This is a genomic window from Acetobacterium malicum subsp. dehalogenans DSM 11527, assembly GCF_000472665.1.
In the GTDB taxonomy this organism is placed as follows: domain Bacteria; phylum Bacillota; class Clostridia; order Eubacteriales; family Eubacteriaceae; genus Acetobacterium; species Acetobacterium malicum.
On the sequence record NZ_AXAC01000013.1, the window covers coordinates 1 to 57,671 of the forward strand.

49 protein-coding genes and 1 riboswitch (1 of these 50 running past the window's edge) are annotated in these 57,671 nt (G+C 46.5%); of the genes, 12 read left to right on the forward strand and 37 right to left on the reverse strand.

Features of this window, described 5'->3' with window-relative positions; translation table 11 throughout:
* Positions 1–169: 169 nt before the first annotated feature.
* The gene (locus A3KS_RS0105970; RefSeq protein WP_035355454.1) at positions 170–1,927 is read right to left on the reverse strand and encodes a GGDEF domain-containing protein; all 1,758 of its coding nucleotides are present in this window, start codon (positions 1,925–1,927) and stop codon (positions 170–172) included.
* 227 nt (positions 1,928–2,154) lie between these two features.
* Between A3KS_RS0105970 and A3KS_RS0105975 the strand changes: the two genes are divergently transcribed.
* Both A3KS_RS0105975 and A3KS_RS0105980 read left to right on the forward strand, forming a co-directional pair.
* Positions 2,155–3,330 carry an iron-containing alcohol dehydrogenase gene (locus A3KS_RS0105975; RefSeq protein ID WP_026394143.1) on the forward strand — a complete coding sequence of 392 codons (1,176 nt, stop codon included), beginning with the start codon at positions 2,155–2,157 and terminating at the stop codon, positions 3,328–3,330.
* On the forward strand, positions 3,302–4,798 hold the full coding sequence (locus A3KS_RS0105980) for a bifunctional diguanylate cyclase/phosphohydrolase (protein ID WP_026394144.1): 1,497 nt from the start codon (positions 3,302–3,304) through the stop codon (positions 4,796–4,798). Before A3KS_RS0105975 ends, A3KS_RS0105980 begins: the two co-directional genes overlap by 29 nt.
* 34 nt (positions 4,799–4,832) lie before the next feature.
* Here the strand turns inward: A3KS_RS0105980 and A3KS_RS22400 are convergent, their stop codons facing one another.
* From A3KS_RS22400 to A3KS_RS20270, 7 genes are all read right to left on the reverse strand, one after another.
* Entirely contained in the window at positions 4,833–6,722 is a 1,890-nt protein-coding gene (locus A3KS_RS22400) for a sensor domain-containing diguanylate cyclase/phosphohydrolase (RefSeq protein ID WP_051355691.1), read from the reverse strand.
* A 460-nt stretch (positions 6,723–7,182) separates the two neighbouring features.
* Positions 7,183–7,890, reverse strand: coding sequence for a response regulator (locus A3KS_RS0105990; protein WP_026394145.1), 708 nt, complete (start codon positions 7,888–7,890; stop codon positions 7,183–7,185).
* Complete coding sequence (locus A3KS_RS0105995; protein ID WP_026394146.1) at positions 7,883–10,591, reverse strand: sensor histidine kinase; 2,709 nt, start codon at positions 10,589–10,591, stop codon at positions 7,883–7,885. The genes A3KS_RS0105990 and A3KS_RS0105995 overlap by 8 nt, the downstream gene beginning before the upstream one ends.
* Positions 10,592–10,621: 30 nt before the next feature.
* Entirely contained in the window at positions 10,622–11,173 is a 552-nt protein-coding gene (kdpC, locus tag A3KS_RS0106000; protein ID WP_423219238.1) for a potassium-transporting ATPase subunit KdpC, read from the reverse strand.
* Between the two features lie 37 nt (positions 11,174–11,210).
* On the reverse strand, positions 11,211–13,268 hold the full coding sequence (gene kdpB / locus A3KS_RS0106005) for a potassium-transporting ATPase subunit KdpB (protein ID WP_026394148.1): 2,058 nt from the start codon (positions 13,266–13,268) through the stop codon (positions 11,211–11,213).
* A 21-nt stretch (positions 13,269–13,289) separates the two neighbouring features.
* Complete coding sequence (gene kdpA / locus A3KS_RS0106010) at positions 13,290–14,978, reverse strand: potassium-transporting ATPase subunit KdpA (protein WP_026394149.1); 1,689 nt, start codon at positions 14,976–14,978, stop codon at positions 13,290–13,292.
* Between the two features lie 91 nt (positions 14,979–15,069).
* Positions 15,070–15,456 carry a tetratricopeptide repeat protein gene (locus tag A3KS_RS20270; protein ID WP_051355693.1) on the reverse strand — a complete coding sequence of 129 codons (387 nt, stop codon included), beginning with the start codon at positions 15,454–15,456 and terminating at the stop codon, positions 15,070–15,072.
* A gap of 473 nt (positions 15,457–15,929) precedes the next feature.
* On the opposite strand from A3KS_RS20270, the gene A3KS_RS0106025 reads away from it, so the two are divergent.
* Positions 15,930–16,430, forward strand: coding sequence for a DUF6323 family protein (locus tag A3KS_RS0106025; RefSeq protein WP_026394150.1), 501 nt, complete (start codon positions 15,930–15,932; stop codon positions 16,428–16,430).
* Entirely contained in the window at positions 16,420–17,784 is a 1,365-nt protein-coding gene (locus A3KS_RS0106030) for a DUF6179 domain-containing protein (RefSeq protein WP_026394151.1), read from the forward strand. The genes A3KS_RS0106025 and A3KS_RS0106030 overlap by 11 nt, the downstream gene beginning before the upstream one ends.
* A gap of 2 nt (positions 17,785–17,786) precedes the next feature.
* Here the strand turns inward: A3KS_RS0106030 and A3KS_RS0106035 are convergent, their stop codons facing one another.
* Complete coding sequence (locus tag A3KS_RS0106035) at positions 17,787–18,497, reverse strand: flavodoxin family protein (protein WP_026394152.1); 711 nt, start codon at positions 18,495–18,497, stop codon at positions 17,787–17,789.
* 213 nt (positions 18,498–18,710) lie between these two features.
* Between A3KS_RS0106035 and A3KS_RS22405 the strand changes: the two genes are divergently transcribed.
* The 4 genes from A3KS_RS22405 (at position 18,711) to A3KS_RS20280 (ending at position 22,150) form a co-directional block, all read left to right on the forward strand.
* Positions 18,711–19,364 (forward strand): potassium channel family protein, encoded by a 654-nt coding sequence (locus A3KS_RS22405; RefSeq protein ID WP_051355694.1) that lies wholly within the window; start codon positions 18,711–18,713, stop codon positions 19,362–19,364.
* On the forward strand, positions 19,361–20,011 hold the full coding sequence (locus tag A3KS_RS0106045) for a potassium channel family protein (RefSeq protein WP_026394153.1): 651 nt from the start codon (positions 19,361–19,363) through the stop codon (positions 20,009–20,011). The genes A3KS_RS22405 and A3KS_RS0106045 overlap by 4 nt, the downstream gene beginning before the upstream one ends.
* A gap of 124 nt (positions 20,012–20,135) precedes the next feature.
* Positions 20,136–21,662, forward strand: coding sequence for a TrkH family potassium uptake protein (locus A3KS_RS0106055; RefSeq protein ID WP_026394154.1), 1,527 nt, complete (start codon positions 20,136–20,138; stop codon positions 21,660–21,662).
* A complete protein-coding gene (locus A3KS_RS20280; protein WP_051355695.1) occupies positions 21,647–22,150 on the forward strand; it encodes a hypothetical protein in 504 nt (167 codons plus the stop codon). The genes A3KS_RS0106055 and A3KS_RS20280 overlap by 16 nt, the downstream gene beginning before the upstream one ends.
* Positions 22,151–22,348: 198 nt before the next feature.
* Here the strand turns inward: A3KS_RS20280 and A3KS_RS0106065 are convergent, their stop codons facing one another.
* From A3KS_RS0106065 to A3KS_RS0106125, 13 genes are all read right to left on the reverse strand, one after another.
* Complete coding sequence (locus tag A3KS_RS0106065) at positions 22,349–22,738, reverse strand: PaaI family thioesterase (RefSeq protein ID WP_026394155.1); 390 nt, start codon at positions 22,736–22,738, stop codon at positions 22,349–22,351.
* Between the two features lie 26 nt (positions 22,739–22,764).
* Positions 22,765–23,337 carry a class I SAM-dependent methyltransferase gene (locus tag A3KS_RS0106070; RefSeq protein WP_026394156.1) on the reverse strand — a complete coding sequence of 191 codons (573 nt, stop codon included), beginning with the start codon at positions 23,335–23,337 and terminating at the stop codon, positions 22,765–22,767.
* Positions 23,338–23,445: 108 nt separating this feature from the next.
* Entirely contained in the window at positions 23,446–24,582 is a 1,137-nt protein-coding gene (gene nspC / locus A3KS_RS0106075) for a carboxynorspermidine decarboxylase (RefSeq protein ID WP_026394157.1), read from the reverse strand.
* A gap of 11 nt (positions 24,583–24,593) precedes the next feature.
* Positions 24,594–25,793, reverse strand: a complete 1,200-nt coding sequence (locus tag A3KS_RS0106080) for a saccharopine dehydrogenase family protein (RefSeq protein WP_026394158.1) — start codon at positions 25,791–25,793, stop codon at positions 24,594–24,596.
* Between the two features lie 127 nt (positions 25,794–25,920).
* Entirely contained in the window at positions 25,921–26,769 is an 849-nt protein-coding gene (speB, locus tag A3KS_RS0106085) for an agmatinase (RefSeq protein WP_207637745.1), read from the reverse strand.
* Entirely contained in the window at positions 26,759–27,610 is an 852-nt protein-coding gene (speE, locus tag A3KS_RS0106090) for a polyamine aminopropyltransferase (RefSeq protein ID WP_026394160.1), read from the reverse strand. The genes speB and speE overlap by 11 nt, the downstream gene beginning before the upstream one ends.
* 4 nt (positions 27,611–27,614) lie before the next feature.
* Complete coding sequence (locus tag A3KS_RS0106095; RefSeq protein WP_035355489.1) at positions 27,615–29,045, reverse strand: aminotransferase class I/II-fold pyridoxal phosphate-dependent enzyme; 1,431 nt, start codon at positions 29,043–29,045, stop codon at positions 27,615–27,617.
* A gap of 41 nt (positions 29,046–29,086) precedes the next feature.
* Positions 29,087–29,881 carry an adenosylmethionine decarboxylase gene (gene speD, locus A3KS_RS0106100; RefSeq protein ID WP_035355461.1) on the reverse strand — a complete coding sequence of 265 codons (795 nt, stop codon included), beginning with the start codon at positions 29,879–29,881 and terminating at the stop codon, positions 29,087–29,089.
* A gap of 563 nt (positions 29,882–30,444) precedes the next feature.
* The gene (locus A3KS_RS0106105) at positions 30,445–33,942 is read right to left on the reverse strand and encodes a response regulator (RefSeq protein ID WP_156913208.1); all 3,498 of its coding nucleotides are present in this window, start codon (positions 33,940–33,942) and stop codon (positions 30,445–30,447) included.
* A gap of 20 nt (positions 33,943–33,962) precedes the next feature.
* Positions 33,963–35,093, reverse strand: coding sequence for an HD-GYP domain-containing protein (locus A3KS_RS0106110; protein ID WP_026394164.1), 1,131 nt, complete (start codon positions 35,091–35,093; stop codon positions 33,963–33,965).
* A gap of 176 nt (positions 35,094–35,269) precedes the next feature.
* Complete coding sequence (locus A3KS_RS0106115; RefSeq protein WP_026394165.1) at positions 35,270–35,938, reverse strand: potassium channel family protein; 669 nt, start codon at positions 35,936–35,938, stop codon at positions 35,270–35,272.
* Between the two features lie 17 nt (positions 35,939–35,955).
* The gene (locus A3KS_RS0106120) at positions 35,956–36,606 is read right to left on the reverse strand and encodes a potassium channel family protein (protein ID WP_026394166.1); all 651 of its coding nucleotides are present in this window, start codon (positions 36,604–36,606) and stop codon (positions 35,956–35,958) included.
* Positions 36,607–39,471, reverse strand: a complete 2,865-nt coding sequence (locus tag A3KS_RS0106125) for a cation-translocating P-type ATPase (RefSeq protein WP_156913209.1) — start codon at positions 39,469–39,471, stop codon at positions 36,607–36,609.
* A 237-nt stretch (positions 39,472–39,708) separates the two neighbouring features.
* Here A3KS_RS0106125 and pdxS point away from each other — a divergent pair, with 237 nt between their 5' ends.
* The gene (gene pdxS, locus A3KS_RS0106130) at positions 39,709–40,581 is read left to right on the forward strand and encodes a pyridoxal 5'-phosphate synthase lyase subunit PdxS (protein ID WP_026394168.1); all 873 of its coding nucleotides are present in this window, start codon (positions 39,709–39,711) and stop codon (positions 40,579–40,581) included.
* A gap of 5 nt (positions 40,582–40,586) precedes the next feature.
* Positions 40,587–41,177, forward strand: a complete 591-nt coding sequence (gene pdxT, locus A3KS_RS0106135; RefSeq protein ID WP_026394169.1) for a pyridoxal 5'-phosphate synthase glutaminase subunit PdxT — start codon at positions 40,587–40,589, stop codon at positions 41,175–41,177.
* Between the two features lie 36 nt (positions 41,178–41,213).
* Here pdxT and A3KS_RS0106140 read toward each other — a convergent pair whose 3' ends face one another.
* From A3KS_RS0106140 to A3KS_RS0106150, 3 genes are all read right to left on the reverse strand, one after another.
* Positions 41,214–42,191 (reverse strand): uroporphyrinogen decarboxylase family protein, encoded by a 978-nt coding sequence (locus A3KS_RS0106140; RefSeq protein WP_026394170.1) that lies wholly within the window; start codon positions 42,189–42,191, stop codon positions 41,214–41,216.
* Positions 42,192–42,245: 54 nt separating this feature from the next.
* Positions 42,246–42,875, reverse strand: coding sequence for a corrinoid protein (locus tag A3KS_RS0106145; protein WP_026394171.1), 630 nt, complete (start codon positions 42,873–42,875; stop codon positions 42,246–42,248).
* 81 nt (positions 42,876–42,956) lie between these two features.
* A complete protein-coding gene (locus A3KS_RS0106150) occupies positions 42,957–43,754 on the reverse strand; it encodes a methyltetrahydrofolate cobalamin methyltransferase (protein WP_026394172.1) in 798 nt (265 codons plus the stop codon).
* Positions 43,755–44,102: 348 nt separating this feature from the next.
* On the opposite strand from A3KS_RS0106150, the gene A3KS_RS0106155 reads away from it, so the two are divergent.
* On the forward strand, positions 44,103–44,762 hold the full coding sequence (locus A3KS_RS0106155) for a TetR/AcrR family transcriptional regulator (RefSeq protein ID WP_026394173.1): 660 nt from the start codon (positions 44,103–44,105) through the stop codon (positions 44,760–44,762).
* A gap of 114 nt (positions 44,763–44,876) precedes the next feature.
* Here A3KS_RS0106155 and A3KS_RS0106160 read toward each other — a convergent pair whose 3' ends face one another.
* The 5 genes from A3KS_RS0106160 to A3KS_RS0106180 are packed head-to-tail and all read right to left on the reverse strand — an operon-like array spanning position 44,877 to position 48,931.
* The gene (locus tag A3KS_RS0106160; protein WP_026394174.1) at positions 44,877–45,923 is read right to left on the reverse strand and encodes a DMT family transporter; all 1,047 of its coding nucleotides are present in this window, start codon (positions 45,921–45,923) and stop codon (positions 44,877–44,879) included.
* A gap of 54 nt (positions 45,924–45,977) precedes the next feature.
* On the reverse strand, positions 45,978–46,802 hold the full coding sequence (locus A3KS_RS0106165; RefSeq protein WP_026394175.1) for a metal ABC transporter permease: 825 nt from the start codon (positions 46,800–46,802) through the stop codon (positions 45,978–45,980).
* Positions 46,795–47,502 carry a metal ABC transporter ATP-binding protein gene (locus A3KS_RS0106170; protein WP_026394176.1) on the reverse strand — a complete coding sequence of 236 codons (708 nt, stop codon included), beginning with the start codon at positions 47,500–47,502 and terminating at the stop codon, positions 46,795–46,797. Before A3KS_RS0106170 ends, A3KS_RS0106165 begins: the two co-directional genes overlap by 8 nt.
* A complete protein-coding gene (locus A3KS_RS0106175) occupies positions 47,499–48,494 on the reverse strand; it encodes a metal ABC transporter substrate-binding protein (protein ID WP_035355464.1) in 996 nt (331 codons plus the stop codon). Before A3KS_RS0106175 ends, A3KS_RS0106170 begins: the two co-directional genes overlap by 4 nt.
* Positions 48,494–48,931, reverse strand: a complete 438-nt coding sequence (locus tag A3KS_RS0106180; RefSeq protein ID WP_026394178.1) for a Fur family transcriptional regulator — start codon at positions 48,929–48,931, stop codon at positions 48,494–48,496. The genes A3KS_RS0106175 and A3KS_RS0106180 overlap by 1 nt, the downstream gene beginning before the upstream one ends.
* Before the next feature lie 217 nt (positions 48,932–49,148).
* On the opposite strand from A3KS_RS0106180, the gene A3KS_RS22410 reads away from it, so the two are divergent.
* Complete coding sequence (locus A3KS_RS22410; protein ID WP_051355696.1) at positions 49,149–51,602, forward strand: diguanylate cyclase; 2,454 nt, start codon at positions 49,149–49,151, stop codon at positions 51,600–51,602.
* Positions 51,603–51,712: 110 nt separating this feature from the next.
* Here A3KS_RS22410 and thiD read toward each other — a convergent pair whose 3' ends face one another.
* The 7 genes from thiD to A3KS_RS0106225 all read right to left on the reverse strand — a co-directional run.
* Positions 51,713–52,513 (reverse strand): bifunctional hydroxymethylpyrimidine kinase/phosphomethylpyrimidine kinase, encoded by an 801-nt coding sequence (gene thiD / locus A3KS_RS0106195; protein WP_026394179.1) that lies wholly within the window; start codon positions 52,511–52,513, stop codon positions 51,713–51,715.
* Complete coding sequence (locus tag A3KS_RS0106200; RefSeq protein ID WP_035355467.1) at positions 52,513–53,166, reverse strand: HAD family hydrolase; 654 nt, start codon at positions 53,164–53,166, stop codon at positions 52,513–52,515. The genes thiD and A3KS_RS0106200 overlap by 1 nt, the downstream gene beginning before the upstream one ends.
* Positions 53,163–53,801, reverse strand: coding sequence for a thiamine phosphate synthase (gene thiE, locus A3KS_RS0106205; protein ID WP_026394181.1), 639 nt, complete (start codon positions 53,799–53,801; stop codon positions 53,163–53,165). Before thiE ends, A3KS_RS0106200 begins: the two co-directional genes overlap by 4 nt.
* Positions 53,788–54,612, reverse strand: coding sequence for a hydroxyethylthiazole kinase (gene thiM, locus A3KS_RS0106210; protein ID WP_026394182.1), 825 nt, complete (start codon positions 54,610–54,612; stop codon positions 53,788–53,790). Before thiM ends, thiE begins: the two co-directional genes overlap by 14 nt.
* Positions 54,594–55,796, reverse strand: a complete 1,203-nt coding sequence (gene cytX, locus A3KS_RS0106215) for a putative hydroxymethylpyrimidine transporter CytX (RefSeq protein WP_026394183.1) — start codon at positions 55,794–55,796, stop codon at positions 54,594–54,596. Before cytX ends, thiM begins: the two co-directional genes overlap by 19 nt.
* A gap of 123 nt (positions 55,797–55,919) precedes the next feature.
* Positions 55,920–56,030: riboswitch (TPP riboswitch) on the reverse strand.
* 259 nt (positions 56,031–56,289) lie between these two features.
* The gene (rnfB, locus tag A3KS_RS0106220) at positions 56,290–57,102 is read right to left on the reverse strand and encodes an RnfABCDGE type electron transport complex subunit B (protein ID WP_026394184.1); all 813 of its coding nucleotides are present in this window, start codon (positions 57,100–57,102) and stop codon (positions 56,290–56,292) included.
* Positions 57,103–57,115: 13 nt separating this feature from the next.
* Positions 57,116–57,671 carry the 3' portion of an electron transport complex protein RnfA gene (locus A3KS_RS0106225; RefSeq protein WP_035355470.1) on the reverse strand. 23 nt of this gene lie beyond the right edge of the window, so only the last 556 of its 579 coding nucleotides appear in the window; the start codon falls outside the window, past its right edge; the stop codon is at positions 57,116–57,118.

Sequence of the window (57,671 nt, forward strand, 5' to 3'; positions counted from 1 at the left end):
AAAAAGATAACCCAGTACCGACAATTGTTACATCATGTTGTACGCATCGGAGCGGACACGGCAAAGCCTGTCCGATTCCGCGGCGAACAACAGATTAACAATTGGTCGGTACGGTAGCTTAGCGACAACCTCAAAGACGCCGATGCGCCTCTTTTTTATGTTTATCAGATCAGCTCAACAGGTAATTACTACCCTGTTTTTTCTTGCACTTCTTTTTTATTTTTGCCGCTGTTTCTGCCAATTCAAAGATGGTTTTATTGTGATCACTGGCTACTCCAGCAATGGAAACCGAGAGAAAGGGAAAATCCTCCTCCACATCCTTGCGGTCTTTGGAGGTAATATAGCCTTTGTCAATATCTTCTTTGTTATAGTATTTTACCACGGCACCATTAAAAGCATTAATAATATTGATACACAATTGTTCGGTTTTCTTTTTGGGAACAATGGCAATAAAATCATCCCCCCCAATATGACCAATAAAATGTTCGGTTGGGATCCGAGTTTTTAAGATCTCGGCAAACTCCTTTAACACCCGATCCCCATTTTCAAACCCATAAAGATCATTGTAGGCTTTAAAATTATCCAGATCGAAATAGAGAATTGTTTTTTTATCTTTGGATTTGAGCGCTTTTTCCAGCTGCTGTTCAATCATCAGATTACCAGGAAGTTCGGACAGCGGATTCAGATGCTTGGCATAGACAAACTCAATTTCAATCAGTTTTTCCATCAGGTCTTTAACCGTCACCGTTCCCTGGAACTGATTTTGCCGGGTCACAACAATGAAGTCATAGATCTTGTCAAAATCCCGTTGCATCGCATTCTTGCCAACAACATCAATGGTTGCCAGACAATCCACATGCATAAAATCCGTCGCCATGATCGTGGCAACCGGTTTATTGGCATAAAGAATATAGCCGTATTGTCCGCTGATTCTTTTATACAAGGCATTTCGGGTGATCACCCCAATTGGAATCTGATCTTCAACCACACAAAACCCCGAGAGGGTTTCATCCTCTTTAAACATTTCGTGAACCTGTGAAACAAGGATATCTGGTGAGATGGTTTTCTCCAATTTACAAATGGACTCAATGCGATCATCCAGCACCCGATTATCCAGCAGTTTTCTTTTATTGGCATTCTCTTCCATGACGATTTCAACCACATCCTTCGAGATTGAATTTAGAATTCCATTGGGTTTTTGAATAAAGTATCCCTGTCCATACTGAACCCCGATGTCAATCAGTGTCAGCAATTCTTCTTTGGTCTCGATCCCTTCGGCAATCAGCGAGGTTTCGGTATATTCCGAAAACTCGTTCAGACATCTTACCAGGGATTGTTTGGTCATATCTTTATCAATGTCTCGGATTAATTTCATGTCCAGTTTGATGTAATTGGGATGAATATCGGAGATTAAATTTAACCCCGAATAGCCGGCCCCAGCATCATCAATGGCAATCCGATAATCCTGTTCTTTATAATTGTCAATGGTTTTAATAAAGTCCGCCAGATGATTAATGGCCTCACTCTCAGTAATTTCAAAGATGATTCGTTTGGGATCAATGGCAAATTTCTCCAGATACTCCCGGGTAAAGCCTTTTCTGAATTGAACGTCCTGCATGATATTGGGATTGACATTTAAAAAAAGTTTAAATTCGCTTTCTATTTTAAAAGCTGCTTCAAAGGCCTTTGAACGGCAAAGAAATTCCAGCTCCCAGAGTTTATTGAATTTTTGGGCGCATTTAAACAGCATGTCCGGTGTATGGAGCTGCGACTCCTCCGGTCCCCGGCTAAGCGCTTCATAACCATGGACACTTCCGTCCAGCAGTGAAACGATGGGCTGAAAAACGGTCTTGATTTTTTTTTGATAAAGTATTTCCAGGAGCTCTCCTCTCAACCGCTCTTCTTCATTGTTCTGATTGATATCCAAACACATTCCTCCCCGTTGTTGATGTCACAAATTATAACCATGGGAGGCTGTTATTAATATTATCAACGTGTTAAATTTGCGTTAATTTTCAGCGGATGCGGGTAATTAGTATAGATAAATCCTTTTAGTAGCTTACCACATTTTAGGTCCCCCCAATGTTTACAGATAGAATTTCAGCTGTTATACTAAAGTAACAGATTTTCACACGAGAATGAGAGGTTATTGTTATGTCTGAAACCCTATTGGAACTAAGGAAATTTGTAATCCCGGAAATAATCATCGGTGTCGATGCCCGCTTATTAATTGGTCGTTATATATCTCATTTTAATGCCAAGAAACCGATGATTGTAACCGATAAAGATATTCAGGACTTTGAATGGTTCCATGAAACCATTAATCTGATCCGCCCCCATGTTGACAAGCTCTTCTTTTTTGATGAAACAACCCCCAATCCCAAGGATATCGAAGCAATGCTCGGGGCTGATCTTTTTTTATCACTGGGTTGCGACTTGATCATTGCCATTGGCGGCGGCAGTTCCATCGACTGTGCTAAGTGTATCAGCATCGTGGCTTCAAATGGTGGCAATATTCTGGATTACGAGGGGGTTGATGAAGTAAAAATGCCGGGCCCCCCGCTGATCTGTATTCCCACCACTGCCGGGTCTTCTGCCGATGTTTCCCAATTTGCCATCATCAAAGACACCGCCGCCAATATTAAACGGGCGATTATCAGCAAAAAAGTGGTGCCCGATCTGGCCCTCATCGATCCGGTTCCACTGATGTCGATGGATCCCTATTTAACGGCCTGTACTGCCATGGATGCGCTGACCCATGCCATCGAAGCCTATGTATCCAATACCCATTCGGCCCTTACCGACGTACATGCCCTGGAATCGATCCGTCTGATTAATCAAGCCATTGAACAGTCAATAACGCCGCAGCGAAGTATCGAAACGATGTTTCAACTGATGCTCGGTTCTCTCCAGGCCGGGTTGGCTTTTTCCAATGCCAGCCTCGGCGCCGTCCACGCTATGTCTCACTCGATGGGCGGTCTGCTGGATTTTCCCCATGGCGAATGCAACAGCATCCTGCTGGAACATATTATCCGCATTAATTTTGAAACGGTTCCCGACCGCTATCGCGATATTGCCAGACAGCTCGGTCTGGTGGTTGATAACGTCAGTGATCATCTGTTGCTTGACATGATTATCGACCGGATCGTTTTGATGCGGGAGAACTTAAATATCCCATCCCGTATCAAGGTGGATAATCTCGAAGAAAGCACAATTGATTATTTAGTGGAAAATGCCCTAAATGATCCCTGTATGGTAACCAACCCCAGGGTTTTGACAAAAGAAGAGGTGAGGATTATTTATGGACGAGTATTGCAATCCCAAAAATAAAAAAGAGATTACCCGGGAATCAATTATTGGTTTGGGTGAAAACTCCTTTAAAAAAAATTACTACTCCGAACTGCAAACAAAACTGCTGGATCTGGAACGGATCAACAGCCGCACCAGGGCGTTAATCGCCACCATTCCCGATATTTTGCTGATCAGTAATGGAAAGGGGCAGATTGCGCCGCTGAACCCTTCGTTAAATGCTGACTCTTATGCGCTGCTGGAGATCATGCGAAATCAGATTCTGATGTCTGATTTAAAGCAGGTCATTGAATTGGTTAAGCGCACCAGGGTTTTGTCCGACTATTATTTTTCGATGCCGTTTCAGGAAGCCCTTCATTATTTTGAAGTCCGGGTTCAAATTTCCAGCTTCGATGAGGTTCTGATCATGATCCGGGACATGACCGAACGGGTAATAATGGAAAAGAAACTACGTGATCTGGTTGAAAAAGATACCCTGACCCATATCAATAACCGCCGTTTTTTCGAAGCCGAGTTAGCCCAGCTCAATAATTGGAGCATCGAAAATTTAACGATCCTGCTATTGGACATCGATGGCCTGAAATTTGTCAATGACACCCTGGGACACCTAATGGGAGATCAGGTGATTGTCTCTGCCAGCCAGGTCATCAGTCGCTGTTTTCAATCAATGGGAATTGTTTCCCGAGTAGGTGGTGATGAGTTTGGCGTAATTGTCAGAAATCAGCGACCTGAAACCATCGAAGCCGCTCTGGATAAAATGAATGCCAATCTGAAGTGTTTTAATGAGTTACCGGACGCAACCTTTAAGATTTCGCTTTCCTATGGCTATTCCTATCACGCTGCCGGTCTCGTCAATACTGATTTCCTCTTCCAGGAAGCCGACAATAACATGTATCAGAACAAGTTGCTCAAAGAATCCAGCACCCGGAACAATCTGGTTAAAACCCTGATGAAAGCGCTGGAAGCCAAGGATTATGTCACCGAAGGCCATACCAGTCGGATGGACACCCTGGCCACTCTTATCGGCCAGGCGCTACGTTTGCCCCAAAATGTGATGGATCGGATTCAGTTGCTGACTAAATTTCATGATATCGGTAAGGTCGGGATCCCCGACAGTATCTTGAAAAAACCTGGTGCTTTAACGCCTGATGAGTGGAAAGTAATGAAAACCCATTGTGCCATCGGCGAACGGATTGCCAATGAATCCTCGGAACTGAAGGAAATTTCCCACCTGATTTTAAAGCATCAGGAGAAATGGGACGGAACCGGCTATCCTTTAGGCCTTGTCGGCGAAAATATCCCGATTGAGTGTCGGGTCTTAGCGATTGTGGATTCCTATGATGCCATGACCAATGACCGTCCCTACCGGGCTGCACTGTCCCCGGAAACAGCCATCAATGAGATTATCTGCTGTGCCGGATCCCAATTCGACCCCGGCATGGTAAAAATTTTCTGCAAGGTTATTGAACAACACTTAAGGCCCCAGTAATACACCATTACTGAGGCCTCCACGTTTATGTTTTTCACCTTTCTCGGGTTATCTTGGTCGTATAGGTATTTTCTTCGGCGATCACCTTTTCCAACGCCTCCACCACTTCAGGATCGTAATGGGTCCCCACATTTCGTTTCATTTCATCCAGGGCATCATCAATACTGATGGCTTGTCGATAATCTTTATCTGTTGTCATATCATCAAATCGCTCACCGACTGCAATAATTCGGGACAGTTTGGGTGTTTCTTTGCCTTTGAGTCCCTGGGGATACCCGGTGCCATCCCAACGTTCGTGATGTCCCATCACAATATTGGCCAGATCAATGGTATGATCAAAAGCATTCAAAATCCGATAGCCCACCACCGGGTGCATTTTCATTTCTTTGTAGGTATCATCGATCATATATTCATTTTTGCTGGCCACCTCTTTATCCAGAGCAACTTTTCCGATGTCATGGAGGTAGGCGGCTTTTGAAACCTTATTGATTTCGGCTTCAGACAGCTTCATTTTTCGGGCAATTTTTTTGCAAATCTCGCTGGTTTTTCTGGCATGTTCGGCTTCTGCCGGGTATTCACCATATAACTTGTCGAGAATTATATTAAAGGCGTCTTCTTTCTTTTTGCCCCGATTCAACGTTTTTTTCATATACATATTGTCTTCGGCACTGGCAATAATGACTTCAATATTTTCTTCCGGTTCATACTTGGTTGCCACGCCCAGAGACACATTTCCCTGGATCGACTTAATTTTTTCTTTGCTGAAATTGTCTTTGATTCGCTCCGATAGTTTTTGGGCATCTTTTTTTTCAGTTTGTGGCAGCAGAATCGCGAATTCATCTCCTCCCCAGCGGGCGATAATATCATCTGCCCGGCAGACTTTTCTGAATATCTCCGAAACCTTTTTGATCAATTCATCGCCGGCTTCATGGCCAAAAATATCGTTAGTCAGTTTCAACCCATCCACATCACCAATAATCACTGAAAGCGGCAGATTTCTTTCGGTATCCAGACGAACCAGTTCTTCTTCGAAAAAACGCCGATTATATAAGCCCGTTAAAGAATCATGGAAGCTGTTGTACTCAATGGCCGCCCGCTTTTCTTTCTTTTCTGTAACATCTCTGAAGATCACAATTGCCCCGTCAATATGGCCTTCGTCATCGCTAATGGGGGCAACACTTTCTTCCAGATGGTATTTTCGGCCATCTCTGGCAAGCAGTACTGCCTGACTGTCAAATTCATGCAGGGTGTTATCTTTAAACGCTTCTTCAATGGGATCTGGAACGACCCCGCTATCTTTTTCATGTTCCAAAACAAAGACCTGGGAATAATGTTTTCCCATCGCTTCTCTGGCCGTCCAGCCGGTCATTTCCTCAGCGGTACTGTTAAGCATCTCAATCTTACCCATCGGGTCGACAATCATAACGCCATCGCTAATTGACATCAAGGTTTTTAAATACTTCTCGCGGTTCTTTTCCGACGCCGAGCGGACATAAGCCCCAACGCCAAACTTTCCATTGAGCAAATCAACTGGGAATTTGGTGGTTTTGAAAATCTTACCCTTCCACAGCATTTCATCAGTTACAAAGGTTTTTGTCGCCAACACCTTTTTATCTGTTTTCCGCTCCTTTATGGCCATCTTTTCGTCCAGAATCTCGAAATCATCCTGCCCGATAATTTCTTCTGAACTGATTCCATAAAAATCTTCCATGGCCAAATTTACAAAGATATAGTTAAGCTGATCATCTTTTAGGGATACCGGGATCTCCTCAGACTCGATGAACGTCTGAACCAACTCATTAAACCGACGTATTTCCCGTTCTTTTTTTCTTTTGCGGCCTCTTTTGAGAATAAAGTACAGCCCCAAACCAAATAAAAAAAGAATAATCAGGATGATCGCAATATTCAGTGCTGTTAATTTCATATTTTTCCTTCTTCAATCACTGGTCGACACTTAACCGGTGTGATCTCTTCCTGTACCTCAGATTTTATGCATAGGTCGGCGTACCCTGTCTTCCTGCCATCGCTGAAATTAGCCCTGTTCGATACTAACCGGTCTGCGGCTGATCTTTTACCCCATATCGTTTTTACGTTAGTAGTTTATTATATCAGTTCCACATTATGATCTGTTTAAAGAAATCTATTTTTCTAAACAACTTTTCGATCCTTCTGTTTTTTCCACTTCTATTTTTGAATTTCAATTAGTTCTAGTATGCCATTTTTAGGCATTGATCGTCAATAGATTTAATAAAAATCACGAAACGTGAAAAGTCAGTTCGTTCATCTATTCCTGAGCAATAATCCCGGTCAATAAAAATACCAATCGAAAATTGTTTAACAACTCAATTGGCAGATTTTATTTTTATCTTTAATTTTCCTGACTGTCAATCTTCCAGCTCTTCCACCATCCGATAGCCGACCCCAACCTGGGTGACGATATACCGGGGTTCCGCCGGATTTTCTTCGATCTTTCGGCGAATGTTGGCCATGTTTACCCGTAACGCCTGAATCTCATTGGTATAGGGGCCCCAAACCTCCCTGATAATATAATCGTGGGTCAGCACTTTCCCAATATTTTTTGACAGCAGCACGATAATTTTATATTCAATCGGCGTCAAATGAACGGACTTCTCACCCACCGTCACCACGCGCTTATCGTAATCAATGGCCAGCTCACCAATCTCCAGACGGGTGCTTTCCATCGTGTTTTCGCCCCGGTTTTTAGGACTATGCCGGATGCCGGTGCGGATTCTTGCCAGTAACTCAGCGGTACCAAAGGGTTTGGTGATATAGTCATCGGCTCCCAGATCCAGGGCTTCGACCTTTTCCCGTTCATGTCCTCGGGCCGATACGACGACGACTGGTATCGTTGACCATTCCCGGATGGTTTTCAGCACATCCATGCCGTCCATATCCGGCAAACCCAAATCCAGTAAAATCAGATCTGGCGAATAGGATGCTGTCATTGAAATCGCTTCTTTCCCAGTGACTGCCTTGATCATTTTATAATCATTTGCTTTTAATATCGCCGCAATGAAGTTGGAAATTCCTGCTTCATCCTCCACAATCAATATGACTGACTTATTATCCATTTTCCTGGCCCTCCTGCAATGGTAAGGTGAATCGAAAAACTGCGCCGCCCTGCTCTTTATTTTCCGCTTCCATTTTCCCCTGATGGGCCTTGACGATGGAATTGCAGATGGACAGACCAATCCCCATTCCCCGGGATGAATCAGAGCTCCGTTTGCCGTCTGGCACATAGGTCTCAAAGAGATAGGGAAAGTCCTGGTCACTGATGCCTTTCCCCTGATCGCTTACTTCAAAAACTGCCTCATCGCCGAATTTTTTCACTTCAACTGCAATGATCGAATCTTCTGGCGAATATTTGATCCCATTTTCCAGCAGGTTGATGATCACCTGTTCAATCAGGGTGCCATCCATCGGGACGATCAACAGCGCCTCCGGTACCTTGACTGTAATCTTGCGGCTGGCAAAGCGTTTGCGAATCCGACTGATCGCTTCAGCCACAATTTCTTCGGCTGCCTCCGGCGTTTTAGTCACATTCATGGGACCCTCATTAATCCGGGTAACTGACAGCAGATTTTCCACCATCCGGATCAGCCACTGGGAATCCTCCCGGATATTAATTAATAATGTATCCCGTGTTTCCTGATCCATCGTGCTGGCATTCTCCAGAATCGCCGAGCTTGCCCCTAAAATTCCAGTCAGCGGGGTTCGCAGATCATGGGATATACCCCGGAGCAGATTGCTTCGCATTTTTTCTTTCTCGGATTCAATCAGCATTCGTCTTTGTTCACCGGAAAGATAATGACGCTCCAGAGCCATCTCAACCTGGGACGCGATCATCCTTAAAAACAAGCGGTTGTCCTGATTAAGAACGCCATTTGCACAGGACAAACCGATAACCCCCAGCACCTTACTGCGAGAGACAATCGGCATGTAAAAAGCTCCTGCCCCCATCAGGGTATCGGTTCCGGCCCCGGCACATTTCTTATTCATAAAGACCCAATGGGCCACCGCCCGCTCACTTTCTGTCATCAGAAAAGAAGCATCTCCGTCCAGCGATGATTGCAAAAATGTCTCAGAATCATGATCCTTTGGGTCCTGACTGTAGAAGATCGCCGACCGGCCAAAAATCTTGACCATATAGACATTGATCAACTCAATGGTTTCTTTAAAATCTCGGGATGCCAGCAATTTTTTATTGATCTCATATAACACCTCGGTACGGTGTTCCCGTTCCACCGCCAGACGAGCCTGGGTTTTGATCCGGACCGTCAAGGTACTGGTGATCAAAGACATCAATAACATAATGACAAAGGTAATCGGATAGCCCTCCTGGATGGCTTGTAAGGTGTAATAGGGGATCGTGAAAAAGAAATTAAAAACCAGTACCGTCAGGCATGAGGCCAGAATTCCATATAGATAGCCCACCGTTACCCGCGAAATAATCAAAACCGATAAAATATAAACCATAATGATATTCTGGTCACTGATGCGCAGAGCTTGAAGCAGTAACGAAATAAAGGTGGCCACCACAATGATCAACAGGGTTTTTAACCCATCCTGCCAGGAAAAGAACAGATTCCGACCGATCCGCAACCTGCGATGCTGATATGGTGCTCTGATGCTCTTCCTGGGACTGCCGGGGATAATGTGAATTTCAATGCTGGGCAGCATGGCAATCAGTTTTTCTTCAAAACTTGCCTTAAAATAACTGATCAGTGATTTTTTATTGCGGCTCTTGCCGATAACAATGTTGGTGATCCCGGTCAACTTGGCGTATTCAGCAATCACGGTGGCCACATCGCGCCCATTGAGGGTGACGATCTCGGCCCCTAACCGCTCGGCTAAAACCAGATTATCCCGAATTAATTTTTTTTCCTTATCCGTCATCACATCGCTATCCATATCTTCAACATAAACGGCTGTCCAGGGGGCCCGAAAGGCTTCGGCGGTGCGATTTGTCCAGCGAATGCAACGGGCCGATGAGGGTGACGCACTGATACAAACCATCAGCTTAATATTCGCCATTTTTTTAGACAGCCGCGGCTCGTTCTGATTATCACTACTGATCCGATTGGCAGCTTTCCGCATCGCTATTTCTCGAAGCAAACGGAGATTTTCTCGGGTGAAGAAATTTTCAAGCGCTTTTTGGGTCCGTTCCGGCCGGTAAATTTTGCCGCTTTCAAACCGTCGCAGCAATTCATCGGGTTCAATATCAATCAAGCGAATCTTATCGGCCTGATTAAAAACATCATCTGGTATGGTTTCTTTCACACCGACCTGGGTGATTCTCTGCACCACATCATTGAGACTCTCCAGATGTTGAACATTGACCGTGGTAAAAACATCAATGCCGGCATTGAGGAGTTCTTCAATATCCTGATATCTTTTTTTGTTGCGCATTCCCGGGGCATTGGTGTGGGCCAGTTCGTCCACCAGAATCAATTCTGGCTTCCGTTCCAGGGCGGCATCCAGATCAAACTCTTTTAGCTGAAGTTTTCGGTATTCCACCATTTTTGGTGCCAGGGTCGGCAGGCCACTCATGATCTGAATGGTTTCCGGTCGGGTGTGCTCTTCCACATAACCCACCAGTACATCGACGCCACAGCGCAGCTGCTCCTGGGCGTCATCGAGCATCGCATAGGTTTTTCCAACCCCGGCGGCATACCCGAAAAAGATTTCCAGACGCCCCTTTTTATTTTGTTCTTTGATAAACAAATCTTCTAATATGTCATCCGGATTCGGACGGGTATCACTAAAATCCATCACTTAATCCCCCACCTTCATCGCGTTATTTTACTGAATGCGTCCATCCAGGGCCAGATTCACCTTTAATACATTGACGCCTGACTCTCCCCAAAGGCCCAGCAGTTTTCCCGTGGTATAACGGGCAATAATTTCACGGACCGTTTTTGCTGAGATATTTCGCACCCGGGCAATCCGGTCAACCTGATATTCTGCCGCTTCCGGAGAGATATTAGGATCAACCCCACTTCCCGAAGCTGTTACCAGATCACTGGGAATCGCCCCGCTATTTTCCGGATCAAGAGCCCGCCACCAGGCCACCCGCTCCTGTATCAGCGCTTTTTGCTCTTCACTGACCGGCGATAATTGCGATGTTCCCCGGGGTCTGCCGATCAGATATTGGGGCTTAGTAAAAGTTTGACCGATCAGGGCTGAGCCCACATCGATGGTTGTTCCGTTTTCTTGTGTTACTGTAATGATACTACCATTTGCCTGATTTGGAAATGCAATTTGTGCAATACTTGTTACAATAACCGGATAAACTACCCCACAAATCAGGGTGAGCACCACAAAACTAACTAATGCCGGACGTAATTTTGACACCATCGATTCACTTCTATTTTTTTCCATCTTCTTCACCTCACCCCAGACCCAGGACGGTTAACAGCATGTCCAGTAATTTAATCGCCACGAACGGAGCCACTAAACCACCCAAACCATAAATCAACAGATTTCTTTGTAGCAATTTTCCTGCCGCCACTTCCTGATACTTAACCCCCTTTAAAGCCAGCGGAATCAAAGCGATTATAATCAGGGCGTTATAGATTATCGCCGCCAGGATGGCACTTTTGGCGCTGGTCAGTCCCATTATGTTGAGCCCCATTAATTGCGGATAAATACTGAAAAACAAAACCGGAATGATCGCGAAATATTTAGCCACATCATTGGCGACACTGAAGGTTGTCAGGGCCCCTCTGGTCATCAGTAGCTGTTTTCCGATGCGGACAATGTCAATCAGTTTGGTGGGACTGGAATCCAGATCCACCATATTCCCGGCTTCTTTGGCGGCCTGGGTTCCGGTATTCATGGCCACCGCCACATCAGCCTGGGCCAGTGCCGGGGCATCATTGGTTCCGTCGCCGGTCATGGCGACCAGATGTCCCTTGGCCTGATAATCCCGGATCAGGGCCAGTTTAGCCTCGGGGGTTGCTTCGGCCAGAAAATCGTCCACTCCCGCCTCAGCCGCAATAGCCGCCGCCGTCATGGGATTGTCGCCGGTAATCATAATTGTTTTAATTCCCATCTTGCGCAAATCTTCAAAGCGCTCCTTGACGCCATTTTTGACAACATCCTTCAGATAGATCACGCCCAGAACCTGATTGTTTCTGGCCACCACCAGCGGGGTTCCTCCATCATTCGCGACTTTTTTGACAATCTCCTGACATTCTTCGGGATAGTCGCCGCCGTTAGCCAAAACGAAGGCTTTCACGGCTTCGGCAGCCCCTTTGCGAATCTGCTGACCCTGAAAATCAATCCCGCTCATTCTGGTTTTAGCTGTAAATGGCACAAAACTGGCTCCGAGGGCTTTGATGTCGCGGCCGCGCAGATCAAACCGTTCCTTTGCCAGCACCACAATACTCCGCCCTTCCGCCGTTTCATCAGCCAGCGAAGACAATTGCGCCGCATCGGCCAAGGCTTTTTCGGTGACCCCGGTAATCGGGATAAACACACTGGCCTGACGATTTCCCAGGGTGATGGTTCCGGTTTTATCCAGCAATAACACATCCACATCACCGGCTGCCTCAATCGCTCTGCCACTCATAGCCAGCACATTGGCCTGATTCAGCCGACTCATCCCGGCAATACCAATCGCTGAAAGCAGGGCACCAATGGTTGTCGGAGCCAGACAAACCAACAGCGCGATGACATTGGTAATCGAAATCCCGGTGCCGGCACCGGCCTGTTTACTGGCAAAATAGGAGAAGGGCAGCAAGGTGGCGCTAACCACCAGAAAAATTATCGTCAGTGCGATCAGTAGAATCTGCAAAGCGACTTCATTGGGGGTTTTTTTTCGCGATGCGCCCTCAACCATGGCAATCATTTTATCAAGAAAGCTTTCACCGGCCTCTGCTGTCACCTGAATCACCAGCCAGTCCGACATCAAGGTGGTCCCTCCGGTAACAGCACTGCGATCCCCTCCTGATTCCCGGATCACCGGTGCCGATTCTCCGGTGATGGCACTTTCATCCACTGACGCCGCCCCTTCAATGACATCGCCATCAATCGGAATCTGCTCGCCGGACTTGACATAAACGATATCGCCCTTTTTCAGGCTACTTGATGGAACCTCGGTGTAAACCGCCACATCGGCTGAGGATTTCAGCTTCCGCGCTTTGACATCTTTGCGGGCACTGCGCAAACTGTCGGCCTGAGCCCGACCACGGCCTTCGGCAATGGCTTCAGCAAAATTCGCAAATAAAACCGTAAACCACAGGATTAAGGCAATCGCCAGGGTATAACCGGCCCCTTCGTCGTTAATCTGGGCGAAACTCAGGAGATAAAGGGCGGTGGTCATGATGGCACCGACAAAAACCACAAACATCACCGGATTTTTTAACTGCACCCGGGGGGACAATTTAGTAAAAGATTGCCTGATGGCATCAATCAGAATATTTTTATTCAACTCATTATTTTCCACTATTATCAACTCCAGTCGGCCTTATATTACGGCTGTAAAATAATCTGCAATCGGCCCTAAGGCCAATGCCGGCAAAAAACTCAGCGCCCCGATTAACAGCACAATCGCAATCAGCAAACCGATAAACAGGGCATTGCTGGTCGAAAGCGTTCCTTCGGTTTTGGCAACCATCTTCTTATTTGCTAAATTTCCGGCCAGGAAAACCACCGCCACCAATGGCACAAACCGCACGATCAGCATGATCAAGCCGCCAACCACATTCGTAAACACGGTGTTGGCCGCAAACCCGCCAAAGGCGCTGCCATTATTATTGCCCATTGAGCTAAAAGCATACAGTATTTCTGAAAACCCATGGGGGCCCGAGTTTGTCAACCAGTCACTGGCCTGGGGCATCAACACCGCCAGTGCGGTTCCCAGCAGGGTGAAAACCGGCGGTACCAGAACAATTAAACAGACCATTTTCATATCAAAGGGTTCGACTTTTTTGCCCAGATATTCGGGTGTCCGTCCGACCATCAGTCCGGCCATAAAAACAGTCAGGATCACAAAACCAATCATGCCATACAGACCGCTGCCGACACCGCCAAAAACAACCTCACCGATCTGCATTAAAAACATCAGGACCAAGCCCGCCAGCGGGGTAAAACTGTCATGCATGGCATTCACCGAGCCATTCGATGCCGCCGTGGTGGCGGTTCCCCACAACGCCGAGGTTCCAACCCCGTGAATGATTTCTTTGCCCTCCAGATTACCGGAATCCAGCACACCCGGAACCAGCGGCACCCCGATGGTTTCGCTGATGGTCACAGCCGCCAGTGCGCCGACAAACAGGATCAGCATGACCAGATAGATGGCCCGGCCCTGCTTCATGTCGCCCACGGCTTTGCCAAAGGCCACGCAAAGCGATGCCGGAATCAGCAGAATGGATAACAGCTGTAAAAAGTTGGATAAGGCGGTCGGATTTTCCAGCGGGAACGCCGAGTTCATTCCAAAAAAGCCGCCACCATTGGTGCCCAACTGTTTGATCGCAATTTGACTGGCTGCCGGTCCCAGGGGGATGCTTTGGGTGATGCCGGTTTCCAGTGCCACAATTTCGTGGTAGGGACTGATTGTCTGAACACCCCCCTGGGCAACCAGCACCAGCGAGAATACCAGCGATAGGGGGATCAGCAGATATAAACTGACTCTGATTAGATCTACCCAAAAACTCCCAATCGTCGTTTTTTTAGTCTCAATAAACCCTCTGAGCAGGGCAAACAGTACTGCGATTCCAGTCGCTGCCGATAAAAAATTCCACACCCCCAGAGCTAATGCCTGGGTCAGATAGGAGAGGCTTGACTCCCCCGAATAAGCCTGCCAGTTCGTATTTGACACAAAGCTGGCCGCCGTATTAAAGGCCAGATCCCAGGATGGTGCAGCCAGATTTTCCGGATTAAATGGCAGACTGGCTTGGAGCATTTGCAGCCCAAACACAAAGATCAGTCCCAAACCACTGAACACCATCACCGCCAGGACATAGTGTCCGGGACTCATCTCATCCTCCTCCCGGATGCCCATTAAACGGTAGATCATTCTTTCAAGTGGCAGCATCAACGGGGACAGAAATGCCCTTTTCCCAGTCATTACCTTAACCAGATAGTTACCCAGGGGAATTGAAAGCGCCACCAGAATCACCAGATACAGGCCATCGACTATTATCACCTGGCTCATAGTTCTTCCCCCTTAAATAATACCAACACCAGATAAATCAGAAGCATCAACGCAATCAGCCCTGAAACGACTAATACCACGTTCATCGCTATCACTTCCTGTCTTTTTTGCGCAGATGTCCGACATGATTCCAATCGTATTCAATGATATATAAATCTTCTTCGCTCTGTTCTGGTGTATCCCCAAAATCAATATGCGCACTTCTGCCCCGCAATTCAAAGGTAGAAATTCTTTCCAGATTCCGCATTGCTGGTGTATAGGCGGGATCCAGAGCATTGGCAGCCCGATAATGTTTATGAGCCAAATTATCTTCCTTCAATAATTCTTCCAAAATACCATACAGGTTATGCACCACTGGGGAATGGGGATTTTCATTCATGGCTTTTTTTATTTGTTCTTCGGCCATAATATAGTCCCCCACTTTTAAAGCCTTTTTTGCTGAAGCAATATATTCTTCAAAGGCACTCATTCTATTCATCTTCTTTTCCTCCTGAATTCAAATATTCTTTGTAATTTAATTATATTTATTTTGCAATTAAATTGGCATATTGAATCGTCGTCAGAGGATAAAGATTACATTAAGACGTTGGCCTGCTGACCAGAATAACCTTTTGAGAGCGCCTTCCGGAATTTTTTACCGGCGATTACCGATAATATAGAACGCACTCGTTACACTAGACTCGTCTGATTGTGCCGGGAATGCCTTTGCCGGCGAAAACAAGCTTTCGCGTCATAGTCACTTACTGCACTTTAATAAAAAAAACAGGTGTTGTTTCTTAAACAACACCTGTTTTGTATTAAAAATTATTGATTTATTCAATTTTTCGTGATATTATTGATAACATACACGCAATTTACCCATTTTATTATTTTACAAATAAATGATACCATATTTTGTCATTATTGTCAATAGGTAGTTTATTTTTTTGTGTATGCCAGGGAGGTACCCATATGTCGTTTGAACTGATGCTGTTTGATAATTTTCTGCTGGAAAAACAGGCCGTTTCGGAAGTGTTGTTATGCAATAAATTTACCGAAGACTATTCATTGGTATTGTCTGAAGAACAGGCGCTGGAACTGGTGGAAACCCGATCCTATTCACTGAAAAATTTTGGCCGAATCGAGTTTGGGGGCGGAATCATTGAAAAAGTAATCCGGACCTTTGCCGATACCCCCTATATCTCCCAATACCGCTATGCTGAGTTCTTGAATGAACTGGTTGAGATCTTTTATTATTTTAAAAATGAAACCCTGGATTTAATGAGCGATGATGATCTCATCAACTATATGAAAAAGTATTTTGATGGAGTCTGTCAGGGTTCTCTGGATCAACTTAAATTTCGGGAACTGGAGCGGATGGCTAAAAATGTTCGACTGGGACTGGATCCTGATTATAACGATCTTTATGATAGCGAAAAATTGATGGAAGCAGAGGATGACGATGAGCAATAGTATTAAAAAACAGACCAGGATTGATGTCGACAAACTGAGTGGCGAATTTTATTTTCAGTCACTGCTCCAGGAGGCCTATGTCAAAGGCGCACTGAGCCCCAAAGAATCCGAGCGGGTTCAGCGGGAATGTCTTAAACTGCTGGCTGACTGTACCGAGCGGTTTACCCGGGGCCAAAGCAGCTCGGTCCGGGTTGAAATCGCCCAGGGAATCATGGCTTCCAACCTCTTTACCATCGGCCTTTACCTTAAATCACTGCCCGATGTGGATGCCGTCCTCTTCCAGATTGAAAATGAACCGATTGAAAAACTCTATGAATATGGTTTCCAGGTGCTGAAGCGAAAAATAAATGTAGCCCATTATTTTTTTAACCAGGTTTGTAAAACCAAGCTCGAAACCGCCAATCATGCCTATAATATCACCATTGGCCAGGGTTTTAAGCCCTTTTTCGAAAGCTATGAAATAAATTTTCATGCTCACGAAATCCCCAGTGACATCGACTATCAACTGATCCATCCGGTCACTGATCTGGCCGGGGTTGAGTTCGTCATCAAGTATCTGGAAAACCTGTACTATGAAAACTTGTTTTGTTCCTATTTTGATGCCGATATCATTCACGAAGTCATGAGTGGTTATGATCCGTCCTACAAAAATCTCCTTGATAATATCTGTGCGCAGGTTTTTCAAAACGCGCTGGGTTGCCAATTACTAAGTGCCCCACTGCCCCCGCTGGATTTTAGCCCGGCCGATCTCAATCGCCTCGATAAAAAATTACGTAGCCATAACCAATTAGAACTCCAAACACAATTAAAATCAGCAGCCCAGGAGTTGATCACGGATCTGGAACTAACCAATCCGACCCAGAAAAAATACCTGCTCGCCAGTCTTCCGCAGATCACCACCACCGTTTATCAGGGACTGGCCACCCACTCTCTCGACAAGGTTTTTGTACCCCGATTCAATCCCAATATCAAGCCCATTATCCATTACAATATGGGCATTAAAATGGATGACAAGGCTTATCGGGAACTGGTTACGGAATTTTTATCCTGCCGCTTTTTCGAGGATAAGCTGGCTATCATTAAAGAACAGATTAAAACCCTGGCCGATATGGAAGATCTGCTCATCGCCAGCGAACTGGAGTCTGCCGAAGCAGCCATGATCTTTGCGCTGCTGGAAGACATTGAGCTGGCCGTGCTGACCACACGTCATCCCCTCCATCCGGCCATTGACGCCATTGATTATTCGGTTTCCGAAGTCCGAATGCAGCAAAATCTGGACGCTTATCTGCGGGCGCTACCCCGGGAGCGACTGGCCAGGATTCTTGGCATGACCACCACCATTGAGGTGGTCTGATTTTAAAAAGGTTTCGTCCTGTTTAACCAGCCATGAGCTGCCCAGTGATTGCGATCGGTGAGATTCCAGTCATTCTTTTTCATCATATTCTTCATCATCACAAACATGATTTTTCTAAACAAGGGCCCTGCACTGTGTTCAATATTAGCCACCGCTACGGTGGCTTTTTGGGCCAGCTGGGCCATGTCTTTTTCGATTTGACCGCGCTTTTTGTCGGATATGTCACTCCATTTCATGGCGGCCACTGCCTGCTTACTGGCAAACCGTTTTTTGACCCCCCAGAATTTCAGACTGTTCTGCATCGTTTTGGTGGTATGGGAAAGACCCGCTCCGGCCGTGGTGGCAAAACTGATCCCTACCTTATTAAACATTTTGGGATTGGGCCGGTGGCTGAGCCACATAAAGCAGAGATGATCCAGCAGTGCTTTTAACTGACCGCTAACATCCAACCCGTAAACCGAAGAGGTCAGGATCACCAGGTCAGCCTCTTCCAGGGCGGCTACAATGGGCTGGATCTGATCGGCATGGGGACAGGTGTCTTCACCCTTGAGAAAGCAGGAAAAACAGCCACTGCAAAAATTAGACATGTCTTTGGGCAGATAAAACTCCCTGACTTGAGTTTCTTCCAACTGCGAAATCTTTTCTAGTAGCAAATCCTTACAATGCCAGGTGCTGCCATGGCGCATGGTTCCATTGATTACTGTTATCTTCATTTTTCCATCCCTCTCTCAAAATAACCCCTAGTTTACCTCATTATAGCGAAGGACCGTTAATTTTTCAACGCTTATCCATTAATATTAAATTTATATAAGCCCTCCACATCTTTATACAAACTTTATAGGATCTATGATAATTTTTTAGTAGGGTAAATAATACCAAAATTATTTCGTTTATCCATCATCTCAGCTTCATATTAGGAGAAAACTATGTATATCATTATTATTGGCTGCGGCAAGCTAGGCAGCACCTTGGCCAAAGAGTTATCCATCACCGGATACGACGTTTCGGTCATCGACCACGACAGCGAAAAACTGAATGTTCTGGGGAGCGGTTTTAATGGTTCCAAATTTAGAGGCATTGAATATGATAGTGATCGCTTGCTGGAAGCTGGCATCAAACAAGCTGATTTTGTTCTAGCGGTAACTGCTGATGATAACATTAACATTACCGTGTCCCTGATCGCCAAAAAAATCTACCATGTACCCCGCATCATTGCCCGGGTCGGGGATCCCAGCCGAAAACATATATATGACATGCTGGATATCGAAACCATTTGTCCCACCCAGCTGGGGGTGGAGATCCTTAAACGGAAGATCTCTGAAAAAAATGTGGAAGTGCTGGCGGTTATTCAACCGGACATTGAAATTATTGAACTGACTGTAAAAAAGCACAAACCTTGTACAGTAAAAAGTATCGAAGAAAAATATAATTGTATCCTGTCCGGGTTAATGGTGGCCGATCGCTTTGTTTTTCCTGAAAAAGATGCGCTGGTTCCCTATGGTGCGAAAATTATCTGTACCATCCTCAAGAAAGATAAAGAAAAAATCATTACCTCATTGGCTAAGGAGATATCACGATGAAATCAATCATTATCGGGGGCGGAAAGGTCGGCTATTATCTGGTCCAGACCCTTAAAAAAAGAGGCTATCACGTCGTCTTAATTGAAAGAAACGGTGCAATTTGTCAAAAAATCGCTGAAGACATTGACATTGAAATAATTTGCGGCGACGGTACCGATCTGGAAGTTTTAAAAGACGCCGGCATCCAGGAAGCCGAAATCATTGCCGCCGTCACCGGAACCGATGAAGAAAATTTGGTGATCTGCGAGATTGCCAAGGTCAGTTTTAACATTAATAAAACCATCGCCCGGATTAATAATCCCAAGAACATTGCCATGTTCAAGGCTCTGGGGGTGGATAAGACGGTTTGCAGCACCGAGGTGATTGCCAATCTTATCGAATATGAATTTGACAAAGATAATTTTAAACTGATCCACACCTTTGAGCGCGGCGCTATGATTCTCGTCGAAATCATCATCCATGCCGATGACCGCTGGTCCAATCAATTTATCCAGGACATGGATTTGCCGGCCGAATGCGTCATCACTTCGATCCTCCGGGATGAACAGGTCATTTATCCCCGCGGCGATACGCGGTTTCTGGAAAATGACAAAGTGTTGGTGATTACCAATAAGGCGGCTTTAGCAAAATTAAAAAAAATTCGATAACGGGAAGGAAATCAAATGGAATCACGAAAAAATGAACTGCTGGGGCTGATGATTGAACTGCTGTCGGTATCGGCCTATGTACTGCTGTTTTTTATTCTAACCCTTGTGATGATTTAGAATTGCCATGAATACTTTTAACGGACGCTTTTACAGTATCTTAATCATCAGTTACTATACCGGTTTTGTTGTTCTGGGCATCGCCCTGTTGATGGTTCTCCCCATTTTGACAGCAGTGGGTCTTCAGGAATGGAATCCTTTTTGGGATTTTATCATCACCATGGCGATTTCGGTTATTCTGGGACTGCTCCTGATTATAATCGGAAAACAGACCCGCCACAACAAAAGCTTTGTCCAGTGGAAACACGGTTTTGTGGTGGCATCACTTTCCTGGATTATTTTGATGTTTTTGTGTGCTATTCCCTATTTGCTCAGTGGCCATGTCAATTCAATTCTGGATGCCTGTTTTGATGTCATGAGCGGCTTTACTACCACGGGCATGGTTTTGACCCAGGATCTGGATCATATCTCGCTCAGTTTAAATCTATGGCGTCATATGCTCACCTTTATTGGCGGTCAGGGGATGATTGTCCTGGCGTTGACATTCTTATTAAAAGAAACCGGCGGTGCCTACATCTTTTATGTCGGGGAAGCCAAAGATATCGACCTGGTTCCCAATGTCAAGGGAACGGCTCGGATCATCTGGAAAATCAGCATGGTTTATCTGTTGATCGGAACGGCAGCCTTGTGGATTGACGGCATGACCATCGGACTGAACCCCCTCTCGGCATTTTTTAATGGCCTGTTTATTTTTGCATCATCCTGGAGCACCGGCGGTTTTGCCCCCTATACCCAGAACATGATGTATTACCATAGCTTTTCTTATGAAAACCTGACGATCATCTTTTTTATTCTGGGTTCATTGAATTTTGGCCTGCATTATGCGATTCTTTCCGGGAATAAAAAAGAATTGCTCAAAAACATCGAAACCCAGAGCTTTTTTATCACCTCCTTTCTGGCCAGCGTTCTGGCCGTCATGTGGCTGGCTCGAACCGGCGTCTATCATGATGCCATCGCGATGTTTCGACGGGTTGTTTACAATGTCTTGTCCGCCCATACCACCACCGGATTTGGTTCGGTTTATGCCCGCCAATTCGCCCTGGAATGGGGTGACTTCGGGATCCTGATTCTCGTCATTGTAATGTTGATTGGCGGCTCGGCCTGTTCCACCGCCGGCGGCTTTAAGGGACTGCGGATCGGCATCATCTTTAACAGCATCCTTGCTGATGTAAAACGCTTGTTGGCTTCAGAACGCAATGTCAAAGTCTTTCGTTTTCACCACATCAAGGATCAGATTCTGGCGGATGGCCTGGTCAAGGCATCGGCCCTGATCATCATTTGTTATCTGATCACCTTTGCCATCGGAACGCTGATCGGCACCTTTTATGGCTACCCACTGGCCAGCGCCGCCTTTGAAGCGGCCTCGATTACCGGCAATGTGGGATTATCCATCGGCATCACCGTCCCGGGTATGCCAGCAGTGATGAAAATCTACTATATTATTGCCATGTATCTGGGTCGACTGGAGTTTCTTTCCGTTTTCGCCCTCATCGGCTTCATCATCGGAGGCATAAAAAAATGTTGGACAAAATAATAAAAGCTCTTTTGCTTACGGTGAGCCTGCTTTTCTGCCTGAATGGAAGCGTATTGGCCGCTGATGTAGTCGACCTGAATCAGCTGGTGGAAAATGCTGAAATAATGGACGGTCAAACCGTCACCGTCAGCGGCGAAGCCATTGGTGAAGCGATGGAACGGGGCGACCACGCCTGGGTCAATATCAATGACGGTACCAATGCCATGGGTATCTGGATGCCGCTTGACGATATCCAGAGCATTAAGGTATTTGGTGATTACAAGCATCTTGGCGACCAGCTTCAGGTCACCGGGGTGTTTAACCAGGCCTGTGTTGAACATGGCGGCGATGTCGATGTTCACAGCGACTCGATCACGGTGGTAGCGGCCGGTTATGCCACCGCCGAATCGGTTCCAGCGCTAAAGATCGTCATTGGTCTCGTGCTGGTGTGTCTGGCTTCAGTGCTTGGTTTGATCTACCTCAAAGTTATAAAAAAAAGTGATGGCTAAGCCATCACTTCAGACTGTCAAAAAAGATAACCCAGTACCGACAATTGTTACATCATGTTGTACGCATCGGAGCGGACACGGCAAAGCCTGTCCGATTCCGCGGCGAACAACAGATTAACAATTGGTCGGTACGGTAGTTTGTCGACAACCTCAAGTGATAGCTAAGCCATCACTTTTTTCATTATTCTTCAGGACATTTTAATTTTTGATAAACCCGGTGGCATTGAATTTGGCAATCAGCACCTCATTGTCCTCATCAAAAATATCCACGTTATAGTTACCAAGACTTCGGCTTGACGAGGTTTCGGTGGCTTTGGCCAACAGATATTTCCCCTTGGCCGGTTTGAAATAGTTGATGTTGGCATTAATGCCGACACTAACTTTTCCGCCAGCATTGGCTGCGGCTGCAAAAGCAAAATCCGCCAGGGTGAAAATAGCCCCTCCCTGAACAATGCCCAATCCATTCAAATGTTCTTCTTTAATTTTCATTCTAACCTCGGCATAACCGATATCAACCGTTATCAACTCCAAGCCAAGTAATTTGGCAAATTGATCATTTTTAACTGTTTTTATCATTTCTGTATTCATTTGATCTGCCTTTCCGAAGGTGTTAATTATTTTTTAGAGAAAACGAGACCGTAGAAATTTTCAGTAAAGGTCATTGTCTCCTGACATTCAAAATCAATTTCCTTTAACATCGCAGTTAGCTCGTTGCTGCTAATCCGATGATCAACAGGTGGTCCCATTTCGGTTTCCCCTTTTTCCCAATCAATAATGGCCAGCTTGCCTCCGGGTTTGATAATCCGGCTGCTTTCTTCCAGAAATTGATTTTTATCAACAATTTCATGGATCACATTAACCATCAAACCAAAACTGACGGACTCATCCGGAATCATCAGATCCAGTTCTTCGGTTTTTACTATTTTTATATTATTTAAACCCGCTGCTTTGCTGCGAAGTTCAACCTCCGCCAGCATTTCCGGCGAGGTATCCAGCGCATAGGCGCTGTTGTTGCCGATTAACTTAGCAGCCGGAATCGTAAAATAGCCAATACCGCTGCCGATATCGGCAAACACATCGTCCGGCTTCAATCCCAGTTTTTCCAGGGTCTCGACCGGTGGCAGGTTTTCCCTGCGCCACTCATTATCCAGTTTCTTTTTATTATTAGGGTTAAACTTATGTGCCATATGTTTCTCCTGTTCGCTGTATTTCCGCTTTTGAATATTTCTAATTTAAACTATTATATCATAAAGGCAACCTGGATTAACCGCTATTTTTATAAAAACCGGTATCTGTTAAGATAACCGGTTTTTAAAATCTTCATATCCAAATTGTTTGACCATCTGAATCGTTTTTTCCTGGCTGAAGATGGCAATGGCGGGGAGATTCATGCCATTAAAGGTGTTGGTTTTAACCATCGAATAAATGGCCATGTCGCAGAACACCAGGCGGTCGCCAATTTTTAGCGGCTCATCAAAGACGTAGTCGCCGATAATATCCCCGGCCAGACAGGTCGGCCCACCCAGCCGATAGGCAAAGGGTTTTTCACCCGGTAAGGCGGCTCCGATAATATTGGGCCGATAGGGCATTTCCAGTACATCCGGCATATGACAGGCAGCGGATGTATCGAGGATGGCATTGTGAATGCCATTATCGACGATATCCAGCACCGTCGCCACCAGAAAACCGGTGTTGAGGGCTACGGCTTCGCCGGGTTCAAGATAGACCTTTAGCCCGTAGCTGTCCTGAATCCGCTTGATGCAGGTAATCAGTTTTTCGATATCGTAATCATCCCGGGTGATATGGTGGCCACCCCCGAAGTTGAGCCATTTCAGCTGCGGCAGAAATTCGCCAAAATTTTCTTCCACTGCTTTCAGAGTTTCCTCCAAAGCATCGGCATTTTGCTCGCAGAGGGTATGAAAATGCAGCCCACTGATGCCTTCCAGCAATTCTGGTTGGAACTGAGCCCGGGTGACCCCCATCCTTGACCCTGGTGAACAGGGATCATAGATGGCGTGATCCTGGGTGGAACATTCCGGATTAATCCGGATCCCGCATTCCCGGCCGGCGGCAATCGCTTTTGCCCCAAATTTCTGCCACTGATTGAAGGAGTTAAAAACGATATGGTCGCAGAGCCCGACGATTTCGTCAAACTCATCATCGCGATAGGCGGTGGCAAACACATGGGTTTCGCCACCCATTTCCTCATGACCCAGCCGCGCTTCAAAGAGCCCACTGGCCGTGGTGCCGGCCAGATAGCGACCGATCAGGGGGTAAAGCGAGAACATCGAAAAAGCCTTTTGGGCCAGCAGAATCCGACACCCGGTGGCTTGCTGGACCCGGTCCAGAATTTTTAAGTTTTTAATCAGCAGGCTTTCATCGACCAGAAAACAGGGCGTCGGCAATTCCTTGAAAGCGTCCGTTAATTCCATTTCCGCCATGCTTAATCAACCAGCTCCGGCTCAAAACTTTCCTGCCAGGGCAGTCCCCATTTGTTCAGGGCTTCCATAAAGGGATCGGGATCAAACTCTTCGATATTGTAAACCCCGGGTTTTTGCCACTGGCCGGTCATTACCAGCATCGCGCCGATCATCGCCGGTACCCCGGTGGTATAGGAGATCGCCTGAGAACCAACTTCTTTGTAGCATTCTTCGTGATCACAGACATTATAGAGGTAGTAGGTTTTATCCTGGCCATCTTTTTTGCCCTGGAAAATACAACCGATATTGGTTTTTCCTTTGGTGCGGGGGCCGAGGGTTGAAGGATCTGGTAAGACGGCAGCTAAAAACTGCAGCGGCACAATCATTTTGCCCTCATATTCAATCGGTTCAATCGAGGTCATGCCGACGTTTTCCAGACATTTCAGGTGGGTCAGATAGCTTTGTCCAAAGGTCATAAAGAAGCGAATCCGTTTAATGCCTTTGATATTTTGACCCAGCGATTCCAGTTCTTCATGATGGAGCAGATACATATCTTTGGGGCCAATTTCCGGGAAATTATAAACCCGCTTGATTTCCATCGGCTCAGTTTCAATCCACTGACCGTCTTCCCAATAGCTGCCGTTGGCGGTAACTTCGCGAATATTAATTTCCGGATTGAAGTTGGTGGCAAAGGGATAGCCATGATCGCCGGCGTTGGCATCGAGAATATCGATATAATTGATCTCATCAAACTGATGCTTCATCGCATAGGCTGAAAAAACACCGGTCACACCGGGGTCAAAGCCACTGCCCAGCAGCGCTGTAATCCCGGCTTTTTCAAACCGTTCGCGGTATTCCCACTGCCATTTATATTCAAATTTGGCGGTATCTTCCGGCTCGTAATTGGCAGTATCGACGTAATGGGTTTTGGTGGCCAGACAGGCGTCCATAATGGTCAGATCCTGATAAGGCAGGGCCAGGTTCAAGACCACATCCGGCTTGACTTCTTCAATCAGCGCAATCAGCTCATCGACATTGTCGGCATTGACCTGGGCGGTAGTGATTTTGGTCGCCCCGCCATCCAATTTTGCTTTTAAGGCATCGCACTTGCTTTTGGTTCGGCTGGCAATGCAGATTTCGGTAAACACGTCGCTGTTTTGACAGCATTTATGAATGGCCACACTGGCAACACCGCCGCAACCGATAATTAATGCTTTTCCCATAATTTGTTCCTCCTTAATATTTTCTCTAATACTTTAGGTTATCTCTCAACTACCGTACCGATCAATTGTTAATCTATTGTCGTTACGACGTTTTGATTCTATTGTCATTTGTAAATTTCTTACTCGTTTAGGCCATCGCCAATAAGAGTTCCCGCAGCACCTTGCAGGCGACGGCGGTGGAAGCGCCGCTCTGGTCATAGACCGGCGAAAGCTCGTTGATGTCACAGCCGACCAGATTCAGCTGGCTGACGGTTTGGATCGCTTCAAGCAGCTCCATAAAGCTGACACCGCCGGGTTCCGGGGTGCCGGTGCCGGGGAAAACGGATGGGTCTAACACATCCAGATCCAGGGTGAAATAGACCGGTTTACCCTGGAGTTTTTCGACCACTTCGGCCAGGCCCTTAAAATTGAACTTCTGGGTGGTGACGTGATCTTGGCCCCACTGGAACTCACTGCGTTCGCCGGAACGAATCCCGAATTGATAGATCCGGCCATCGCCAATGATATCCCAAACCCGGTGCAGCACCGTGGCATGGGACAGGGTAATACCCAGATAGTCATCCCGCAAATCGGCATGGGCGTCAAAATGCACCACATAAAGCTCCGGATATTTCCGGGCCACCGCCCGGACGGCACCCAGGGTCACCAGATGCTCGCCGCCGATCATCACCGGCCGCTTATTATCTCTTAATACCCGGGTGGTATAGCTTTCAATCGCTGCCAGCACCTTTTCGGTATCACCAAAACAAAGTTCCAGATCGCCGCCATCAAAAACGGCCAGATCTTCCAGATCTTTGTCCTGGTAGGGGCTGTAGGTTTCCAGTCCGTATGATTCCCCCCGCATCGTGCGGCTGGCAAAGCGAGTGCCAGGACGAAAGGAGGTGGTGGAATCAAAGGGCGCGCCAAAAACGACAATGTCTGATTCCCCGTATTCGTTGTCACAACCTAAAAAGGTCTCAATATTTTTATTCAACATCTTTTAACAGCTCCTCCACATAGTTTGGCAACGCAAAGGCGCCAACATGCAATTGGGTATTATAGTAGCGGGTTTTAAATCCCTGCGCATTCCACTTCACCGCCTTTAAATCCTCAATCGGATGGTATTTCTTCGAGGCAAAGCCAAACAGCCAGTGTCCCGAAGGATAGGTGGGAATATGGGCCTGATAGACCCGGCTGATCGGGAAGGACTCGACAATGCGCTTATGAGCCCGCTGCATCGCCACGGCATCATCCAGATAAAAAGCACTTTCATGTTGATTGACCATGATTCCGTCTTCTTTCAGGGCCTTATAGCAATTGCCATAGAATTCTTTGGTAAACAGGCCTTCGCCGGGGCCAAAGGGATCGGTGGAATCGACAATGATCAGATCGTATTCATTTTCACAGCGGCGAATAAATTTCAGGCCATCCTGATAATGAACGGTTACCCGCTCATCATTAAAACAGCAGGCGGTCTGGGGCAGATGCTTTTTACAGACTTCCACCACCAGTTCGTCAATTTCGACCAGATCAATGTGTTCAACCAGCGGATAGCGCACCAGCTCGCGGATGGCACCGCCATCACCACCACCGATAATCAATACTTTTTTGGCCGCCGGATGAACGGCCATGGGAATATGCACCATCATCTCATGGTAGATAAACTCGTCTTTTTCGGTCAGCATCATAAATCCGTCCAGGGTTAAAAAACGGCCAAATTCTTTGGAATCAAAAATATCGATCCGCTGAAATTCACTTTGTCCGCAGTAAAGCTGACGATCCACCTGAATGGAAAATTTGACGCTGGGGGTATGTTTTTCTGAAAACCATAATTCCATTTAATCAATCCTCCTTCAGCACATTGAGATATTCGATTTCCATGTCTTCGGGGCCGGTTAAAAAGCAGCCCTTGTCTTTGACATATTCGATGGAATCAAGAATTTCGGCAGTAATCATTTCGCCGGGAGCCAGGATTGGAATCCCTGGCGGATAGCACATCACAAATTCACTGCAGATCCGGCCGCCGCTTTTTTCCAGCGGCAAAGCTTCCTTATCGGCATAAAATGCTTCCTGCGGGGCCACTGCCACCGCCGGGTTAATATATTCATATTGCAGCATCCCGGCCTTGTCTTTTTTATAAATCCGGCGGATTTCAGCCAGCGCCGAGACCAGCCGTTCCAGATTACGTTGGCTGTCGCCCACTGAAATGTAGGCCAAAATATTACCCACATCCCCAAATTCCACCTGAATGTCGTATTCGTCCCGGAGAATATTGTAAACTTCAATCCCCGCCAGTCCGACGTTCAGGGTATTAATCGACAGCTTGGTGGCGTCGAAATCGTAAATGGTATCACCGTTGATCAGTTCTTTGGAATAAGCGTAATAGTCGCCGATCTGATTGATTTCATCCCGGGCGTATTGGGCCATGGCGGTTACCTTGGCAAAGATTTCCTTGCCGTTCACGGCCAGATTTTTACGGGATATATCGAGACTGGAAAGCAGCAGATACGACCCACTGGTGGTCTGGGTCAGATTGATGATCTGCCGGACATAACCGGGGTTCATCCCGGCTCCCACCAATAAAAACGAGCTTTGCGTCAGCGATCCGCCGGATTTATGCATGCTGACCGAGGCCATGTCGGCACCGGCGGCCATCCCGCTGATCGGCATGTTTTCGCCAAAATAGAAATGGGTGCCATGGGCCTCATCGGCCAGTACCAGCATACCCGAAGCGTGCGCCATTTCGACGATCGCTTTCAGGTTGGAACAAACCCCATAGTAGGTCGGGTTGTTGACCAGGATCGCTTTGGCATCCGGGTTTTCCTGGATCGCTTTGGCTACTGCGGAGAGGGTCATCCCCAATGAAATACCAATTTCATGATTGGTTTCAGGATTCACATAAACCGGGATGGCACCGCCCAGGATCATCGCATTGATGACGCTGCGGTGGACATTCCGGGGCAGAATAATCTTCTCCCCTTTTTTACAGGCCGACAGCACCATCGTCTGAACCGCCGAAGTCGTGCCGTTGACCATAAAAAACGCCTGTTTGGCACCAAAGGCATCCGCCGCTAATTCCTCAGCCTCTTTGATCACCGAAACCGGATGGCAGAGATTATCCAGTGGCTTCATCGAATTGACATCCAGAGTCATACAACGTTCCCCTAAAAATTCCGTTAATTCGGGATTCCCCTTGCCCCGTTTATGGCCGGGCACATCAAAGGGCACCAGCCGATTCCGCTTAAACTCATTGAGTGCCTCCATAATCGGCATTCGTTGTTGATTTAATTTTGGCACGTTTTTTTCCTTCCCAATTAATAGACATTACTGCCGCTAAAAATTTCGATCATTTCCCGACGCAGGTTTTCGGTAATCTGTAGCCGGGTTCGCGGCGGCAGCTCATAGGCATCGGTATTGAATAAATAATCCTGAAGACAGATTTCCTTTAGCAGCATCTTGGTGTGAAACAGATTGGACTGATAAACATTAATATCAATGGCATCATATTCCTTAAGGGTTTTGTCATCGATATAATCCTGGATTGAGGTGATTTTATGATCCATAAACAATTTCTTGCCACTGACGTCCCGGGTAAACCCCCGGACCCGATAATCCATGGTAATGATATCCGAATCAAAGCTGCCGATCAGGAAATCCAGGGTACTCAGCGGGGTAATTTCGCCACAGGTGGCTACATCAATATCGACCCGAAAGGTGGCAATGGACGTGTCGGGATGATATTCCGGATAGGTATGAACCGTTACATGGCTTTTGTCCAGATGGGCCACTACCGTATCACCCTGCAAATCCGTCTTCTCCACATTTTCTTCCCGATATTCCCGCAAAAAAGTTTCTTCGGCAATTAAAAAGGTGACACTGGCCCCCTGAGGATCATAATCCTGCTTGGATACATTTAATACCCGGGCACCAATCATCTCCGTGACATGATACAAAATATTGGTCAAGCGATCTGAGTTATACTGCTCATCAATATAGGCAATATAGTCACGTTGCTCCCGCTCGCTCTTTGCATAGCATACATCATAAATGTTAAAACTTAATGATTTTGTTAGATTGTTAAAACCATTCAACTTTAATTTATTATCCATAATCCACCCCGTTTCCATTTTTTCGCATTATAATTATGCTGTTCTAATTTAATAAAACAAAAAACTCAAGTGATCCTTCAGCATTTGCTGTTCATCCACTTGAGTTTATTTCTACTGATTTGTTATTTACACGAGCGCATGACCGCACCGTCTATACATGATTCCAAACGTAGAAATTAGAGTCTATATAGCAAGAACTTACTTTTACTACTCTTATTGATTGTTTCACAAGTGTGATGTGCAATAACGCACACGGTTTTAAGTAACCAACTTATAAAATTTGAGCTGACACTCAATCAATAAGGCAACGAAAGTTGCCAATCGGCATTTGACCTAGCTGTCCGTATGGCATTCAATTTCTTTATCACCGAGTTAAATCTGATAAAGAAATGGTCAAAAGAATTCTTTGCTGCATTCATAAACATCGCTTATAAACACGCCAAATAGACATCGATCTATTTCTATCATTCGTTTCGAATTGTACTATAAAAGATTGTGAAAATCAAGAAATATTTGCAAATTTAACCCGTTTCTAACATAATCCTTAGCCTATTTAAGGACTTTTAAAAATCTCCGGTCACTTCTGAAAAAGATGATCTCAACGTATTCAGGGCGTCCCGGTAATCAAATTCATGAATCTGTCTTTCCAGTTCCAATCCCGAATCTCCCAAAGTAAATAGCAGCAGATCCTTGTGTACCTCAAATAAATCATAGGCCTCGGTGTCATTATTTTCAAGCAATCCGGTCAGTTGGCTCAGGATCGTCTCGATTTGGGCCTTGTTTCCCACATCTTTTTGTTGACTTTCAGGGGAATGCCGTTCTTTCGGTAAGGACTCCGCAAAACCTCCTATTTCTGTAACAAAACTATTGATCTGTTCTTTAAACTGCTCTTTTCCAGATCTGATCCGAACCGCCTGTTCCAGTTCAGCCGCCAGCTCCTGTATTTTTATAGCCCCCAGATTTCCCGCCACGCCCTTGATGGAATGAACCGTTTGCATGATATTCTGATAGTTTTCGGCGGTGGTCTGTTTTAAAATATCAATCGCTGCGGTTTCACATTTTTGGCTAAACTGCCGGATCAATCGCAAATAAACGGAGATATCACCACCCAGCATTCTCAGTCCGGTTTCCACATTCAACCCCTCCACCTGCCGCAGCGCTTTTAAACAGTTCTGTTCTTCCGGTGCCGCAGCTGTATGCCTGATCTGATCATTTTGCACGTCACGTTGAAGCGCTTCTTTGTTATCTGACCCGTTTTTTCTCACCGGCAACCACTTGATCAAGCACTTGTATAAAATCTCCGGTTCTACCGGTTTGACCAGATGATCATTCATCCCTGCTTCGATACATTTACGCCGATCTTCTTCAAAGGCATTGGCGGTCATCGCTAAAATAGGAACCGCTTCCCAACCCGGCAAGGCCCTGATCAGGGCAGTTGCCGCCAACCCATCCATGACTGGCATCTGAACATCCATTAAGATCAAGTCAAATTTAGTCTCCGCAACTTTACTAATGGCTTCCTGCCCATTTTCGGCCACTGCTATCTTAAACTTAAAGGGCTCCAGTAGCTGCCTAACGATTTCCTGATTAATTTGATTGTCTTCAACAATCAGTATTTGCATCTGTCCATAATCCTTTAATCGCTCCTCCAACGCTTTCAGGGACGACGGTATTTTTGATTCGATGTCATTATTCAGCAATTCCATTAAGGCGTCATTGAGAGTTGACGGTGTCATCGGTTTAACCAGAATCCGGCTGATGCCTGCTCGCTGGGCCTCTTCATAGGATATCTGGTTCCCATATCCGGTTATCAGATAAACCGTCGGCATGGTTTTCAAGTCCAACGATTGAAGCATCAGCGCTGTGTCAATACCATCCTGAACCGGCATTTTCATGTCCATAAATACCAGTCGATAAGGATTCATCCGCTGGTCTGCTTGGGTCACTGCCGCCAGTCCTTCTTTTCCCGAACTGACTGCATCACACTCGATTCCAAAATCAGCCAGCATCGTGATCATCAGTTCCCGGGCTTCCGGCATATCATCGATCACCAGGACCCGAATTTCCTCAGATGACTTGATACTGATCCTATTTTTGGGCATTGCGGTTGATATTTCAAATGGCAGTTCAAACCAGAACCGACTTCCTTGACCCAACTCGCTGTCAACCCCTATTTCGCCACCTAAAAAATTGGCCAGACGGGAACTGATCGCCAACCCTAAACCGGTACCACCATAAAGACGGGTCATCGATTCGTCGGCCTGGACAAAATCCTGGAACAGATTTTTCATCTGTGCTGTTGACATGCCAATTCCGGTATCCCACACTTCAAAGCGCAAGCGGATCTGCTTGTGATCCTGTTTAACGATTCGGGCAATGATTTTAATGCTCCCTGTTTCGGTAAACTTCACCGCATTGCTCATTAAATTAAGTAAAATTTGGCCAAAACGAACCGAATCGCCCCGCAAAACCGTGGGAATATGGTCCACATCGACTAATAAATCGAGATTTTTTTTGGCCGCTTCATCACCCAAAATATTGCATACCCGGTCGATTTCCCGGGTCGGTTCGAAATCATGGGTATCCATTTGCATTTTTCCGGCTTCAATTTTTGAAAGATCCAGCACATCATTAATGATCTGCAACAAGTGATTGGCTGCCTCAGTTAGCTTGTCAATCTGTTCCTCCTGACGCATGGTCAGGGGATCACGCTTGATCAGGTGGGCAAGTCCGATGATGGCATTCATCGGTGTTCGGATTTCATGACTCATGTTTGATAAAAAGGAGCTCTTGGCCTGATTGGCAGCTTCTGCCTCAAGCTTCGCCATCTCCAATTCGGTGGTTCTGGAAAAAACCATTTCCTCAAGATGTTTTTGATAGGTCTCCAGCTCTTCCAGATAGTTCATCTTTTCGGTTACATCCTGAACCGTTCCCCAGCTGGCGATCGGATTGCCCTCATGATCACACTCAAATTGCGATCGTTCTTCCACCCAGCGTACTTCTTTGCCAGATAAAATACGATGAAGTACGGTAAACGACTGACCTTCATTTGCTTTTTCTGCCCAGGTATCAATCATTTTTTTTCGATCATCCGGATAGACAAAATCCATATAGGATTCAAAAGTTTGCGGCATTCCAATTTCCACCCCAAAAATACGATAGGTTTCATTTGACCAGATCAATTTGTTTGCTTTAATATCGAAATGCCAGTGTCCTGTTTTCGAAACCTCCTGAGCCCGATTTAAGTACGCTTCATTTTGCCGTAATGCCTGGGTCATCTCAATTCGTTCCCGATTTAATCGATGCTGTTCCGAAATATCCCGAATTACCTCAACAAAATTTTCACTTTCGGCCAGCCAGCTCATTCGGCATTCAAAATGATGATTTCCATCCGCATAGGGTAAATCATACTCAAAGGTCTGCATTTGACCACTCGTTCTGGCCATTGCCATGGCATCGGTAAAAGCATTGTTGATGTCCGGCAGCAATACGCTGTTGATTTTTTTATATAAAAAAACTTCCGGTGGGATGTAGAGATCCGATGTTTTTTTGGCCCGGTATTCCAGAATAACGCCCTGGGCATCCGTTAGAAACAAAATATCCGGGACAACCTTAAAATACGCTTCCAGGATTCGATCAATCTTTGAGGCTCGTTCTTCACTTAAATGTAATTCTGTCACATCTTGAACCACACCTTCAATTTGAATAATCTGGCCATTTTCTGAAATCGGAATACCAATGGTACGAATCCATTTCGTTGTTTTCTTTTCTGTGGTTATCTCCAATTCCATTTCAAAAGACTCTGCTTTTTCAATTGCATCCTTCAAGCCTTCCCGATATCGATCGATATCACGACTCTGAAAAAAATGGTTTGGCTCCAGAACTGACGGAATTTCCCCCGGTTCCAAATCAAAAATATGAAACATTCCCTGGCTCCATTGGCTTGTCATGGTGGTTATATCAATTCGCCAGCTTCCGACCTTTGTCAATCGGGATCCCAATTCCAATAATTTATTCTGCTGTACCAACCAAGAATTGTCCTGTTCCATTTTATAACTCACCACCCTTCGCTTCCTGGCTTTTAATTTTTGTTCGCCGCTGTCCGATCCTGACACAAGACCTGTCTGAAAGCCTTAATTTCTGTTTCAAAAGCATCCACTACATCCGGATCAAACTGCAAGCCTTTCTGCTCTAAAATATAGTCCACCACCGCATCCATGCTCCAGGCTTTTTTATAGGGCCGCACCGTAGTAAGAGCATCAAATACATCTGCGAGTGCCATAATCCGTGCCGAGATGGGAATTTCATCACCATACAGTTCTTCCGGATAACCCTTTCCATCCCATCGTTCATGATGATAATTCATAATTCTCTCGGCCTCTTCCAAAAAGTACAACGCCGTAATTTCACCCTGTTCATTATCTGTTTTGTTGACGGATAAGGTTTTATTGATGGCCAGACGAATGGCATTCCCGCCAATCTTGCAATGGGTTTTCATTACCTCATATTCTTCATAGTCGAGCTTTCCCGGCTTTAATAAGATCGCATCGGGAATCCCAATCTTGCCGATATCATGAAGGGGTGCCGCTTTAACAATCCGTTCAATGGTATCATCACCCAACCGTTTTTTGAATTTCTCATTTTTTTGCAATCGCTCTGCGATAATCCGCACATAATTCTGGGTCCGCAAAACATGATTGGCGGTATCATTGTCCCGGGTTTCAACCAATTCTGCAAAAACATTCAGGGTTGTATCCTGAATCATCTGGTTTTCTACCATCCGTCGTTTGACTTCAGCTTCCAGCCATTCGTTCTGGTTTTTAAGCCGGTCGCGGGCTTGTTTCAGTTCCAGATGGGCATTGACTCTGGCCAACACAATCCCCGGCCGAAATGGTTTAGTAATATAGTCAACCGCCCCCAAATGAAAGCCCTTTTCTTCATCAATTAAACTATCCAGTGCTGAAATATAGATAACCGGAATCCCCAGGTTCGCTGGATCTTTCCGTAATTCTGATAAGGTTTCATAACCATCCATTCCGGGCATGATAATATCCATCAAAATCAGATCCGGCTTGATTCCCTTTTCAACCGCCTGAAGCAGTTCCGCTCCAGATTTATAGGCCCGGATTAAAAAAGAAGGACTCAATAACTTTTTTAAGATCATCAAATTGATGGGTTCGTCGTCAACGATTGAGATTTCATGATTTTTCATGCTTCCTGCTCCCTGAAATTAAAAATAAATAACGAGTTGTCGTTAATTCCTACCCTTTTTTGCGGGAATAAAACACGATTCTCAACTGCATTATGCCCGTCTGACCGAAAAATAAATATCTGCATGCAATCCGCTGAACAAAAATTAAAATTTTTATTCCCAAGCAATTGACCAACTCAGCGGGCTGGCTTCAATATCCGGGCCAGATCCTCAAGGTCGGCGGCATGAATGATCGCCAGCACCTCATCGGCCGGCAATAGCCTGGTATCACCATGGGGAATAAGCAGTTGGCCATTTCTGATAATTGCCACTAAAACACATTCGGTAGGTAGGCCCAGTTCTCTCACCGTCTTACCCACTGCCAGCGATTCCGGGTGAACCTTTTCTTCCACCAATGAAAATTGTCCCTGGTTCAACTTAAGCAGGGTCATCATATCCCCCACTGACATTTCTTCAGCAACCAGTGTTGCCATCAGCTCGGCCTGGTTTAACGCCACATCCACCCCCATTTCCGGAGTGAATAACCAGGCATTCTTGGGATTTTTAATCCGCGCCAGAATTCGCGGCACCTGATATTCCAGGCGGGCAATGGTGGCAGCCACCAGATTGATTTCATCAGCCCCAGTCACCACCGCCAGCACATCGGCCGAACGGATCCCGGCCGCTTCCAGAACACTAGGGTCGGTGCCGCTCCCCAACACCAGCACCTCTTTGGGCAGATCACAACCCAGCCGTTCCAATTGATGCGTTCGGATTTCAATGAGCTTAACCTGATGGCCGCCGTTTTGCAGCAACGAAGTCAGATAACAGCCCACCTTGCCGCCGCCTACGATTATTACTTTCATGATCTGATATCCCCTTTCTATCCTAATCCCAGCAGCGATTTAAGACGTTCCCCTGATACCGCAGCCACTGCTAAATGAACCAGATCGCGGTTTTCAAACACCGTATTAAGCGCCGGTATGATCGAGCGGTTCCCGCGGCTGATCGATACCACGCTGACTTCGCCAGGAATTGTCAATTCCCCCACCCGTCGCCCGACCAACAAGGCTGGTATCTCAATTTCCATAATATCGACATCGCCATTCCCGATACTCATGGCCACATTAACCGGTGCAAAACTCAGCAAATCGGCCACCCGATTTACGCCCCAGGACATTGGATCAAAGACCTGCAGTCCCAGCCGCCGATAAATTTCCGCTTTGCGGGGTTCATGAAGGGCTGACACGACCCGGGGAACCCCAAATATCTGACTGGCAATCCGGGCGGTGAGGGCATTGGCCTCGTCGTTGGAGGTCACCGCGGCCAGCGAGTCTGCCCGCTCAATTCCGGCCGAAAGCAATACATCCCGGTCAAATCCTACCCCGGCGATGGTTTTTCCCTTAAAGCCGGCTCCCAAATGTTTAAAGGTCAATGGGTCCTGATCAATGACGGTGATGTCGTGAGCACTCTGATTCAGTTTAAGAGCTAAACCGGATCCGATTCGCCCACAGCCTATTATAATGGTTTTCATTTAGCTATCCCCTTTCTCAATCTCTGTTTTATTATGTTTTTTATCCAAGCGTCGTTTATCCCAATTTCGCAAGAAGGCCTTCCGCAGTTCATCAATAAGAATCACCACTGGCACCCACATAAAGAGATAGGCCCATTCAATCAAGCCGATTGGGGCGGTATTAAAGATCTCGTGCAAAAACGGCGTGTAGATCAGAATACTGAAGACCGTTAGCTCACAGATGATCCCGATTAAGATCATATGGTTGCTGAACAGCCCCACCTTAAACACCGAGGCCCGTTCGGTTCGACAATTGAAAACAATCCCGATTTGGGTAACCACAATCGCCCCTAACGTCATGGTGGTCGCCATTCGGTAAATCTCGCCCGAGTCAGCCATCGGTATCCCCGGCCAGCCGTTCTGCCAGTATAGGAAGAAGAAGGCTGACATCGCAATGGCCGACTCCATGATCCCATAAAACAGAAAAGCACGAATGAGTAACGGTCGATTGAGCAAATGTTCTTGCTGCGATCTTGGCGGACGCTGCATCACCCCTTCTTCTGGCAGTTCAACCCCCAAGGCGATGGCCGGGATCATATCGGTACCCAAATCCACCGCCAGAATCTGCATGACCGTCAGCGGCAGCGGGATCTGCCCTTTGGCGAATAAAAACACAATAAAAGGCACCGCCTCGGGGACATTGCTGTTTAAAATATAGGTGGCAAACTTACGGATATTGTTGTATACCCCCCGGCCTTCTTCCACCGCATTGACAATCGAGGCGAAATTGTCGTCGGTGAGAATCATATCAGCGGCTTCCTTGGCCACATCGGTTCCGGAAATCCCCATGGCAATGCCGATGTCAGCCTTTTTAAGGGCCGGTGAATCATTGACGCCATCACCGGTGACCGCCACCACATTACCCATCTCCTGGAGGGCGGTGACTACCCGCAGCTTTTGTTCCGGTGCCACCCGGGCAAAGACAATTTCCTCAGTTAGGGCTTTTTTAAGATCCACGTCATTAATTTCGTCCAGTTCAACACCAGTGACAATCCGGGGCTGAAGACTATGGATAATGCCGATCCTCCGGGCAATGCTTTCGGCCGTTAAGCCGTAATCACCGGTGATCATAATAATCTTTATCCCAGCCTGATGGCATTTTTTAACCGCTGCTGCCACTTCCACCCGGGGCGGATCCGCCATCACCGTGAGACCTAAAAAGGTCATATTGTTTTCAATGTGATCAGGCGTATAGTCGCTGAGACGCTCGGACAAACCCATGTCTTTGGTGAGAATCCGCATCGCTACTGCCAAAACCCGAAGTCCTTTGCGGGCATAGTCATCATTGGCCGCCATCACCTGCTTACGGGTATCCTCATCCATCGCCACATCTTCACCGTCTTTGAGATAATGGGTACACAAATCCAACACCTCTTTGGGTGCCCCCTTGATATAGGCCAGCTTTTCGAGATCTGAGATATCACGGGATACCTGATGAATCGTACTCATCCGCTTGCGATGGGACTCAAAGGGCAGCTCCCGCAACCGCGGACTGTGCGAAAGCTCCGCGTCCAGATCAATTTTACCCTTCCGGGCGGCCACCACCAGGGCGGCCTCGGTAGGATCCCCGAGAATATTCCAATGGTTTATTTCCGGGGAGGGCGGCAATAAGCGGGAATTATTGCAGAGGCTGGCGGCCAGCAACAGTTTTCGCATATCCTGGTTTTCGGCCAGCGAAATAACGGTCTCACCAGCCATTATTTCCCCCTCCGGGGCATAACCAACCCCGGTTACCGTAATTTGCTGATTGACCATCCAGCAGTCACTAACCGTCATTTCATTCTGGGTCAGGGTTCCGGTTTTGTCAGTACAAATCACCGTGGTACAGCCCAAGGTTTCGACCGCTGATAAGCGTTTGATTAAAGCATTGCGTTTGGCCATCCGCTTGACTCCCATGGCCAGGGATAAGGTCACCGTGGGTAATAATCCTTCGGGGATAAAAGCCACAATCATCCCCATGGCGAAAATAAAACTTTCGGTAATATTGACATGAGCAAGCAGAACCGCCAGCACAAAAAAGATGACCCCCATGCTGATCGCCATCGCTGAAACCAGCCGGGTGATCCGTCCCATTTCCAGCTGCAGCGGACTGGGTACTTCCACCATGTTCTGGGTCAGATCGGCAATTTTACCGAATTCGGTATTCATCCCAGTGGCAAACACCACCGCCTTACAGGCCCCCGAAGCCGCATTGGTTCCGGCAAAAATCAGGTTGGGCTGTTCCGAACGACCCAGGTCAGTCCGATGACCAACATCTTTGGTTTTATGGGCCGGATGGGATTCCCCGGTCAGAATCGACTGATCAGCTCTGAAATCATTGTCCTCAACCAGACGGCTATCGGCCGAAATGCGGTCGCCCTCGGCCAGAATAATCAGATCGCCGGGCACCAGTTCCTCGGCCAGAATTTTGACTTCGGCTCCATCCCGGATCACCCGGGCATAGGTCGGCAGTAGTTGTCCCAGCGCTTCAATCGCTTTTTCGGCCTGAAACTCCTGCCAGAAACTGAATAATCCATTAATGACATTGACCAGCCAAATGGCAATGGCCAGTTGGGGCAGCTGGGCTATCAGGGCCACCACGCCGCCAATCCATAAGAGAATGGCCATCAGGTGGGTAAAATTGGCCAGAAATTTCCAGATCAGCGGTTTACCCTTCTTTTTTTGAATACTGTTCTCACCAAAATGCGCCAATCGTGCTGCCGCTTCCTCAGACGTCAGACCTTCCGCACTTGTTTTCAGCTCGATATAAACATCAGCAACGAATAAGTTTTCGATGGGTTTTTCTAAGCCTATTCCCAGCGCTTCAACATCTGTCTGCTGCATCATCAATCACCCTCTTTTTTTCATTTTTGCACAATTAAATTTTTTCGCAATTTGCCCAAAGCAAAACTTCGTTCTATTTCAGTATACCCACTATTTTGTCTTACCAATCAATTTTTTATTTTTCCATTCTGATCCTGTCATTTTTGTATTTTTTGATACTTATAATGATATCAGAATTGTATTACAATAAGAATGCAAACCACATTGAAGAACTGAAAATCAAATTGAGGAGATACTTAAATGAATAATCGCTATGAACTAAACAAAAACCTGGCCCAAATGTTAAAAGGCGGGGTAATTATGGATGTTACCACGGCCGAGCAGGCCCGCATTGCCCAGGAAGCCGGTGCCTGTGCGGTGATGGCATTGGAACGGATTCCCGCTGATATCCGCTCGGCCGGCGGGGTTTCGCGGATGAGTGATCCCAAAATGATCAAGAGTATTCAAGCCGCGGTTTCCATTCCGGTAATGGCCAAGGTGCGGATCGGTCATTTTGCCGAAGCCCAGATCCTGGAAGCCATCGAAATAGATTATATTGATGAGAGCGAGGTGCTGTCGCCAGCCGATGATACCTACCATATCGACAAAACCGGTTTTTCAGTACCCTTTGTCTGCGGCGCCAAAGATCTGGGTGAAGCCCTGCGACGAATCAGTGAAGGTGCTGCGATGATTCGCACCAAGGGTGAACCGGGTACCGGCGACGTGGTTCAGGCCGTTCGCCATATGCGCCTGATCAACCAGCAGATCCGCACGATTCAAAACACCAGAGCAGATGAACTCTACCAGGTGGCCAAGGATCTGCAGGTACCTTACGAGCTGGTTCAGCTGGTCAATGAAACCGGCAAACTACCAGTGGTGAACTTTGCTGCCGGCGGCATCGCCACTCCGGCTGATGCGGCTCTGATGATGCAGTTGGGGGCTGAAGGGGTCTTTGTCGGCTCCGGCATCTTCAAATCCGGCAATCCGGCCAAACGGGCTCAAGCCATTGTTAAAGCGGTGACTAATTACAATGATGCCAAACTGCTGGCTGAACTCTCAGAAGATCTGGGCGAAGCCATGGTGGGTATCAACGAGCAGGAAATTGCCTTATTGATGGCCCAACGAGGCATCTAATGGCGATAACCATTGGTGTATTAGCAGTCCAGGGCGCTTTTTCCGAACATATCACCACTTTGAAGCAATTGGGTGTTCACTGCATTGAAATTAGAAAACCCGCAGATCTGGCCAGCCATCCCCTTGATGGCCTGGTTCTCCCCGGGGGCGAAAGTACCGTTATCGGCAAGCTCTTGCAGGAGCTGGCGCTCTTTGAACCCCTGAAAGACCTCATTGAAGCTGACCTGCCGGTGCTGGGCACCTGCGCCGGACTGATTCTGCTGGCGGGCCAGATTGCCGAAGATAACACCATTCATTTTGGCACGATGAATATGGTAGCCCGCAGAAACGCCTATGGCCGCCAGCTGGGCAGCTTTCAGACGGAGGCTGAATTTGATGCCGGCGGAAAAATCCCGATGGTTTTTATCCGGGCGCCCTATATCGAAAGCGTCGGCGTCGATGTGAACATTCTGGCTCGGGTTGATAATCATATTGTGGCCGCCCGACAGGGAAACATGATAGTGACTTCCTTTCACCCGGAGCTGACCGCGGATCTGACGGTGCATCAGTATTTTTTAAATTTAGTTCAACAAAAAGCAAAAACCTGTATCGCTTGATAGCGATACAGGTTTTTGCGGTAATAACTTTAACGATTAAAACAGTTCTTTGCTCATTTCATCAATGCACTCATCGATATAAGCGATAACGCCTTCAAAATTCTCAATTGGCAGACCAGATGTCTGGCAAGGAATGAAGTATTTGTGGCCATTGGCTTTACAGGTTTCTTCCACCTGTTTTTTTACCACTTCTTTTTCCCAGCCGGGATAATCAACAGTACCGCTGTGAAGACCGCCCATGAAGGTGATCTTGTCGCCGTATTTTTCAACCAGTTCCGGAATATTATTGGTGTTCATTACCCCTTGCCAGATATCAATGCCCACTTCGATCATGTAAGGCACTAAATTAGCCGCATAGGAGTCACTATGGTGGATAATCAATTCCACGCCATTGTCTTTATAGAACTGATAGATTTTTTTGTACGATGGCACAAAGAATTCTTCAAACATTTCTGGCGAAATAAAGGAAGAAATCTGGCTGCCCCAGTCATCATGATGTAAAATGGCTTCCGGCTTCAATTTTTCCATCATCACGGCGGCAAATTCCAATTCATATTCAGTCAGATAGTCAATCAGTTCCTGCATTGCTTCTGGCTCTTCGTAAAGGGCCATCAGGGCGTTTTCCATGCCCATCAGGTGATGGGTCATTTCGAAGAGACCTGGTGCGAAAAAGGCCGTCGCAAACTTTTCTTTACGGTCAACGGCATTGGCGTGAGCAATCGCTGGCGCCCAGGCTTCGTCTGAGGTGGCAATGGCTGGTTTTTTGACGGTTTTTTTCCACTCGGTAATATCCTGAATCACCGCCAAGCCATCGTGATGAACCGGGAACATGCCTAACTGGCCTTCTGGCCATTGCCAGGTAATACCCCAATGATCTTTCCATGTTTGACCATATTTAAATTCTGTACCAGTTGGTACTTCCATGATCAGATCAATAAATTCATATTGTTTGACAAAACGATCCGGATTGCCACCCTTCATTGTTTCCAGCAAATTTTCTCTGATTGTTAACATAACTTCTCCTTCTTATGCTTTATTTGGGATAATTGTTACTGTTCTTGTAGCGGCTTAAGCGCCAATCAGTTCTTTGGCTTTAGCAGCAGCACTACCGGCATCCGGTGCATAACCATCGGCGCCGATTTCTGTAGCGTACTCTGGTGTAACCGGAGCCCCACCAACAATGACCTTCATATCCGGATAAGCTGCTTTAATCGTTTGAACGGCTTCTTTTAACGCTGGCATGGTAGTGGTTAACAGACCAGAACAAGCAACTAATACAACATTATTATTTTCTTTTACCGCTTCTACAAACTTGTCTGCCGGTACGTCAACGCCCAGGTCAACCATATCAAAGCCAGCGCTTTCAAGCATCATCACAACCAGGTTTTTACCGATATCGTGCAGATCGCCGGCTACAGTTCCCATGATACAGGTTCCCAGTGAATTGGCGCCATCGCCGGCCATCACTGGTTTTAACACTTCTACCCCTTTGGACATCGCTTTGGCGGCAATTAACATTTCTGGAACAAAGATTTCTCCAGATGAGAATTTATCCCCGACCACGCCCATGGAGGCAACCATTGCATCCAGAATATCCTGCGCTTTATCACCGGCATCCAGAGCTTCCTGAACGGCTGCGGCAACCTTCTTTGATTTACCGGTTTCGACCAATACTTTTACATCTTCAATTTTTGACATTTTCAATTTCTCCTTTGATTTTTATACTAATTTTTATTTTAATCACCCGGAACCTGTGTGAGTGCCGGGTTTGGTTGTAACTTATTTTACGAAAATACCTTCCCGGAAAGCACCGATATATTCCATGCAGTATTCATCTTCACCCATCATCGCTTCGGTGGCAAACAGCATTCCCATCATATCCTTGTTCAGGGGATCGAGAATAAAGCTGTCCATGCCGGCGCTCATGGCCAGAACGGCAAAGGCCTGGTTGGCAATCCGGCGGGCTGGTAAATTGAAAGAAATGTTGCTGACGGCACCGGTGACATGAATGGTTGGATATTGCTTTTTGATTTCCCGAATGACTTCGGTGACCATGGTAATCCCATCTTCCGAGGTGCACAGCATTTCAATCAAGGGATCGATGTGCATGCGGGAGGGGTCAATCTTATATTCCTGGCATTTTGCCATTAAGTCAGTGAACACTTCCAGACGATCCTTGGCGGTTTTAGGGATGCCCTTGTCACTGTTTAGCAAAGCCACACATTCCCACTTGGTATCGGCCAGTACCTTAAAGGCCACATCGACCTTGTCCCCTTCTAATGACACGGAGTTAAACAGTCCTGGTTTGTTGCAGTATTTCATCGATTCAATGCAGGTATAAACATTGGGGCTGTCCACTGCAATCGGCACGTCAGTAGCATCCTGAACGATGTCAATCAACCATTTCATCGTTTCCAGTTCGATGTCATCGTCCACTGAGGCACAGACGTCGATGAAATTAGCCCCAGCTTCGGCCTGCTTAATCGCCAGGTTCCGGATAAATTCGACATCCTTTGCCGCTATCGCTTTCGCGGTTGAGGGAATAGCACCGTTAATTTTTTCGCCAATAATTATCATTTTCTTTCTCCTTTTCGATCTTGTTTATATTTGAAACGATTCTTCGTTTAAATGCCACTTTTCTCTGATTCTCAATCACCCGATATGATTATCGTTTACAGTCATTAACTGACAACGCTGTCATCATTTTCCGGCTGGCCTGATTAATCGCCAGCATTCTTACCCGCACCAGGTTCCCTGAACCGTTATTTATTTTACCGGTAAAGTAATTGCAGTATAGTCCTATTTTTACGAATTGTCAACATAAATTTTACCGGTAAAATATTTTTCTTCAGATCTGATGTTTTGCCTTGATATCGAGAAGATTAAACGATACAATAACAGCATCGAAAACAAAGAGAGACAGATATGAAAAATCAGAAAGAAAATATTATCCAGGTTGCCACAAAACTTTTTTACGAACAAGGTTATAAAAATACCTACTTAGATCAAATTGCCACTGATTGTGAGATTACCAAGCCTTTAATCACCTATTATTTTAAATCAAAATCTAATTTAGCCCGGGAAGTGACCGAAAAATTTCTGGTCGAACATAAGAACAGGGTTGCTTTTAGACTCTATTTAGAATATTTCAAAGGTCAGCCGGCCGACTTGCAGGTGAGTACCGCAGTGGAAATCCGTTTATATGACATGCTGCATCTATGTGATCCCAATGTCATGCGTTTTATTAAAGAACATGCTGATGAAAAGCATGAAGATACCTTTTCCCAAAGCGTTGTTCATCTTTATAAAATCCATGACCGCCGATACAAATTAAAACTGAAACGATGTCCTGATGAAATATCGATGATTGCCCGATCTGCCATGGCTTCCTCATTATCGGTAAAATTAGCCTATGCCAATGGCGAGTTTGACTGTTCTCAGGAAGAATGTCTGGATTACCTGACCAGCCTTCATTTTGTCCTGATGCATATTGATGAAAGCCGAATTGATGAAATCATTGACGAAAGCAAACGGGTTTTACAATTGATCCCTTTTGAAATCAAGCCTTATTTTCAGGTTATCTAATCTCGTTATTTATATTAGCTGATTACAAAAAAGAACTTAGTCGCACTGTTATGATCAGCGCGGACTAAGTTCTTTTTTCGTATATAGCAATAATCGTTCATCTCAATGTATATGTCAATGCATATGCCGATGGTGAACGTCCGGCAGATGGCAGTGACTGTGAACCGTATTTTTGTGGGTATGTTCATGACAATGCTCACCGGTAACCGGCGGATGATCCGCATGAAGATGGTGTGCATCATCGTGGTTATGACTATGATCGTGGGTCTCCTCAAGATGGATGTGATCATGTTCGTGATTTTCCGATAGCGCCAGCCAGGTCCCCAGAACCATGATGGCCAAGGCTATTAAAAACGAAAAAGTAATCGGTTCCTTAAGTACCAGCCAGGATATCAGCACTCCCATAAAAGGGGCTGCCGCATAATAGGCACTGGTTCGGGCGGCTCCCAGTCCCCGCTGGGCTTTGACATAGAAAAAAATACTCAGACCATAGGCCACAAAACCTAAGGACATAGCCAGGCTAATATAAAGCAACGAGCCGGACAGGTCACCCCAGATCATGGCAATCAGCAAAGCCCCTAGTCCCGATCCAAAGCCTTTCAGGATAACCACCTGCACCGGATCTTTAATCGATAGATTCCGGGTGCAGTTATTCTCCAAACCCCAGCAAACACAGGACAGCATCACGAAAACCGCCCCCATCGATAAGTTAATCGCCGCAACATTGCTAACCGTCAGAATGATACTGGCCAGAGAGATCAATATAATGGCCATCCACATCCGTTTGCCAATCGCTTCTTTAAAAAAAATCATGGCAATCACTGCGGTCGCCGCAATTTCAAAATTTCCTAATAAGGCCGCGGTACTGGAGTTAGTCAGACTGATCCCCAGCAATAGAAAAATCGGCGCCGCGATATCCAGCAAAATCATCATCATAATTGAGGGCATTTCTTTTTGGGTAAGTCTTGCTTCTGTAGTCGCAGTCCGTCGGGTTTTATTTAAAACCGTCAGCACCGTCATCCCCAATCCCGCGCCCAGATAAAGCAGCGCCGCCAGAAACAAGGGGTGTATTTCGTTTAGCAGCAGCTTGGAAAAAGGTGCATTAATTCCAAATAGCAGGGCTGCCAAGACTGCATACACGACCGCAGCATTTTTCTTCATAAATGATTGAACCTCCGCTTCTGAGTTTTCTGTTGTTATTTTACGACAAGCTAGCTAAGCTATCGCTTTCTTAACCAGTCCGATCGCCGAAAAGATGACAAACATCAATAAATTGATCACCACCACGCTGGCACCGGTGGGAAAAGAGAAAATAAAGGACAGGATAATACCAGCTACAAAGCAGCATACCGACAAAATAGCCGAACTGATCACCACCTGTTTAAAGGTTTTAAACAAACGCATTGACGTCAGGGCCGGAAAGATAATCAGACTGGAAATCAGCAACGCGCCCATCATCCGCATCCCCACCACAATGGTCAGCGCCGTTAACAGGGCAATCAGGGTATTGTAGCGGCCAGCATTGGTACCGGTTGCCCGGGTAAAACTTTCGTCGAAGGTAACGGCAAAAATCTTGTTGTAAAACAACACATACAACAGGATAACCACTACCGAAACCCCGACACTGAGCAACACGTCGCTTTCACTCATCGCCAGAATGCTACCAAACATATAATTACTGGTATCGGCATTCATTCCCGATGTGTAGGAAATGATAATCACCCCGATGGCCAGCGAACTGCTGGAAATCAGGGCAATGGCGGCATCGCCTTTAATCCGGCTGTTTTCGCTGATCCGCAACAACACAAAAGCGGCTACCGCCACCACCGGAATGGCCACTTCCAGCGGTGACAGGTTTAATGCCATGGCCAGGGCCAGGGCCCCAAAGCCGACATGGGACAAGCCGTCGCCGATCATCGAGTAGCGCTTTAACACCAGACTCACCCCCAAAAGGGCCGCACACAGCGACACCAGAACCCCAACGATGAGGGCCCTGACCACAAAGGCGTAAGATAATAGCTCAGTCAGCAATTCAATCATTTTTACGCGCCCCCATCATCTGCTGACACATTTCCGTTTTTAGGTAGTCTGCGGTTGACCCGAAGAAGGCCGTTGCGGTTTTCATATGAAGAATTTTGTTGCCGTATTGGATGGCGCTATCCAAATCATGGGAGACCATCAATACGGTGATCCCCTGGCTTTGATTGAGTTCCGCGACCAGTTGGTACAACTCAGCCGTCATCATTGGATCCAATCCGGCCACTGGCTCATCCAGCAGCAGCAATTTTTCGGTGGCACAAAGGGCCCGGGCTAACAGCACCCGCTGCTGCTGGCCGCCCGATAAATCACGATAGGATTTTTTTCTGATATCGGTGATATTCAACTGCTCCATCTTAGCCGCGGCCCGTTCCTTTTCCAAGCGCGAGTAGAAGGGCAACAGTCCCCGGCGATTGAGGCAGCCGGAGATCACCACCTCGCTAACGCTGGCTGGAAAGTCCCGTTGAATCACCGTCTGTTGCGGTAGATAACCAATTTCATTTGGGGCGAGACCGTCAAAGGTAATGCTGCCCTCCTGAGGTTTAATCAGTCCCAATAGACCTTTGACCAGGGTACTTTTCCCCGAACCGTTTTCGCCCACCACACACAGATAGTCGCCCTGCTCCAGATCAAAGCTGACGTTGTTTACGGCCCGTTGCCCATCATATCCGATGGTGACCCCTTCACAGGAAATTAATTTCATTGGTTGGTCAGCCCCTTTCGCAGATTTTCGGCATTTTGCTGCATAATTGAAACGTAGGTTGCCCCAGCCTCAAAATCGTCTTTTGTGACATTATGAGCCGAATGAAGTTGCAGCTGCTGGGCTCCGGTTTGTTCACTGATGGCCCTGGCAATATTGTGATTGCTGAGCTCGATATAGTAGACATATTTAATGTTCTGCTCCTTGATGGTATTCATCAGATAGGCCAAAGTTCCCGCACTGGCCTCGGTATCGGTACTACAACCAGGAAATGCCGCTTGATATTCCAGACCGAATTCATCGACAAAATATCGGAACGGAAAGCGATCGCCAAAGACCAGCAACTTATTGGTGGAGGCTGCCACAATCCCGGCGATTTCATCATCCACAGCCTGGATCTGCGCTGTATAAGCGGCGGCATTTTTGGTATAGGTAGCGGCGTTTTTGGTATCCACTTCGGCCAATGCGGCGGCGATTTCATTGACCATCAAGATGGCATTTTTAGGTGCTGTCCAGATATGTTCGTCATACTCAATTTCGGCCTCGGCTGGTTTGGCTTCTTTTTGAATCGTTTCTGTGTCCCCTTCCTCTTCTTCAGCCTCCATCCCTTCTACGATTTCCTCTGCCACCGGCTTAACCGCATCCATCAGACGAATAATTTTCTTATCACTGGTATCCATGGACTCCAGAATCGTGCTGACCCAGGCATCGTTTTCGCCGCCAATGTAGATAAACACATCGGCATCCTGAATTTTGATAATATCAGCCGGGGAGGGATCATAGGAATGAACTTCGGCGGCTGGTTTTACCAGCATCGTCAACTCGGCCTGATCCCCGGCAATGGCTCTGGCAAAATCAAAAACCGGAAAAATAGTCGTAACAATACTAATTTTTCCGGAGCTATCGGCGTTTTTGGCCGCCGTATTTTTGGTACAACCGGTTACGCCCACTGCCAAAATCAGCAGCGCCACTAAAACAACACCTATCTTTTTCATCACAAGGCCTCCTGATTGTTTTTTTCATGAGCTGAACAACTTTTACATAATCCATAAAAAACTGTTTTGAATGTATTGATGTCAAAGGCGTGGTGGTTCAATACATGGGTGTAAAGATCCTTCATATAACCACAGTCCAGATGAATCAGGGTTCCGCAATTCTCGCATTTCAGATGAAAATGCTCATGGCAATGGGCTTCTTCGCCAATATACTGAAAACAGGCACTGGTTACCCCATCGATGATGTACTTTTGCAGCTCACCCTGCTCCACCAGCTTATCAAGATGTCGATAAATGGTGGTTACTCCCACTGGCGTGCCCTGCTTTTCTAAAAATTCAGCAATCATATTGACGGTAATATGCTGATTTTTTTTGGCTATTAAATATTTCAGGATCGTATCCTGTTGCTTTGTTTTATAGTAAGACGGTTTTCCCATTTTATCCCCCGCTTAAATGAATTTGAAAATCATTTTCATATTACCTCAAAAATACTGATCTGTCAAAGTAATTTGAAAATCATTTTCATATTGCTCTTTTTTTTTATTTATGTTTTTTTCTTGCAAATCGGGATATAATAACCATAGTTTATCGTTTCTTAAAATGTGGACCGCAATTTTTTTCAGGTTATTAATTGTCACCTTATGAGAGGCACCCATGAATATCGATCTCGCTACGATAGCCCTGATATTAGTCCTTTCCAGTATTTTTCAGGCTATTTTTATACTCCTGCTTTCGTCTAAATATCCCGGTGTTGATCACTTTGGAGTCAGCTGCTCCTTTTATGCCCTGGGGTTTCTTTTTGTTATGCTTCAAGGTAACAATTTCAATGATCTGTTCACCGTTGTTATCGGTAATGCACTCTTGCTACTGGCGCTGATTTTTCAGTATATGGGCCTGGTTCGTTTTTTAGAGCTGCCCGAAAACAGATGGTTTCCGCCGATTATTTTCGGATTTTGCCTCTTCGCTCTGATCTATTTTCAGTTTATTTTCGACTCGATTTCGGCACGAATTTTCGCGATTAATCTGTCGATTGGTCTGATTTCTCTGTTGAGTGCCCAAACCCTGAATAACCATAAAAACGCCCTGATACCACGACAAATCCAGTTGCTTTTCTTATTATTCGCCACAACCGGAGTTTTTGCTGTTGTGAGAGCTGTACACGGATTATTTTCGCCACCGCTCGACAATGCCCTGTCGCCATCACTTTTTCAGATTATTTCTTTTACCGGAGCCTTTATCGCCAATATTATTGTCACCTTTACCTTTATTATAATGGTCAATGAACGGGTCAGTTCGGAGATCCGCTCAGCCAAAGAACAATTTGAACAAATCTTTAATCTCAGTCCCGATGCCAGCCTGATCACAACCTTACCGGACGGCAAAATTGTGAATTTCAACCTCGGCTTTCTCAATTTTACCGGCTTCAGCCAGGAAGACGTTCAGAATAAGAGCGTATTGGACCTTAATCTTTATGAAAACCCCGCCGATCGGGAAAAACTTCTCGAGGAGATCACTGCCAACCAGTCGATTGATGATTTTGAATTGAATTTCAGAAATAAAGATAGGGAAATCCGAATTTGTGCCATGTCTGCCAAAATCATCCAAATGAATAACACCCCCCATATCATCAGTATTATCAATGACATTACCGACCGGAAAAACGCCGAGGCCGCCCTGATCAAAAGTGAAGAAAAGTACCGCTTTCTGACTGAATTCGCCTCTGATGTGATTTGGCTTTTTAATCTTAGCCAGAATAAATTCACCTACATGAGTCCCGCTATTTTTCAGTTGAGAGGCCTTACCCCCGAGGAAGCTATCGCCGAAAATCTGGAGGTCTCGATGACAGGCGAATCACTTCAACGGGTCCGGGCGGAGCTGAAAAAAAATGTCAACGCCTTTATCGCCAACCCTGATGCCCCTAATACCTATCTGATTGAAATACAGCAACCCTGCCAAGATGGACGGCTTATCTGGGTTGAGGTTTCCACCAAATACCGCTATCATGTCAGCGGTGATATTGAACTGGTTGGCGTCAGCCGTAACATTGACAAAAGAAAACAGGCCGAAGAAGCGGTTCTTTACCTAAGCTACCACGATCAATTAACGGGGCTTTACAACCGCCGTTTCTACGAAGAAGAACTACTTCGTCTCGATACCCCGCGAAACCTGCCGATTGCTTTGATTATGGCTGATGTTAATGGACTTAAGCTGATTAATGATGCCTACGGCCACCAAATGGGCGACAAAGTCTTAAAGGAGTTTGCTGAAATTTTGAAAAAAGAGTGCCGTCATGATGAAATCGCTTCCCGGGTTGGTGGCGATGAGTTTGTGGTTTTGTTCTCGCACACGGATCAGCAAAGTGTCGAGAGTATTGTAAAGCGACTCAATGTTGCCGTTTCCCAGGTTCAAATTGACCACACTATTTTATCGGTTTCGATGGGTTTTGCCCTCAAAGAAGATCCTCATGACGATCTGAACGATGTTTTTAAACGAGCCGAAGATGCCATGTATCAGCATAAATTGATCATCAGCCCCAGCATCAAACGGGCCACCATTGACTTGATTGTCAATTCCATTTACGAACGTAACCACCAGGAGGTCATTCATTCCCAAGCGGTCAGCGAATACTGTCAGGCCCTGGCCCGGACTCTCGACTTTGACACTGAAGCCATCAACCAGCTTGGTCTGGCCGGTTTGCGCCATGATATTGGCGAAATTGCCATTGATGAAGCGATTTTAACCAAGTCTGAAAAACTCAGCGAAAGCGAATGGGCAGAGATCAAACGTCATCCCGAAATCGGCTACCATATTCTCCGCTCCGTCAATGAACTGGCTGAAATTGCCAAATTTGTCCTTGAACACCATGAGCGCTGGGACGGGCAAGGCTATCCTAAAGGGCTCAAAGCTGATGAAATATCCCTGCAGGGTCGGATTATTGCCATTGCCGATGCCTATTGTACGATGACCACCGAGCGCCCCTATTGTCGGGCTCTGACCGAAGCCGAAGCGATTAAAGAAATCAAAAAATGCGCCGGCCTTCAATTTGATGAAAATCTGGCCCGCCTCTTTGTCGAGAAAGTGCTGCAGCAAGAATGGCCACCATCTTAAAAGCCAATTGATTACCCAATGGTTAAAACACCTGGTTAGGAATCAATTGGCTTTTCTGATCTGACTGACGACTTGGCTTGCGCCTCGCCTTTTCTTACTTTCGGTTTTGCTTATCTCCGGGTCACCTGAAAACCATGATCCAGGGGCCCGCTGCCATGGCCCAGATCCAAATTGGCGGCCAATGCTCCGGACACGTAATCCTTGGCCTTTTTCACCGCCGCTTTCATTTCAGCACCGGCGGCCAGATTGCAGGCAATCGCCGCGGACAGGGTACAGCCGGTGCCATGGGTGTTGGGATTATCAATTTTCACACCGGGAAACCAGACTTCTTCGCTGCCTGTGTGATTTTGAATCAGCAGAAAATCATCGGCACTTTCAAACAGATGGCCGCCCTTGATCAGAATACTGCCAGCATAGGTTGCCGCGATTTTTTTAGCGGCTCTGACCATATCCAACCGGGAATGAATGCCAAATCCACACAGACATTCAGCCTCCGGAATATTGGGGGTAATCAGGTCGGCCAGGGGCATCAACTCTGTTTTTAAACTTTCGATGCTATCATCACTCAACAGTCGGCCGCCGCTGGTGGCTACCATCACTGGATCCAGGACAATGTTGCTGGCCTGGTGCTGTTTTAGTTGATTGGCAATACTTGCAATAATCGCAGCGTTGTAAACCATGCCGATTTTAACGGCGTCGGGAAAAATATCGGTAAAGACGCAATCCAGCTGATTTTTCACAAAGTCAGGCATAACTTCAGAAATTCCGTAAACTCCAGTGGTATTTTGCGCCGTTAACACAGTGATCACCGTCATTGCATAACTGCCATGGGCCATAATCGTTTTTATATCGGCCTGGATACCGGCTCCGCCGCTGCAATCCGACCCGGCTATTGATAAGACCTTTTTCATCATAACAACTCCTTAAAGCTCATAATCGCACAGTCTGAACTATTCTTGATCGCTTCCCAATCATTCTTAGAGGCTTCATCAAAGACGCCGACAATATGACAGCCCGTTTCTCTGGCCGCCTTGATGCAATACAGGGAATCTTCAAAAATGGTAATCCGCTGGGCCGGCAGTTCCAGCTGTGCCACCGCCTGATGATAAATCTCCGGCTGACTTTTAGGCAGACCGGTCATCCCGGAAGTCAGAATAAAGTCAAAATGATCCAACAGGCCAAAGCGGCGCAAGACCAATTCGGTCAGGGTCTTGTGGGTGGCGGTTAAAATACCCATTCTGATGCCCTGGTTTAAATAGTGATCCAGTGTCTCTTTAACATAGGGTTTTAGGACAATATGTCTGGCATAATTTTCCCGGATCATGCCGTTAATTTCATCACCGACCTGTGCTTCCGTCATGGCGACCCCGTAAAACTCGATAAAATAGCGGGCCGATTCAGCAAAACTCATGGTTTTAATAGTCTCATTAAGATCATTCGGGGGAACAATCCCGTGTTTTTTTAAAAAATCACTGCCGATATTTTCCCAGGCCGGCATCGAATCAATCAGGGTGCCGTCGAGATCAAAGATCATCCCTTCCACATTCGTAATTGCCTGGTTCATGATCGTGTCATCGCCTCGGATAAAGATCTCAGTTCCTGGGTCGCACTGATGATATCCGCTTTCGCAAAGATGGCCGATACCAGGGCCACCCCATCCACCCCGGTTCCTGTTAAGGTGTGAATATTCGTTTCATTAAGCCCGCCGATGGCCACCACCGGAATTGAGACCGCCTGACAGATGGCCGCAATCGTTTCAAACGCCACTACCTCGGCATCCATTTTGGTGGCGGTGGCATAGATGGCCCCCACCCCGATATAGTCGGCGCCGTCGGCTTCAGCTTTTAAGGCCAGTTCCACCGTATCCGCCGAAACGCCGATAATTTTATCGCCAATCCGCTTTCGCAATTCCCCCGCATCGATATCGTCCTGACCGACATGAACCCCATCGGCGTCCACCGCCAGGGCCACTTCGACGTCATCATTAATGACAAAGGGGATTTTGTAGGCATCGGTTAATTTTTTGATCGCCTGGGCTTCCTTGACAAAGTCATCAAAATCAAACTCCTTTTCCCGCAGCTGGATAAAGGTCGCGCCCCCTTTTAAGGTGTCTTCAACCTGATCGGCCAGGCTCCGGTCGCCCAGCCAGGTTCGATCAGTCACCGCATAGAGCAGCATCGTATTTTTATCGAGTTTCAACCTTCATCCCTCCTTCCAATGTTTGGCTATCCATCCGACTCATGGCATCGATGAGATAGGTGCGAAAAGATGCCGTGCCGGCCTCATGAGCCTGAACCTTGGCAAAGGCCAGCTCCCCGCACAAACCCAGACAACTAACTGCGGCAGCGGTCGCCAGCAGCAATTCATCGGGATTGGCCCCGCAATAACTACCAATGACCGTGGTCAGCATGCAGCCGGTGCCGGTAATCCGGGACATCATTGGATGACCGTTACGAATCACCAGGGCTTTGTGGCGATCGGCGACAATGTCGATGGCGCCGGTGATCGCAATGACAGCCCCGGTTTTGGCGCTGAGGGCTTTGGCAAAGACAACCATCTGATCGAGATTTTCTTCGTTCACTGCATCGCTGATATCAGCATCGACCCCTTTGGTGGTACCGCTGCCCTGATCGATGGTTTTAATTTCCGAGACATTGCCGCGGATCACGCTGAACTGAACTTCCTTTAACAGCTTAAACACCGTGTTCGTCCGTAGCGTCGAGGCACCAGCGCCGACCGGATCGAGAATCACCGGCCGGCCGAGACTGTTGGCTTTTTTCCCGGCCTTAATCATCGCAGCCACCGTCCGCTCGTTAAGGGTGCCGATATTAATCACCAGGGCGTTGCAGATGGCAATAATTTCTTCCACCTCATTGATATCGTCAGCCATAATCGGTGCCCCACCACAGGCCAGCACGATGTTGGCGCAGTCGTTCACGGTTACATAGTTGGTGATGGAATGGACCAGCGGCGGCTGGTTACTGATAGTTGTTAAGATTTTTTCGAACATAATACTCTCCCTTTTTCTACTAATATGCACAAGATGGCAATCAGAACCATTGCCGGCAGGGTGACTCCAATGGGAAAGTCAAATCCCATCAGGTATCGATAAATCAATACGCCGGCGATCCAGATTATGGCATTTTTTAGATCAATTAACTTATTTTCATCGGGACTGACCTGCTTAAAGATAAAATATTCCGTCAATAGAATCGCAAACAGCGGCACAAACACCGACCCAATCAAATATAAAAAATCCTGATATTGCTCAATCGGGGTGATCATCGCTAGGATAACGCCGATCGCACAGGTTGCCAGAACCACGGTTTTTTCTTTGACCTTTGAGGTTATGTTGATAAAGCTGATTCCGGCCGAATAAACATCCAGAAAGGCCGTTGTGACGGTGGAAAAAAGAATGATAATCAGAGCCACTACCCCAAGCCCCATGGCCGTCAATAAGACAAAAATATCTGTGGTACCCACATAAAGGGCGGCACCCAAACCGATGATATACATCCAGCAGCTGCCGATAAAGTAGCTAACCGAACTAACCATGACACCTGACTTTTTCCGCTCTGAAAACCGGGTATAATCAGCAATCAGCGGCAACCATGATATCGGCATGATCGCACTAAGCTCGACCGCACCCCCAAATGTCATCGTTCCTTCAACTGCCGAGCTGCTGGCCGCCCCACCGAAAATCTGAAAACTCAAGATAATGGAACCAACGAAAAGCAGCCCCACTGCGACAAAATTGAGTTTTTCGATATTTTTAAATCCGGCCAGGACCCACCCAGTGATAACAACGCCAATGATAAGGCACCAGAGCATTGTGTTTTGGTAGTTAAAGACATTGAGGGTAACCCCGTCGATGGCTTTTGCCGCGGTAATTACCATCACTGCCGTCCACCCAATCAGCTGGAGGATATTCATGACCGAAAAAAAGTAAGATCCGTATTTCCCAAAGGAAATCCGGGACGACTCAATCGACGCCAGTTTACTTTGTGACCCAATGACCCCGGCCAGAAAAAGAATCATGGTTCCAATGATGTGGCCAATGATAATGGCCATCATCCCATCCTTCAGACCCAATGGTGCAATCAGTGTTCCTGTCATGACTTCGGCAATGGAAATAGCCGCTCCAAACCATAACAGACTCAGACTCCGGTTTGACAGTTTGTTTTCATTTTGCATAGTATATTCCTTTCGTTTTAAGACTGCACCGATTACATTAAAACGTTTGAGGAATAAATCCGTATACTGCATATTTCTGCATTATGCCAATTTTTTATACAAAAAAACTGTGCACGAATGCACAGTAGATTGACATGGGTTTCCTACGCCGGCATTATCCGTATCAGGTGCATGGGTCGAAGCAGCGATTTACTTCCTCTCAGCCTATATGCATAAGCTCCCCAACTCTTTAATTGTGATAAAGATTATCATACCGTCTGATTTTTGTCAACGGTGTTATGGACTGAAATGCCTTATTGAATTGGCCCCGGTGCAATCTTAATTTAACTTAAACTTAACCTCTTTCAAAGTTTCGCTAAAGGTTCAGGGCCTAAGATAAAGACAAGAGATAAACATCTCCTCTTTTTCTTTTCATTCCTAATATAAAAAAACAGCGCGGTCATCCGGACCGGCTGTTTTTTTTTATGCTTGCGTTAGGTTAAAGATTAAAATTTCACACTGTTCTTAAATCATAGATCGCTCCAGTCGGACACTTTTCCAGACAGGTTGGCTTCGCGCATTTTTCCATGCATATTTTCGGATCAACCACCGCCAGATTGTTTTCAATCGTGATGGCGTCAAACAAACAGCTTTTACTACACAATCCGCAACCCAGACAATCCACCGAACACAGTTTACGGGCAACGACGCCCTTGTCCCGGGAATTACAGAGCACCGCCACCGGGGTACCAATGGGGGTCATATGAATAATCGCCTTGGGGCAAACGGTGGCACACTTACCGCAACCGGTACATTTTTTTTCATCCACCAACGGCAGATGATCCTCGCCCATGACCATCGCCCCAAAGGGACAGCTATGGACACAGGTTCCAAAACCAACGCAACCATATTCACAGCCCTTAGGCCCACCCTGAATCAGGCTGGCAGCAATACAATCTTCCACGCCAGCGTAATTATATTTCTTAATCGCATGGGTAATGGTATTTTTACACCGCACCTGGGCAATTCGTGGTTCAATTTCCGGCGCCGATTTTCCAGTTAACTCGGCCACCAGATCAGCCACCGGTTTTTTCCCGGGGATACATAAATTAGGGGCTACCTCCGGGTTTAAGACCACGGCCTCGGCATAGGCAAGACAACCGGCATAACCGCAGCTGCCACACTGCCCCTTAGGCAGAATATCATCGACAATGTGAATCAGCGGATTCACCTCAATTGAGAATTTTTTGTCGGCAAATGCCAGAATCAGACCAAATACCAACCCGATTACGGTCATCACAACGACAACCATTATTGCTGTTTCCATCTCTGTCACTCCTCTACAATGTTATCATGCCTGAAAAACCAGTGAAGGCCAGGGCCAGCATCCCTGCTAAGATAAAAGCGATGCCTAGTCCTTCCAACGGTTTGGGGACATCGGCCAGGCGCAGTTTTTCTCGCAGACTGGCCATTAAAATAATCGCCAGGGCAAAACCCAGACCGGAACCCACCGCATAAACCACACTTTTTAAGAACGAAAAGCTGGATTCCGCATTCAGCAACGGTACCGCCAGAACAACACAGTTGGTGGCAATCAGCAGCAGATAAATGCCCCACATGTTATAAAGGGCCGGGGCCTGTTTTTTGATAATCATTTCCAGCAACTGAACAAAGCTGGCAATTAACAAGACAAACACTGCCGTTGTCATAAAGGTCAGATTCAACGGGACCAAGACAAAATTGTAAACCACCCAGGCCAGCATTGAACTCAGGGTCATCACCGAAGTAACCGCCATCCCCATGCCAATCGACGCATTCAGGTTTTTTGACACCCCAAAAAAGATGCATAGTCCCAGGAATTTTGTTAAGACGAAATTGTTAACAATCACCGCACTG

Excerpts from the sequence above, each read along its gene's own strand:
- A3KS_RS0105975 (WP_026394143.1), top strand. The coding sequence starts at position 2,155 with ATGTCTGAAACCCTATTGGAACTAAGGAAATTTGTAATCCCGGAAATA.
- A3KS_RS0105980 (WP_026394144.1), top strand. The coding sequence starts at position 3,302 with ATGGACGAGTATTGCAATCCCAAAAATAAAAAAGAGATTACCCGGGAA.
- A3KS_RS22400 (WP_051355691.1), bottom strand. The coding sequence starts at position 6,722 with ATGAAATTAACAGCACTGAATATTGCGATCATCCTGATTATTCTTTTT.
- A3KS_RS0105990 (WP_026394145.1), bottom strand. The coding sequence starts at position 7,890 with ATGGATAATAAGTCAGTCATATTGATTGTGGAGGATGAAGCAGGAATT.
- A3KS_RS0105995 (WP_026394146.1), bottom strand. The coding sequence starts at position 10,591 with ATGGATTTTAGTGATACCCGTCCGAATCCGGATGACATATTAGAAGAT.
- kdpA (WP_026394149.1), bottom strand. The coding sequence starts at position 14,978 with ATGAGCCAGGTGATAATAGTCGATGGCCTGTATCTGGTGATTCTGGTG.
- A3KS_RS20270 (WP_051355693.1), bottom strand. The coding sequence starts at position 15,456 with ATGAATAGAATGAGTGCCTTTGAAGAATATATTGCTTCAGCAAAAAAG.
- A3KS_RS0106025 (WP_026394150.1), top strand. The coding sequence starts at position 15,930 with ATGTCGTTTGAACTGATGCTGTTTGATAATTTTCTGCTGGAAAAACAG.
- A3KS_RS0106030 (WP_026394151.1), top strand. The coding sequence starts at position 16,420 with ATGAGCAATAGTATTAAAAAACAGACCAGGATTGATGTCGACAAACTG.
- A3KS_RS0106035 (WP_026394152.1), bottom strand. The coding sequence starts at position 18,497 with ATGAAGATAACAGTAATCAATGGAACCATGCGCCATGGCAGCACCTGG.
- A3KS_RS22405 (WP_051355694.1), top strand. The coding sequence starts at position 18,711 with ATGTATATCATTATTATTGGCTGCGGCAAGCTAGGCAGCACCTTGGCC.
- A3KS_RS0106045 (WP_026394153.1), top strand. The coding sequence starts at position 19,361 with ATGAAATCAATCATTATCGGGGGCGGAAAGGTCGGCTATTATCTGGTC.
- A3KS_RS0106055 (WP_026394154.1), top strand. The coding sequence starts at position 20,136 with ATGAATACTTTTAACGGACGCTTTTACAGTATCTTAATCATCAGTTAC.
- A3KS_RS20280 (WP_051355695.1), top strand. The coding sequence starts at position 21,647 with ATGTTGGACAAAATAATAAAAGCTCTTTTGCTTACGGTGAGCCTGCTT.
- A3KS_RS0106065 (WP_026394155.1), bottom strand. The coding sequence starts at position 22,738 with ATGAATACAGAAATGATAAAAACAGTTAAAAATGATCAATTTGCCAAA.
- A3KS_RS0106070 (WP_026394156.1), bottom strand. The coding sequence starts at position 23,337 with ATGGCACATAAGTTTAACCCTAATAATAAAAAGAAACTGGATAATGAG.
- nspC (WP_026394157.1), bottom strand. The coding sequence starts at position 24,582 with ATGGAATTAACGGACGCTTTCAAGGAATTGCCGACGCCCTGTTTTCTG.
- A3KS_RS0106080 (WP_026394158.1), bottom strand. The coding sequence starts at position 25,793 with ATGGGAAAAGCATTAATTATCGGTTGCGGCGGTGTTGCCAGTGTGGCC.
- speB (WP_207637745.1), bottom strand. The coding sequence starts at position 26,769 with ATGTTGAATAAAAATATTGAGACCTTTTTAGGTTGTGACAACGAATAC.
- speE (WP_026394160.1), bottom strand. The coding sequence starts at position 27,610 with ATGGAATTATGGTTTTCAGAAAAACATACCCCCAGCGTCAAATTTTCC.
- A3KS_RS0106095 (WP_035355489.1), bottom strand. The coding sequence starts at position 29,045 with ATGCCGATTATGGAGGCACTCAATGAGTTTAAGCGGAATCGGCTGGTG.
- speD (WP_035355461.1), bottom strand. The coding sequence starts at position 29,881 with ATGGATAATAAATTAAAGTTGAATGGTTTTAACAATCTAACAAAATCA.
- A3KS_RS0106110 (WP_026394164.1), bottom strand. The coding sequence starts at position 35,093 with ATGAAAAATCATGAAATCTCAATCGTTGACGACGAACCCATCAATTTG.
- A3KS_RS0106115 (WP_026394165.1), bottom strand. The coding sequence starts at position 35,938 with ATGAAAGTAATAATCGTAGGCGGCGGCAAGGTGGGCTGTTATCTGACT.
- A3KS_RS0106120 (WP_026394166.1), bottom strand. The coding sequence starts at position 36,606 with ATGAAAACCATTATAATAGGCTGTGGGCGAATCGGATCCGGTTTAGCT.
- A3KS_RS0106125 (WP_156913209.1), bottom strand. The coding sequence starts at position 39,471 with ATGATGCAGCAGACAGATGTTGAAGCGCTGGGAATAGGCTTAGAAAAA.
- pdxS (WP_026394168.1), top strand. The coding sequence starts at position 39,709 with ATGAATAATCGCTATGAACTAAACAAAAACCTGGCCCAAATGTTAAAA.
- A3KS_RS0106140 (WP_026394170.1), bottom strand. The coding sequence starts at position 42,191 with ATGTTAACAATCAGAGAAAATTTGCTGGAAACAATGAAGGGTGGCAAT.
- A3KS_RS0106145 (WP_026394171.1), bottom strand. The coding sequence starts at position 42,875 with ATGTCAAAAATTGAAGATGTAAAAGTATTGGTCGAAACCGGTAAATCA.
- A3KS_RS0106150 (WP_026394172.1), bottom strand. The coding sequence starts at position 43,754 with ATGATAATTATTGGCGAAAAAATTAACGGTGCTATTCCCTCAACCGCG.
- A3KS_RS0106155 (WP_026394173.1), top strand. The coding sequence starts at position 44,103 with ATGAAAAATCAGAAAGAAAATATTATCCAGGTTGCCACAAAACTTTTT.
- A3KS_RS0106160 (WP_026394174.1), bottom strand. The coding sequence starts at position 45,923 with ATGAAGAAAAATGCTGCGGTCGTGTATGCAGTCTTGGCAGCCCTGCTA.
- A3KS_RS0106165 (WP_026394175.1), bottom strand. The coding sequence starts at position 46,802 with ATGATTGAATTGCTGACTGAGCTATTATCTTACGCCTTTGTGGTCAGG.
- A3KS_RS0106170 (WP_026394176.1), bottom strand. The coding sequence starts at position 47,502 with ATGAAATTAATTTCCTGTGAAGGGGTCACCATCGGATATGATGGGCAA.
- A3KS_RS0106175 (WP_035355464.1), bottom strand. The coding sequence starts at position 48,494 with ATGAAAAAGATAGGTGTTGTTTTAGTGGCGCTGCTGATTTTGGCAGTG.
- A3KS_RS0106180 (WP_026394178.1), bottom strand. The coding sequence starts at position 48,931 with ATGGGAAAACCGTCTTACTATAAAACAAAGCAACAGGATACGATCCTG.
- A3KS_RS22410 (WP_051355696.1), top strand. The coding sequence starts at position 49,149 with ATGAATATCGATCTCGCTACGATAGCCCTGATATTAGTCCTTTCCAGT.
- thiD (WP_026394179.1), bottom strand. The coding sequence starts at position 52,513 with ATGAAAAAGGTCTTATCAATAGCCGGGTCGGATTGCAGCGGCGGAGCC.
- A3KS_RS0106200 (WP_035355467.1), bottom strand. The coding sequence starts at position 53,166 with ATGAACCAGGCAATTACGAATGTGGAAGGGATGATCTTTGATCTCGAC.
- thiM (WP_026394182.1), bottom strand. The coding sequence starts at position 54,612 with ATGTTCGAAAAAATCTTAACAACTATCAGTAACCAGCCGCCGCTGGTC.
- cytX (WP_026394183.1), bottom strand. The coding sequence starts at position 55,796 with ATGCAAAATGAAAACAAACTGTCAAACCGGAGTCTGAGTCTGTTATGG.
- rnfB (WP_026394184.1), bottom strand. The coding sequence starts at position 57,102 with ATGGAAACAGCAATAATGGTTGTCGTTGTGATGACCGTAATCGGGTTG.